50 protein-coding genes (1 of these 50 running past the window's edge) are annotated in these 57,671 nt (G+C 48.7%); 26 read left to right on the top strand and 24 right to left on the bottom strand.

The features are described from left to right. The 4 genes from folX to CRO03_RS08165 all read right to left on the bottom strand — a co-directional run. Nucleotides 1-301 carry the 5' portion of a dihydroneopterin triphosphate 2'-epimerase gene (gene folX / locus CRO03_RS08180; RefSeq protein ID WP_097111133.1) on the bottom strand. 62 nt of this gene lie to the left of the window's left edge, so the window shows 301 of its 363 coding nt (coding positions 1-301); its start codon is at nucleotides 299-301; its stop codon lies off the left edge, out of view. A gap of 90 nt (nucleotides 302-391) precedes the next feature. Next, on the bottom strand, nucleotides 392-1,828 hold the full coding sequence (locus CRO03_RS08175; protein WP_097111132.1) for an ATP-binding protein: 1,437 nt from the start codon (nucleotides 1,826-1,828) through the stop codon (nucleotides 392-394). A gap of 2 nt (nucleotides 1,829-1,830) precedes the next feature. Then, nucleotides 1,831-2,508, bottom strand: a complete 678-nt coding sequence (locus CRO03_RS08170; RefSeq protein ID WP_097111131.1) for a response regulator transcription factor — start codon at nucleotides 2,506-2,508, stop codon at nucleotides 1,831-1,833. Further along, nucleotides 2,508-2,765: a PepSY domain-containing protein gene (locus tag CRO03_RS08165; RefSeq protein ID WP_097111130.1), complete on the bottom strand. Its 258-nt coding sequence runs from the start codon at nucleotides 2,763-2,765 to the stop codon at nucleotides 2,508-2,510. Before CRO03_RS08165 ends, CRO03_RS08170 begins: the two co-directional genes overlap by 1 nt. Before the next feature lie 329 nt (nucleotides 2,766-3,094). Here CRO03_RS08165 and CRO03_RS08160 point away from each other — a divergent pair, with 329 nt between their 5' ends. Further along, nucleotides 3,095-3,406, top strand: a complete 312-nt coding sequence (locus tag CRO03_RS08160) for a ComEA family DNA-binding protein (RefSeq protein WP_097111129.1) — start codon at nucleotides 3,095-3,097, stop codon at nucleotides 3,404-3,406. 35 nt (nucleotides 3,407-3,441) lie between these two features. Here CRO03_RS08160 and CRO03_RS08155 read toward each other — a convergent pair whose 3' ends face one another. The 8 genes from CRO03_RS08155 to CRO03_RS08120 all read right to left on the bottom strand — a co-directional run bounded on the left by CRO03_RS08155 (nucleotide 3,442) and on the right by CRO03_RS08120 (nucleotide 13,301). Further along, nucleotides 3,442-4,662, bottom strand: a complete 1,221-nt coding sequence (locus CRO03_RS08155) for an EAL and HDOD domain-containing protein (protein ID WP_097111128.1) — start codon at nucleotides 4,660-4,662, stop codon at nucleotides 3,442-3,444. A gap of 93 nt (nucleotides 4,663-4,755) precedes the next feature. Next, the gene (gene putP, locus CRO03_RS08150; RefSeq protein WP_097111127.1) at nucleotides 4,756-6,252 is read right to left on the bottom strand and encodes a sodium/proline symporter PutP; all 1,497 of its coding nucleotides are present in this window, start codon (nucleotides 6,250-6,252) and stop codon (nucleotides 4,756-4,758) included. Nucleotides 6,253-6,436: 184 nt separating this feature from the next. Then, on the bottom strand, nucleotides 6,437-8,110 hold the full coding sequence (locus CRO03_RS08145; RefSeq protein ID WP_097111126.1) for a BatD family protein: 1,674 nt from the start codon (nucleotides 8,108-8,110) through the stop codon (nucleotides 6,437-6,439). Then, nucleotides 8,104-9,945 (bottom strand): vWA domain-containing protein, encoded by a 1,842-nt coding sequence (locus CRO03_RS08140; protein ID WP_097111125.1) that lies wholly within the window; start codon nucleotides 9,943-9,945, stop codon nucleotides 8,104-8,106. The genes CRO03_RS08145 and CRO03_RS08140 overlap by 7 nt, the downstream gene beginning before the upstream one ends. After that, nucleotides 9,929-10,915 (bottom strand): vWA domain-containing protein, encoded by a 987-nt coding sequence (locus CRO03_RS08135; RefSeq protein WP_097111124.1) that lies wholly within the window; start codon nucleotides 10,913-10,915, stop codon nucleotides 9,929-9,931. The genes CRO03_RS08140 and CRO03_RS08135 overlap by 17 nt, the downstream gene beginning before the upstream one ends. Next, entirely contained in the window at nucleotides 10,908-11,402 is a 495-nt protein-coding gene (locus CRO03_RS08130) for a DUF4381 domain-containing protein (RefSeq protein WP_097111123.1), read from the bottom strand. The genes CRO03_RS08135 and CRO03_RS08130 overlap by 8 nt, the downstream gene beginning before the upstream one ends. After that, the gene (locus tag CRO03_RS08125) at nucleotides 11,392-12,339 is read right to left on the bottom strand and encodes a DUF58 domain-containing protein (RefSeq protein ID WP_097111122.1); all 948 of its coding nucleotides are present in this window, start codon (nucleotides 12,337-12,339) and stop codon (nucleotides 11,392-11,394) included. The genes CRO03_RS08130 and CRO03_RS08125 overlap by 11 nt, the downstream gene beginning before the upstream one ends. Before the next feature lie 8 nt (nucleotides 12,340-12,347). After that, a complete protein-coding gene (locus CRO03_RS08120; protein ID WP_097111121.1) occupies nucleotides 12,348-13,301 on the bottom strand; it encodes an AAA family ATPase in 954 nt (317 codons plus the stop codon). Between the two features lie 212 nt (nucleotides 13,302-13,513). Here CRO03_RS08120 and fadI point away from each other — a divergent pair, with 212 nt between their 5' ends. From fadI to CRO03_RS08105, 3 genes are all read left to right on the top strand, one after another. Then, a complete protein-coding gene (fadI, locus tag CRO03_RS08115) occupies nucleotides 13,514-14,824 on the top strand; it encodes an acetyl-CoA C-acyltransferase FadI (RefSeq protein ID WP_097111120.1) in 1,311 nt (436 codons plus the stop codon). Further along, nucleotides 14,824-16,962, top strand: a complete 2,139-nt coding sequence (fadJ, locus tag CRO03_RS08110; RefSeq protein WP_097111119.1) for a fatty acid oxidation complex subunit alpha FadJ — start codon at nucleotides 14,824-14,826, stop codon at nucleotides 16,960-16,962. The genes fadI and fadJ overlap by 1 nt, the downstream gene beginning before the upstream one ends. Before the next feature lie 107 nt (nucleotides 16,963-17,069). After that, the gene (locus tag CRO03_RS08105) at nucleotides 17,070-17,267 is read left to right on the top strand and encodes a hypothetical protein (RefSeq protein WP_097111118.1); all 198 of its coding nucleotides are present in this window, start codon (nucleotides 17,070-17,072) and stop codon (nucleotides 17,265-17,267) included. A gap of 11 nt (nucleotides 17,268-17,278) precedes the next feature. Here the strand turns inward: CRO03_RS08105 and hdfR are convergent, their stop codons facing one another. Further along, nucleotides 17,279-18,139 carry an HTH-type transcriptional regulator HdfR gene (gene hdfR / locus CRO03_RS08100; RefSeq protein WP_097111117.1) on the bottom strand — a complete coding sequence of 287 codons (861 nt, stop codon included), beginning with the start codon at nucleotides 18,137-18,139 and terminating at the stop codon, nucleotides 17,279-17,281. A gap of 129 nt (nucleotides 18,140-18,268) precedes the next feature. Between hdfR and CRO03_RS08095 the strand changes: the two genes are divergently transcribed. Then, nucleotides 18,269-18,616, top strand: coding sequence for a MaoP family protein (locus tag CRO03_RS08095; protein ID WP_097111116.1), 348 nt, complete (start codon nucleotides 18,269-18,271; stop codon nucleotides 18,614-18,616). A gap of 45 nt (nucleotides 18,617-18,661) precedes the next feature. Here the strand turns inward: CRO03_RS08095 and CRO03_RS08090 are convergent, their stop codons facing one another. Continuing rightward, nucleotides 18,662-20,827, bottom strand: a complete 2,166-nt coding sequence (locus tag CRO03_RS08090) for a putative bifunctional diguanylate cyclase/phosphodiesterase (RefSeq protein ID WP_245861535.1) — start codon at nucleotides 20,825-20,827, stop codon at nucleotides 18,662-18,664. Between the two features lie 142 nt (nucleotides 20,828-20,969). Next, nucleotides 20,970-23,732, bottom strand: coding sequence for an insulinase family protein (locus tag CRO03_RS08085; RefSeq protein ID WP_097111114.1), 2,763 nt, complete (start codon nucleotides 23,730-23,732; stop codon nucleotides 20,970-20,972). A 205-nt stretch (nucleotides 23,733-23,937) separates the two neighbouring features. Here CRO03_RS08085 and sixA point away from each other — a divergent pair, with 205 nt between their 5' ends. Then, complete coding sequence (gene sixA / locus CRO03_RS08080) at nucleotides 23,938-24,429, top strand: phosphohistidine phosphatase SixA (RefSeq protein WP_097111113.1); 492 nt, start codon at nucleotides 23,938-23,940, stop codon at nucleotides 24,427-24,429. Between the two features lie 32 nt (nucleotides 24,430-24,461). Here sixA and smrB read toward each other — a convergent pair whose 3' ends face one another. After that, nucleotides 24,462-25,025 carry an endonuclease SmrB gene (gene smrB, locus CRO03_RS08075; protein ID WP_097111112.1) on the bottom strand — a complete coding sequence of 188 codons (564 nt, stop codon included), beginning with the start codon at nucleotides 25,023-25,025 and terminating at the stop codon, nucleotides 24,462-24,464. Nucleotides 25,026-25,075: 50 nt separating this feature from the next. On the opposite strand from smrB, the gene prmB reads away from it, so the two are divergent. The 3 genes from prmB to CRO03_RS08060 are packed head-to-tail and all read left to right on the top strand — an operon-like array spanning nucleotide 25,076 to nucleotide 28,320. Beyond that, nucleotides 25,076-26,026 carry a 50S ribosomal protein L3 N(5)-glutamine methyltransferase gene (gene prmB / locus CRO03_RS08070; RefSeq protein ID WP_097111111.1) on the top strand — a complete coding sequence of 317 codons (951 nt, stop codon included), beginning with the start codon at nucleotides 25,076-25,078 and terminating at the stop codon, nucleotides 26,024-26,026. Further along, complete coding sequence (gene aroC, locus CRO03_RS08065; protein ID WP_097111110.1) at nucleotides 26,027-27,127, top strand: chorismate synthase; 1,101 nt, start codon at nucleotides 26,027-26,029, stop codon at nucleotides 27,125-27,127. A 32-nt stretch (nucleotides 27,128-27,159) separates the two neighbouring features. After that, on the top strand, nucleotides 27,160-28,320 hold the full coding sequence (locus tag CRO03_RS08060) for an MFS transporter (RefSeq protein WP_097111109.1): 1,161 nt from the start codon (nucleotides 27,160-27,162) through the stop codon (nucleotides 28,318-28,320). Between the two features lie 142 nt (nucleotides 28,321-28,462). Here the strand turns inward: CRO03_RS08060 and CRO03_RS08055 are convergent, their stop codons facing one another. Then, a complete protein-coding gene (locus CRO03_RS08055; protein ID WP_097111108.1) occupies nucleotides 28,463-29,875 on the bottom strand; it encodes a coniferyl aldehyde dehydrogenase in 1,413 nt (470 codons plus the stop codon). 192 nt (nucleotides 29,876-30,067) lie between these two features. On the opposite strand from CRO03_RS08055, the gene CRO03_RS08050 reads away from it, so the two are divergent. From CRO03_RS08050 to bamJ, 3 genes are all read left to right on the top strand, one after another. Further along, entirely contained in the window at nucleotides 30,068-31,198 is a 1,131-nt protein-coding gene (locus CRO03_RS08050; RefSeq protein ID WP_097111107.1) for an ATP-NAD kinase family protein, read from the top strand. Nucleotide 31,199: 1 nt separating this feature from the next. Continuing rightward, nucleotides 31,200-31,484: a YfcL family protein gene (locus CRO03_RS08045; protein ID WP_097111106.1), complete on the top strand. Its 285-nt coding sequence runs from the start codon at nucleotides 31,200-31,202 to the stop codon at nucleotides 31,482-31,484. 105 nt (nucleotides 31,485-31,589) lie between these two features. After that, nucleotides 31,590-32,207, top strand: a complete 618-nt coding sequence (gene bamJ / locus CRO03_RS08040) for a BamJ family beta-barrel-assembly machinery protein (protein WP_097111105.1) — start codon at nucleotides 31,590-31,592, stop codon at nucleotides 32,205-32,207. A gap of 78 nt (nucleotides 32,208-32,285) precedes the next feature. Here the strand turns inward: bamJ and dsbB are convergent, their stop codons facing one another. Further along, on the bottom strand, nucleotides 32,286-32,819 hold the full coding sequence (dsbB, locus tag CRO03_RS08035; RefSeq protein ID WP_097111104.1) for a disulfide bond formation protein DsbB: 534 nt from the start codon (nucleotides 32,817-32,819) through the stop codon (nucleotides 32,286-32,288). 172 nt (nucleotides 32,820-32,991) lie between these two features. On the opposite strand from dsbB, the gene fadR reads away from it, so the two are divergent. Then, entirely contained in the window at nucleotides 32,992-33,708 is a 717-nt protein-coding gene (gene fadR, locus CRO03_RS08030; RefSeq protein ID WP_097111280.1) for a fatty acid metabolism transcriptional regulator FadR, read from the top strand. A gap of 177 nt (nucleotides 33,709-33,885) precedes the next feature. Further along, the gene (locus CRO03_RS08025; protein WP_097111103.1) at nucleotides 33,886-36,138 is read left to right on the top strand and encodes an aminotransferase class V-fold PLP-dependent enzyme; all 2,253 of its coding nucleotides are present in this window, start codon (nucleotides 33,886-33,888) and stop codon (nucleotides 36,136-36,138) included. A 78-nt stretch (nucleotides 36,139-36,216) separates the two neighbouring features. Here the strand turns inward: CRO03_RS08025 and CRO03_RS08020 are convergent, their stop codons facing one another. Both CRO03_RS08020 and CRO03_RS08015 read right to left on the bottom strand, forming a co-directional pair. Further along, nucleotides 36,217-36,906: a ChrR family anti-sigma-E factor gene (locus tag CRO03_RS08020; protein ID WP_097111102.1), complete on the bottom strand. Its 690-nt coding sequence runs from the start codon at nucleotides 36,904-36,906 to the stop codon at nucleotides 36,217-36,219. Then, the gene (locus CRO03_RS08015; RefSeq protein WP_212682386.1) at nucleotides 36,890-37,549 is read right to left on the bottom strand and encodes a sigma-70 family RNA polymerase sigma factor; all 660 of its coding nucleotides are present in this window, start codon (nucleotides 37,547-37,549) and stop codon (nucleotides 36,890-36,892) included. The genes CRO03_RS08020 and CRO03_RS08015 overlap by 17 nt, the downstream gene beginning before the upstream one ends. A gap of 186 nt (nucleotides 37,550-37,735) precedes the next feature. Here CRO03_RS08015 and CRO03_RS08010 point away from each other — a divergent pair, with 186 nt between their 5' ends. Further along, complete coding sequence (locus CRO03_RS08010) at nucleotides 37,736-38,341, top strand: FMN-dependent NADH-azoreductase (protein WP_097111101.1); 606 nt, start codon at nucleotides 37,736-37,738, stop codon at nucleotides 38,339-38,341. 198 nt (nucleotides 38,342-38,539) lie between these two features. Continuing rightward, on the top strand, nucleotides 38,540-41,011 hold the full coding sequence (locus CRO03_RS08005; protein ID WP_097111100.1) for a S9 family peptidase: 2,472 nt from the start codon (nucleotides 38,540-38,542) through the stop codon (nucleotides 41,009-41,011). A 185-nt stretch (nucleotides 41,012-41,196) separates the two neighbouring features. On the opposite strand, the gene mscL is transcribed toward CRO03_RS08005, so the two are convergent. Further along, nucleotides 41,197-41,598 (bottom strand): large-conductance mechanosensitive channel protein MscL, encoded by a 402-nt coding sequence (mscL, locus tag CRO03_RS08000; RefSeq protein ID WP_097111099.1) that lies wholly within the window; start codon nucleotides 41,596-41,598, stop codon nucleotides 41,197-41,199. Nucleotides 41,599-41,698: 100 nt separating this feature from the next. Then, entirely contained in the window at nucleotides 41,699-42,406 is a 708-nt protein-coding gene (locus CRO03_RS07995; protein WP_097111098.1) for an RluA family pseudouridine synthase, read from the bottom strand. A 130-nt stretch (nucleotides 42,407-42,536) separates the two neighbouring features. Between CRO03_RS07995 and CRO03_RS07990 the strand changes: the two genes are divergently transcribed. The 10 genes from CRO03_RS07990 to secF all read left to right on the top strand — a co-directional run bounded on the left by CRO03_RS07990 (nucleotide 42,537) and on the right by secF (nucleotide 55,700). After that, on the top strand, nucleotides 42,537-43,205 hold the full coding sequence (locus tag CRO03_RS07990; RefSeq protein ID WP_170948969.1) for an RluA family pseudouridine synthase: 669 nt from the start codon (nucleotides 42,537-42,539) through the stop codon (nucleotides 43,203-43,205). A 149-nt stretch (nucleotides 43,206-43,354) separates the two neighbouring features. After that, nucleotides 43,355-44,323 carry a response regulator gene (locus CRO03_RS07985; RefSeq protein ID WP_097111096.1) on the top strand — a complete coding sequence of 323 codons (969 nt, stop codon included), beginning with the start codon at nucleotides 43,355-43,357 and terminating at the stop codon, nucleotides 44,321-44,323. Further along, complete coding sequence (locus CRO03_RS07980; RefSeq protein WP_097111095.1) at nucleotides 44,316-44,711, top strand: Hpt domain-containing protein; 396 nt, start codon at nucleotides 44,316-44,318, stop codon at nucleotides 44,709-44,711. Before CRO03_RS07985 ends, CRO03_RS07980 begins: the two co-directional genes overlap by 8 nt. Next, nucleotides 44,704-45,093 (top strand): response regulator, encoded by a 390-nt coding sequence (locus CRO03_RS07975; protein ID WP_170948968.1) that lies wholly within the window; start codon nucleotides 44,704-44,706, stop codon nucleotides 45,091-45,093. The genes CRO03_RS07980 and CRO03_RS07975 overlap by 8 nt, the downstream gene beginning before the upstream one ends. After that, the gene (locus tag CRO03_RS07970) at nucleotides 45,090-49,919 is read left to right on the top strand and encodes an EAL domain-containing protein (protein ID WP_097111093.1); all 4,830 of its coding nucleotides are present in this window, start codon (nucleotides 45,090-45,092) and stop codon (nucleotides 49,917-49,919) included. Before CRO03_RS07975 ends, CRO03_RS07970 begins: the two co-directional genes overlap by 4 nt. Continuing rightward, nucleotides 49,916-50,755 (top strand): sensor histidine kinase, encoded by an 840-nt coding sequence (locus tag CRO03_RS07965; protein WP_097111092.1) that lies wholly within the window; start codon nucleotides 49,916-49,918, stop codon nucleotides 50,753-50,755. The genes CRO03_RS07970 and CRO03_RS07965 overlap by 4 nt, the downstream gene beginning before the upstream one ends. 23 nt (nucleotides 50,756-50,778) lie before the next feature. After that, nucleotides 50,779-52,317: a bifunctional GNAT family N-acetyltransferase/carbon-nitrogen hydrolase family protein gene (locus CRO03_RS07960; RefSeq protein WP_097111091.1), complete on the top strand. Its 1,539-nt coding sequence runs from the start codon at nucleotides 50,779-50,781 to the stop codon at nucleotides 52,315-52,317. Between the two features lie 166 nt (nucleotides 52,318-52,483). Continuing rightward, the gene (locus CRO03_RS07955; protein WP_097111090.1) at nucleotides 52,484-52,810 is read left to right on the top strand and encodes a hypothetical protein; all 327 of its coding nucleotides are present in this window, start codon (nucleotides 52,484-52,486) and stop codon (nucleotides 52,808-52,810) included. A gap of 90 nt (nucleotides 52,811-52,900) precedes the next feature. Then, nucleotides 52,901-54,754, top strand: coding sequence for a protein translocase subunit SecD (gene secD / locus CRO03_RS07950; protein WP_097111089.1), 1,854 nt, complete (start codon nucleotides 52,901-52,903; stop codon nucleotides 54,752-54,754). Nucleotides 54,755-54,764: 10 nt separating this feature from the next. Then, the gene (secF, locus tag CRO03_RS07945) at nucleotides 54,765-55,700 is read left to right on the top strand and encodes a protein translocase subunit SecF (RefSeq protein WP_097111088.1); all 936 of its coding nucleotides are present in this window, start codon (nucleotides 54,765-54,767) and stop codon (nucleotides 55,698-55,700) included. Nucleotides 55,701-55,785: 85 nt separating this feature from the next. Here secF and CRO03_RS07940 read toward each other — a convergent pair whose 3' ends face one another. Further along, nucleotides 55,786-56,619, bottom strand: coding sequence for a class II glutamine amidotransferase (locus CRO03_RS07940; protein WP_097111087.1), 834 nt, complete (start codon nucleotides 56,617-56,619; stop codon nucleotides 55,786-55,788). Continuing rightward, nucleotides 56,604-57,557 (bottom strand): ATP-grasp domain-containing protein, encoded by a 954-nt coding sequence (locus CRO03_RS07935; protein ID WP_097111086.1) that lies wholly within the window; start codon nucleotides 57,555-57,557, stop codon nucleotides 56,604-56,606. Before CRO03_RS07935 ends, CRO03_RS07940 begins: the two co-directional genes overlap by 16 nt. Nucleotides 57,558-57,671: the final 114 nt, after the last annotated feature.

Here is a 57,671-nt window from a genome sequence, read left to right as displayed (position 1 = left end):
CTATCTCAACTTCAGCAAAATGGACAGCAGGATGAGCACTGGCCAACGCCAATACATCTGCAGTTAACTTTTCCAGCAAACTAAAACGGTTCATTTCTACAAGCTCAATAATCTGCTTGGTAATAGTGCGATAATTCAGGGCGTTATTCATATCGTCACTATTGGCTGCGTTATTAGCGCTGTACTGGATCCTGGCGTTAATAATCACATCTTGTTTGTTATTAATTTCATCATCCTTAATACCAATAAAGGTTCGTAAACGCAGGTTTTTAATTTTAATTGTTGCGGGGTTAAGTTCCATGGTGGTTAGTCCTCAAAATATTTAAATGCGTTACGGAGGCAGCGGGCGGGGCGATCAGTGTTTGTTTTACCTTAGCTGTTGAAAATTTTATTATTCCGGAAAAATAAGTTCGAATCTGGCGCCCCCTAAAGGGCTTTCAGTCACCTGCATCCCACCAGAGTATGACGAAACGAGTTCAGCAACAATCGACAAGCCAACGCCGTGACCGTCTTTGTAGGTATCAAGCCGGGTGCCGCGTGCAAACAGTTTCTTTCTGTCATCTTTGGCGATGCCCGGACCATCATCTTCAATAATTAAATTAAGCGGGTTCTGACTGACAGTAAGTTTTACCCGGTGTCTACAGGCTTTGCAGGCGTTGTCGAGTAAATTACCCAGTATTTCCATTAAATCAGTCTCATCGCCGCGAAACGTGGCATTTTCCGGGCAGTCTATCTGGATGTCTAACTCTTTATCGCGGTAAATTTTTTGCAGTGCGTTACACAGCTTTTCGATATGGGGCAAAATTTCAAACTGCTTTTTCCAGATATCCTGGCCGGAACTACTTGCTCTTTTCAGTTGATGATCAATCATGGCACTGATCCGATCAAGCTGCTCTTTTAATTCGGGTTGTTGGCTCAATATGGAAGTATTTAATACTGCTACCGGCGTTTTTAAGGCGTGAGCCAGGTCGCTCAGATGGTTTCTGTAGCGCAGTTTCTGCCGGTTCTGGTTGGCCAGTAGTAAGTTTAAATCTTCTTTAATAGTTGTAAGTTCTGCCGGGTAGTGACCGTTCAGGTGGTCCTGTTCGCCACCCTCCAGTTTGCGTATTTCCTGATCAAGCTTACTCAAAGGTTTGGTGGTCCAGTAATATGCCAGTACGCTGAATAATACCAGGGCAGCACCAATCCAGATAAACCAGCTAAGCAGAGTGTTGCGGAAGCTGATATATGGCGCCGTTAACATGGCATCAGTTTGAACGATATGAATGGTTAACGGCCGGGTTTGTTCGCCTGAATCAAATAGCAGCGCAATACTGAGTAACCAGTATTCCTTTGATGCGCTGACATAGGGATAAAACATGTGCTCGCCGGGAACCAGCGTGGTATCGGGCGGGTTGAATTTCTGGCTGAGTGAGGAGTCGGACTGCCAGACGATACTGTCGATTTCAAAGCTGTCTGCGTCAAAGCTGTCAACTGCACCGCTGTTGATGCCAGAGCTGCTAACGTTAGTACTGGTACTATTAATAGCAGTGCTGTCAACGAATGCATCTTCAGCACTGATATTTTCATTGCTGGTAATATAAGCGCTCAAACCAGAGTCAGGCCGGAAAAAATCGGGTGACAATGTATTATTGCTGAGTTCTATTTTGCCATCGGTAATCTTTAAATCTGACAAAATAGCATACATATGCACTTCAAGTTTCTGCTCAGCATTGGTCAGCAGTTGGGTAAAAAAAGCCTGATCAATGGCTACAAATGAGCTGGGTAACAATAGCAAAAGTAATACTATGCTAACCAGCCCCTGACGTAACTTAAGTGACAATGTCATCATTAACTGATTGTCAGATTAAAGCGGTAACCACGGCCACGTAATGTCTCTATTGGTTTTAAATCGCCGTCAGGGTCAAGTTTTTTGCGTAATCGTAAAACAAAAACTTCAATAACATTACTGTCTAAATCAAAATCCTGATCGTAGATATGCTCGGTTAATTCCGTTTTGGAAATTACCTTACTGGGATTCAACATAAAGTATTCCAGTACTTTATATTCATATGCCGTCAGATTAATTTCATCATCATTTACCCAAACTTGCTGTGTTCTGCTGTTAAGTGACACCGGACCTGCACTGAGGGTTGGGTCGGGCTGGCCGGCAGCGCGGCGGATCAAGGCATTGCATCGCGCCAACAGTTCCTCACCGTGAAATGGTTTGGTAAGATAATCATCAGCGCCAGCGTCCAGCCCTTCTACTTTCTCCTGCCAGCTGCCACGAGCGGTCAGAATAATAATAGGTGTTTTAATCTCTTTCTGCCGGGCTTTGCGGATCAGCGTTAAGCCATCCATCTTGGGCAGGCCCAGATCAATAACGGCCAGATCGTAGGGATACTCTGCCAGTTTAAACCAGCCATCATCGCCGTCCTTTGCGATATCAACACTAAACTGTTGCTGTACTAACTGTTGTTTAATCTGCTCAGCTAATAAGGTTTCATCTTCAACTACCAGTACCCGCATTATTTATCATCCCTTTCAACCCGGCCAGTCCGATTATCGACCAGTACGGTAATTACTCTGCCATCAGCCTGAATTAAGCGTACCCGATAATGCCGGTTTTCAGTCTGTACTTTTAATATTTTCCCCGGGAAACGCTGTTGAGCAAGCGTAGCAGCCTGTTCTTTTGTAACTTCGGGTTGTTTATTACCAAGTGCCATAGCGTCCGGTGTCAGTGAGAGCACCGACAGTAAGATTAGCAACAGCAGTGAACGAAACATGCAATTCTCCACATTTGGTTTAAGTTGTATGTTACCTAACTATATTGTACGTAACAATAAACTTAATAATGCAATTAGTCGCCAGCCTATGCCACCGAGCATTAATTGTCGCTGAATAGAGACAGTCTTAAAATTGGCAATTAAAGTTAAATAAATATTGCAAAAGTAAAAATATCGCCTAATTTATATTTGATTGGTATTAAAAATGTTGCTTCTCTGGGTTTTGTGCCAGGTCACTGTTTAAAGGACCAATCTGAACAGTTGTAGTGGCTTAAACTTATTACCAATAGCTTTGCAGGGATGCAACCAAAATAATTAAGGAAGAAACTATGAAAAATGTAATAGCGGCGTTGTTATTAACCGGGCTTACTTTGACTGCAAACCAAACCCTGGCTGCTAAACCCGGTGCCACACTGGATAAAACAACTGCCACTGCACAACAACAGCAGAAACTAAGTCTGAATAAAGCCAGCGCTGAACAGCTTGAAGCTGTTCCAGGTATTGGTAAAGCTAAAGCACAGGCTATCCTGGCATATATTCAGGAGAAGGGACCCATAACAAACCAGCAGCAGTTGACCGAAGTTAAAGGTATAGGTGACAAACTGGCCGCCAAAGTTGCTCAGTATGTCAGTTTTGACTGACTGTCAGGCTGGGGGATGAGCACTAAGCCTTAGGACTAATCTCCTAAGGCTTTCATTTGTTCATTTGCCCACTGCACAGCAGTGTGATAGGCGTCAGGTACCTTGTCACTGGCGATACCAAGTTGATTCATCGCTTGATTTGCCTGCTGCCACTGTGCAGCTTCATAGTATTTTATCAGAGTCATATACTCTGCCAGCACGCCGCTGTTTTCAACCAGCGCATCTTTAATCTCTTTTGCCAGAGGCAACTTTTCCATTACGCTGGTAATAGGTTCATCTAAAATGGCGTCCATTAACGACATTAAACCGGTTAAAAATGCTTTGCCGGTATCAACTTTACCGTCGATGTTGGCTAAGCCCTCAGCAAAGCGGGCCCGGGTCATCGACATTCGCATTAATTCAGCTGGCTTATCGCTGCTGATTTGTGCCGTGAACAGTAACGACAGAAACTTCTTAAGTTCAACCTGGCCCAATACTACTAAGGCTTGTTTAATCGTTTCTATTTCTGCCCTGCGTTTAAATATAGAGGAGTTGCTGTACCGCAATAATTTGTATGACAAACTAACGTCACGTTGAAAAACGTTGGTTATTTTTACCAGATCCAGCTCTGCTTTTGATGTCTCGTACAGCAATTCAGCTAATGTCATTTGCGCAGGTGACAGGGCTTTGGTCTGCATCATTTCCGGCTGTGAAAAAAAGAATCCCTGAAAGTAATAGAATCCCATATCCAGGGCCTGTTGAAACTCTTCATTTGTTTCAACTTTTTCTGCCAGCAATTTAATATGCGGGAAGTCGGCAATGGCTTCCTGAACACTTTTTATTGTTTCAATATCGGTACTGCGGAAATCAATTTTAATGATATCTATAAAAGGATAAAAATGGCGCCAGACCGGCTGATGAATATAATCATCAAGAGCCAAAGTGTATCCCTGCTCTTTCAAATGCTGGCACTCGGCTAACAGACGTTTACCTGGCTGTACCGTCTCCAGAATTTCTACCACAACCTGTTCTTTCGGTAACATGCTCGGATATTTTTTTATCAGAGAGTCCAGGGTAAAATTAATGAACCCCGGTTTATCATCCAGAAAATCCTCTAACCCGAAACTAAACTGGCTACCTTCAATCATTCTTGATGTTGCTTCATCGCCATCTATTTCGGGAAACACATTACTCAGGCCGTCCCGAAACAATAACTCATAGGCGTACAATACTTTATTACGATCGAGAATAGGTTGGCGGGCAGCATAAAAATACATATTGCAGATTTCTCAAAAAAGTTCTTACCGTTAATTTAGCAAATTTTCCCCACAACGCGATAGCATTTTATTGCGTTGTGAGGATTTGATCAGTTATCTCTGGTCTGCTAACTGTTTTTCCATCTTGCTAAACATCGTCAGCACACTGGGTGCCGGGTCCCGACTGAATTTGCTAACGATAACGATTGCCAGAGTGCTTAGAATAAAACCAGGCACAATTTCATACAGCGTACTGCTTAAGCTGGCACCATTGATGGTGATAGGCGCATAAATCCAGATTAATACTGTTACTGCACCCACCACAATTCCGCTTAACGCGCCTGCAAAGGTCATTCTCTTCCAGTACAGGCTGAGAATAATCAGCGGCCCGAATGCCGCACCAAAACCTGCCCAGGCGTTACTCACCAGTTGCAGCACTGAACTATCCCGATCATATGCCAGCGCGATAGCGACCAGGGCTACGGCCAGTACCGATAGCCGTCCTACCAGCACCAGCTCGCGCTGGGTCGCGTCACGTTTAACAAATGCCTTGTAAAAGTCTTCGGTCAGCGAGCTTGACGTTACCAGCAATTGTGAGGAAATGGTGCTCATAATTGCTGCTAAAATGGCCGCCAGTAAGAAGCCGGCAATAAAAGGGTGAAACAGAAATTGCGAGAATACGATAAATATCGTTTCCGGGTCGCTCAGAGTCATCTTGGTTTGGGCAACATAAGCAATCCCGACAAAGCCTGTCATCAACGCGCCTACTATCGTTACCAGCATCCAGCTCATACCTATACGACGGGCTGTTTTAATATCTTTAACCGAACGAATCGCCATAAAACGGACAATAATGTGTGGCTGGCCAAAATATCCCAAGCCCCAGGAGAGGGCAGATATAATAGCAATCGCCGAAGAGGCGCCGACCCAGTTTATTAACTGCGGGTCTATTGTTTCTACCACCTGTTTTACTTCACCAAAACCTCCCAGATGGTCCAGTGCCACCACGGGAACCAACACCAGTGATATAAACATGATGCAGCCCTGGACGAAGTCGGTCATGCTGACTGCCATAAAGCCGCCGATCAGGGTATAAATAACCACTACACCGGCTGTGACGTAAAGGCCAAGCTCATAACTGAGATTAAATGAGCTTTCAAACAGCTTGCCGCCGCCAACGACACCGGACGACGTATACAGGGTAAAGAAGACGACAATAACCAGTGAGGACACCACCCGCAGCAACCGGGTTTTATCTTCAAACCGTTTTTCAAAGTAATCAGGAATGGTTATCGCATCGTGAGCGACTTCGGTATAGACCCGTAATCTTGGTGCAACAACGATATAGTTAATGTAGGCACCAATCAGCAAGCCAACCGCTATCCAGGCACTGCTTAAGCCGGTCAGATACATTGCACCAGGTAAACCCATTAACATCCAGCCGCTCATGTCTGAAGCGCCGGCAGACAGTGCTGTAACACCCGGGCCTAACTTGCGGCCACCTAACATGTAGCCAGAAACACTCTCGTCGGTATTACGATAAGCATATAAGCCAATACCTATCATGGCCGCAAAATAAATTCCCAAAGCAAAAATAGTTGCAGTTTCCAAAACATAGACTCCTTATTATTTGTTTTTATGCTAACAAGATGAACCCTGGCTTACCAGCGCTTTATGACTGCTCGTTTTGGCGAGTGAAGAAACGCCGGCAGCCGCCGGCGTTAACCTTGCTAGAGAACCAGGACCTTGTTGCTGATCATCTGGCGGGTGACCGCTGCTAATTCCTGGCAAATGCTTACTCAGGATAGAGCGGGGGAAGCTCAGCTTTATTGGTTATTTGCTGCTTGCTGTGTTGATAATCTGACCACGCCTGCAACAAGGCGTCTCCCTGCCAGTTTACAGCGCTATCGCTGTAAAGCGCGGCGTTTAGTTGCTCTACCTGCTCTTTGAATGTGCCCGGTCCAATTTGCTGGCTGAGAGCACTTAATGAACCCTGATTCAGTATTCTCTGGTGGCGGGCCCACAGCAACAGCTGCTCACGGGCAGCGGTTTTGTTATTAGTGAGACATGCTGCACGCAATGCTTTGCTGTCATATTTTTGCCCGCCACTATTTTCACTGTGAAGCGGATGGCGTGCAGCCTTCTTTTGTCGCCAGATCAGCAATGTTAAAGTTAGCAGCCAGCCAAGCAGCAAGACTGAGCTGGTGTGATTCCAACGCCAGTTTGAGACGGGTTGCTGCGGGGTTGTAGCCGGCCCGGCGTCCTGCTTTGCTGATTCATTGGCAATGGTTACAGGGGCGGGCAAGTCTGGGTTGGCCTGCACCTGCACGGTTCGACCGGGTAAAACGGTTTGCTCAAGACGATCGGTCTGGCTGTTCCACCAGGATATTTTAACTTCCGGTAGCTCAAACTCTCCGGGGGTATTGGCAATAATGGCGCTGGTAATTACTTTTTGTGCTACTAAACGGCCAGCCCGTTCCGCCCCTTTAACCTGAGGTTGTTCCTGATATACCCTGAAGCCGTCAGGCAGTTCAATATTAAGATCTGGTAACTGGTTGGCGGCGACATCTACCGCTGACAAGGTAATGATCCGGGTAACAGGTTCACCCTGCATAAGTTGCGCTTGGCCGGGTTGCCATTCTTCGTTGAGGGTAACGAGTCCGGCGACCAGCCAGTCACCATTATAGTTTGCGGGTTGGGCCTGTACGGTTATGGGCAATGTTTCTGCCTCCCGCACAATAGTCCGGCTGCGGGCAAAATAGCTTTGGCGGGCACTTTCCCGGTCTATCACGTCCCCGGTAAAAGTAGGGGGGGCAATAGTAAACTCACCACTACGCTGCGGGGTAATGGCATAGCGACGGGTTATTGAGCGATAACGTTCACCGTCAATCAGTTCAGTGCCTTCCTGATCCTGCCCTACCTGCTGGATCAGCGCATCTTCAAGTTGGGGTTCAGATAAGCTGCCTCGTTGAATATCACCACTGAAATAGATAGTGACGTCGTAGTACACCATTTGCTGGACCATCAACTCACTAGTGCTGAGTTTGCTTTGCAGGAATACATCACGCAGTTTGCCTGAGCCCTGTTGCACCGGCAGCACTTCAATGGCGATGGGTTTGCTACTGACGTTATCAACAGTAAAAGCCGGGATGGTAAACTCACCGCTGGCTTTTGGCAGCAATGTTACCGTCCAGGTGGTACTGTGGCTGACATCGCCATTAATAACGCTGGTACTCTGGTTAACTGATGGCACCATCACCGTAAAGTTATTATCAAGCACTCTGAAGTTAATACTGTTTGCCGGCAGCCTGCTGTCTGCTGTGACTTCCAGTAGTACACTTTCACCAAGCATCACAGGGTTTTTATCCAGCTGTGCGTCAAGCTGGCTGATAGCAAAAGCCGGTGCACTTAGCAGGGCGCCAAACAGCACACTCAGCAGCATTGTTAATAACAAGCCCCGTCTTACCATTCTTGTTCTGCTCCTTTGGGTAATGCATATTGACGACGTTTCTGATACTCCAGGTTCATCCGGTTGCGCAGCAACAGCCCGGGGTCATCCTGAACCTTACGCAATAAGTTATCCAGTTGCTGCTGCTCTTCCTGATTAGCATTGGGCCACATTTCCCGGATTGCTTGCTGCATTTCGTTATCGCTCAGTTCCTGCTGTTCTTGTTGTGCTGCAGTAGCAGCCTGCTGCTCACTTTGCGACGGTTCAGTTTGCTCTGGATTTTGTTGTTCAGCGGCTGAGTTTTGCTCAGTGGGCTGGTCGGTAGGTTCATTTTGGCCGGCTTCACTCTGGCCCTGGTCCTCACCACTGCCTTCAGACTCGGCTGAACTGTCGCTGCCATCAGCTGATTGCTGCTCGCCGTCTTGTTGCTCGCCGTCTTGTTGCTCACCATCTTGCTGCTCGCCGTCCTGCTGCTGTTGCTGCTGTTGTAACTGCTCCAGCAGTTCAGCATTTTGTTTTGCCTGCTGATGTTCAGGATCCAGCGCTAATGCCTGCTGATAACTGGCAAGGGCCTGCTCATATTTCTGTTGCATCGCCAGACTGTTACCTAAGTTGGCGAAGGCATCAGCGCTTGGCTGCTGCTCTGCGGCCCGGTTGAAGGCCTCTGCTGCAGCGACATAATCACCCTGGCGATACGCTGCATTGCCTTGCCAGAGTGGGTCGTTAAATTTCTGCCGGGCATTCTGATAATCCTGTTGCTGATAATCAGTTATTGCCTGCTGAGCAGGGGTTTGCCACAGATCGCGCCAGACACTGGCTTCAGAGGTTGGTATATAACAAAAGGGCAGCAACACTAACACCGGTGCGCGCTTGGCCAGATACAGGGCCAGTGGTAAAAGTAACCACACCAGATACACCGCATTGTCTTGCCACAGGTCGCCGGCAAATTGCTCACTTTGTTCTGCTTGTTGCTGGAACTGGCTGTTAATATTTGCCAACAACCCCTCGATGTCGCCATCGCCAGTGCCAGCAGCAGCGAAACTGCCACGGCCCTTACGGGCAAGGGTGGCCAGTTGTGACAATGGCACCTTAGGAATGACTACGGCACCGCGGGAGTCTTTCAGTAACTGACCACTCTCAAGTTGCACCGGGGCGCCCTGATCTGTGCCAAAGGCCAGCACTGACAAGCGGTGTGGCCAGTTGTCCAGCCGTTGCATAATCCGGGAATAGTCTGCAGAGGCAAAACCATCGGTAAACAACACAATGTCGCCCTGGCTATGGCCGGCTTGTCGCAACAGATCGTCTGCCTGATCCAACGCAGCTTCAATATTTGAGCCCTGTACCGGCATTAACTCAGGCTTCAATTCATTGAGTAGTAACCGGACATTGTTAAAATCCGGGGTCAGTGGCGAAATGACGAAGGCATCACCAGCGAAGCTAAGCAGGGCCAGTTCGCCTTCTGCCAGCTCGTCAATAAAGTCGAGTGCTTTAAATCGTTGCTGAGTAACCCTGTCGGGTGACATATCGGTGGCGCGCATCGACATCGACATATCGACAATCAGTACTGTGGCCTTATTCAGGGTGAAAGCGGGCTGTGGTTGTTTCTGCCAGGTGGGGCCCGCCAGCGCTAACACGCTAAGCAACCAGCAAATCAACAATACTGGTAGCGCCAGAGGATTGCGTTTCAGCAGCAAGTTGCCACTGAGCATAAGCTGCTGCAAGTGCGGAGCAATAACACGTTGCCAGGCACTGGTTTGTTGCCGGTAATTTAAAATTAACAGCCACAACATTACCGCGGGTAACAATGCCAGCAGCCACCATGGCCGCAACAAATGAAAGTCAGCCAGCAGGTTCATACAGCCTCCGCCAGTTAATGCGCCGGATTGCCAGAGCGAAAGACAGTAATAAAGCCAGCGCCAGTGGCCAGTGCAGCAAGCTGTGCTGCGGCCGGTAAGTCAGGTTATCGCGGCTGATAGGTTCCAATTGATCCAGTAACCGATAAATTTGCGTCAGTTCAGCCAGGTTGCGGGCACGAAAATACCTGCCACCGGTTTCACTGGCAATATGGGTTAATAATTGCTCGTCTAAATCCTGAGAGGGGTTGACGGTGCGTCGGCCGAACACAGTTTGCTGCACCATCTGGTCAGCACCGACGCCGACGGTATAGACTTTAATGCCCGCTGCTTTAGCCAGTGCCAGCGCTTCCAGCGGTTGGATATTGCCAGCATTATTAGCACCATCACTTAACAGAATAAGCACTTTATTACTGGTTTCGTATTTATTCAGCCGTTTTACTGCCAGGCCAATGGCTTCACCAATAGCGGTGCGCTGGCCAACCAGTTTTAACTGACTGTCATCTAAAAATGTTTGCACGGTAGCCAGGTCATAGGTTAGCGGGGTTTGCTGATAGGCTGCATCAGCAAACAGAATAAGGCCAAGGCGGTCCCCTTTGCGTTGCAGGATAAAGTCACCCACCACCCGCTTCACCGCAGATAACCGGTTCATACTCTGGCCATCGAGCACCATGTCATTCATATCCATTGAGCCGGATAAATCAATGGCCAGCATCAGATCGCGGCCTTGCTGGGGCAGGGTAACCGGTTCGCCCAGCCAACGTGGCTGGCAGGCAGCCAGTACCAGCATTAACCAGATTAACCCCTGCGGCAGTGAAGCGATATGGCGTTTCCAGCCAGGACGTTGTTGTTTGCCGGCTAACCTTGCCAGGGCAGGTAAGGCCAGGGCGCCACCACTATCTTGCTGACGTTTCTTAAAAAAGAGGGGTAATACGACCAGTAAAAGCAGCCAGGGGTAACTCAGCTCAAACATCAGCTGTCTCCTCTGCCAGAACCTGACGCCGACTATCAGCCAGGGTTGCCGGCTGCAATTGTTGCAGCCAGCGTTGGGCAAATTGATAAAATTGCTGGTTCTGCTGGTTATCGGGCCCGGCCTGATAAAGCAATTCGGTCAGCAGTGGCAAGGGCTTTGCGGGCAATTGCTGTTGTAAAAAAATTTGCCACTGCGCTGTACTGGCTGTAAGCGCCGGGTGAGCAGGCGCGTAATGTTTTATTACCCGCTTTAACAGCTGATTAATCTGACTTGCTGCGCCCGCTTCTAATTGGTTAAGTAGGGCTAGTGCCTGACGCTTGGCAGCCAGATAACGCCAGCGTTTGTAATACGCCCAGCTGGTATACGCTAAGGCTCCAACAGCAATAACCAGCAAAATATAGGCCCCAGCTGGGATTTGCAGGGGGAGCTGGTAGGCCGGTTCGGCAATGTCCACCAGCTGCTCGAGTAACTGCTGCTTAGCGGCCATGATGAATTTGCTCCAGTTGACTGATAATGGGGTCGCCAGCACTAATGTCCAGCCATTTACAACCGACTTGCTGCAGGGATATCGCTAGTTGCCGCTGCTGTTGCTGTTGTTGCTGCTGGTAGCGGGTACGCAGACCAGAGTCTGCCAGTTCCGCACTGACCACCTGCTGCTGATTACGAATTGCTGCAATGCCGCGGGCAGAAGAGGGTAGCGCCAGTTCCAGCGGATCACTGATCTGACAGCAGGTCACCTCATTGTGCTGGCTAATTGCCCTGATATGGCGCAGTGCCTGCTCATCAAGTTGATTAAAGTCAGAGAGTATATAGACCAGACTGCCAGGACGACTGAGCCGTCGCTGCTGACCAAGTGCCTGAGTCAAAGTTAAACCGTTAGTTTTTGCACCGCTTTGATGGCATTGCTGCAAGGCTTGCAGATATCGAAGTACGCCATGGCTGCGCCCCTGCGGTTTTAATTCACGATGCTGTTGATTACTGAACACCAGGCCGCCAAGTTTGTCGCCATGTTGTTTGACATGCCAGGCAATAACCGCTGCCAGATGGGCTGCCTGCACTGATTTGAATAACAAACTGCTGCCAAAGCGCATGCTGTCCGTTAAGTCGGTAACAATAAATACCGGCCGCTCTTTTTCTTCCCGGAACAACTTGGTATGCACTTTGCCGCTGCGTGCCGTTACCCGCCAGTCAATAGTGCGGACATCGTCGCCCGGCTGATAATGGCGAACTTCATCAAACTCCATACCCCGGCCTTTGCTACGTGCCAGATAGGTGCCTGCCAGTTTACTCTGAATACTGATGGTAGGCTTCAGGTTCAGCACCTTGGTATGGCGCTGATACCACAGCAGTTCGGGCAGCTTAACCGAGCTGCCGTCAGCACTTAACTGTTTAAGCCATTGACTGGCTGAAAACGCGGTGGTCATAAGGTTATTCAGGGTACGGGTACACAGTTAATAATTTCAGTAAGCACATTGTCGGTCGTGATGCCTTCTGCCTCTGCGGTATAGCTTAAGATCAAACGGTGGCGCAATACGTTATGAAACACCGCCTGAATATCGTCTGGGGTGACAAAGTCGCGATCTGCCAGCCAGGCTTTGGCCCGGGCACAACGTTCAAGCGCTATAGTGGCTCGTGGGCTGGCACCGTAGCTGACCCACGACGCCAGTTTCGCACTGTACGCTGCGCCATTGCGGGTTGCCATAATGAGTTGCACGATGTAATCCTCCAGGCTATCGGCCAGGTGCAGCTTTAAAGTGGCCTGGCGGGCACTGAAGATCTCGGCCTGGCTTATTGCCGCCGGCTGACTCTGCGCCTTATTAAGGGCTTCGTTGCGGGTTAGCCTGAGTATTTCACGCTCGGTTTCAGCACTGGGGTAGTCTACTTTCAGGTGCAATAGAAACCGGTCGAGCTGGGCTTCCGGTAGCGGATAGGTACCTTCCTGTTCCAGTGGGTTCTGGGTAGCCATTACCAGAAATAATTCAGGGAGTTTGTAGGTGGTACGGCCAACGGTTATTTGTTTCTCAGCCATAGCCTCTAACAGCGCTGACTGCACTTTGGCTGGGGCCCGGTTAATTTCGTCGGCCAGAATAATATGATGGAACAACGGGCCGGACTGAAACTCAAACTGGCCGGTTTCCGGCCGGTAAATGTCGGTGCCGGTTAAATCGGCGGGAAGCAAGTCCGGGGTAAATTGCACCCGGTGAAACTCGGCTTCTACTCCGTGAGCCAGCGCATTGACTGCCCGGGTTTTTGCCAGGCCTGGCGGGCCTTCTACCAGTAAATGACCATTAGCCAGCAAGGCCAGTAAAATACCTTCTGTAAGCTCAGGTTGGCCTAATACCTGACTATCGAGATACGACTTTAAGGCGGAAAACGCATTTACCATAATGATATTAGTCTTTTGGTTAAAAGTTTTGGTTATTTTCTACACAGTTAGCTTTAAAAACAGCTAGGCTATGACGTTATAACCTAAATAAGGTTCAGTTTGCATTAAAACAAGTGTTTTAATTGGTAGCAACTGTCGTTACAATCAACCCATCTTTACAGGTCAGACCTGTTTTGGCTTCGACAATTTCGAACTTAGATAAGAGGAAAGCTATGTCAGCGCCTATTAAACTTCATACCCGCAGCGGTGATCGAATAGCGATTGTCTCGGGTTTACGCACGCCTTTTGCAAAACAAGCAACTGAATTACACGGCGTTTCGGCGCTGGATTTGGCTAAACTGGTGGTAAATGAGTTGCTGATCCGCAGCGAACTGGATGCCAGCCTGGTACAACAAGTGGTGTATGGTCAGGTAGTACAAATGCCGGAAGCACCAAATATCGCCCGGGAAATCGTGCTGGGTACCGGCATGGGCGTGCATACTGACGCTTACAGTGTTACCCGGGCCTGTGCGACCAGCTTTCAGTCTGTAGCCAGCGTGGTTGAGTCGATGATGGCCGGTACCCTTGAAATTGCTATTGCCGGCGGTGCCGATTCCAGCTCAGTGCTTCCAATCGGGGTCAGTAAAAAGCTGGCCCGGGCGCTGGTTGATATGAATAAAGCGAAAACTTTTGGCCAGAAGTTCAGCATACTGCGCAGGCTGGGCCTGAAAGATTTAATGCCGGTACCACCCGCGGTAGCGGAGTACAGCACTGGTCTGTCAATGGGCGATACAGCCGAGCAAATGGCAAAAACCCATGGTATCAGCCGCGCGGCCCAGGATGAAATGGCGCATCGCTCGCATAGCCTGGCGGCAAAAGCCTGGCAAAACGGCTTAATGACGAATGAAGTGATGACAGCCCATGTCGAGCCCTATAATAAATTCCTCGATATCGACAACAACATCCGGATGGATTCGAAGCTGGAGTCGTACGCCAAATTGCGGCCGGTATTCGACCGCAAACACGGTACGGTCACGGCAGCGACCAGTACGCCGCTGACTGACGGTGCCTCGGCCGTATTAATGATGACAGAGAGCCGCGCCAAAGCGCTAGGCTACAAGCCACTGGGCTTTATCCGCAGCTATGCGTTCTCGGCCATTGGCGTGCATGAAGATATGCTGATGGGGCCATCATATGCTACTCCCGTTGCGTTGGACCGGGCAGGAATGAGCCTGAACGATCTTACCCTGATTGAAATGCACGAAGCGTTTGCCGCCCAGGCGCTGGCTAACGTTAAAATGTTTGCCAGCCGCAAATTTGCCGAAGAAAAACTGGGCCGCAGTGCGGCAATTGGCGAGATTGATATGGACAAGTTTAATGTGAATGGCGGTTCATTAGCCTATGGCCATCCGTTTGCCGCGACGGGTACCCGCTTAATTGTGCAAACCCTGAATGAACTGCAGCGCCGGGGTGGTGGTATTGGTTTAACTACCGCCTGTGCTGCCGGTGGTTTGGGTGCTGCAATGATCGTGGAGACTGAATAATGACTAACAAACAACAAGGCAGTTTCAGCCTGGCGATACGTGACGACCAGGTTGCGGTAATCACCATGGATATTCCGGGTGAAAGCATGAATGTGCTGAAAGCCTCATTTGCCGATGAAATTGACGCTATTTTGAATACACTGCAAGGCAACAGCGATGTTAAAGGTGTGGTTATTGTCAGTGGCAAAAAAGACTCGTTTATTGCTGGTGCTGATATTTCTATGCTTGATAGCTGTGAAACGGCAGAGCAGGCTGAAGACATTGCCCGGATGGGTCAGCAGATGTTTGACCGGATCGAGCAACTTAAGATCCCGGTCGTTGCCGCGATCAACGGGCCCTGTCTGGGCGGCGGTCTGGAGCTGGCGATGGCCTGTCATGCCAGAATCGCGACGGACTCGGCAAAAACGATACTTGGCCTGCCTGAAGTGCAGTTAGGTTTACTACCGGGAAGTGGTGGCACCCAACGTTTGCCACGCCTGGTTGGTGTGCAAAAAGCGCTGGATATGATGCTGACCGGTAAGCAGCTGCGCGCATCTCAGGCAAAGAAAGCCGGTTTGGTCGACGATGTTGTGCCGGCCACCATTTTACTGGACGCTGCAGTAAAACGTGCGTTGCAGGGTAAAGCTAAAAGTGTAAGCAAAGACAAAGGAATAGTCGCCAAATTACTGGAAAATACCGGCCCGGGCCGTAATTTATTATTTTCGCAGGCATTAAAGCAAACACTGAAAAAAACCCAGGGCAATTATCCGGCGCCGGTGCGAATTATCGAAGTGGTTCGTAAAGGCCAGGATAGCGGTTACGCAGCAGGCCTTGCGGCAGAAGCAAAAGCCTTTGGTCAGTTATGTATGACCAAAGAGTCCGCCGCGCTGCGCAGCTTGTTTTTTGCTACCACCCAGATGAAAAAGGAAACCGGGGCGGGCGAGACCCAGCCGCAACAAGTCCGCAAAGCTGCGGTGCTCGGGGGCGGTCTGATGGGCGGCGGCATCGCTAACGTCAGTAGCACTAAGGCGGGCGTGCCGGTGCGAATTAAAGATATCAATGAGCAGGGTATCAGTAACGCACTTAAATATAGCTATGACTTGCTGCAGAAAAAATTCAAACGCCGTTTTATCAGTAAAGCTGAAATGCAAAAGCAGTTATTGTTATTAACCGGCTCAACGGATTACAGCGGCTTTCATGATGTCGATTTCGTCATCGAAGCGGTATTTGAAGATCTGGCCTTAAAACAGCAAATGGTGGCGGATATCGAGCAGCATTGTGGTGAGCACACCATTTTTGCCAGTAACACCAGCTCGTTACCTATTAGCCAGATCGCAGCAAAAGCGACAAGACCGGAGAACGTGATTGGCCTGCATTATTTTTCGCCGGTCGATAAGATGCCGCTGGTGGAAGTTATTGCGCATGATAAAACCTCGGCTCAGACTATTGCCACTACCGTTGCCTTTGCCCGTAAACAGGGTAAAACGCCGATCGTGGTTAAAGATGGCGCCGGATTTTATGTAAATCGTATTCTGGCGCTGTATATGAATGAAGCGGCCAACCTGTTGCTAACGGGTGAACCGGTAGAAAAAATTGATAAAGCCCTGGTTAAATTTGGTTTTCCGGTGGGTCCCATGACGTTGTTAGATGAAGTTGGCATTGATGTCGGCGCTAAAATTTCGCCAATTCTGACTGAGCAGTTGGGCGAGCGTTTTGCACCACCGCCGGCTTTTGACAAACTGCTGGCAGATGGCCGCAAAGGTAAAAAGTCGGCAAAAGGCTTTTATCTGTATGGTAAATCAGCGAAAAAAGGCGCTAAAACCGTTGATAACAGCGTGTATAGCGTATTGGGTGTTACCCCGGGCGGTAAGCTGAGCAGCGACGCCATCGCCAACCGCTGCACTGCGCAGATGCTGAATGAAGCGGTACGCTGTCTGGATGAGGGTGTTATAGCCTCAGCCCGTGATGGTGATATAGGTGCTATTTTTGGTATTGGTTTCCCGCCATTTCTTGGTGGCCCGTTCCGCTATATTGATACATTGGGCGTCACTAATCTGGTGGCGTCACTACGGCAGTTGCAAGCCGAACACGGTGAGCGATTTGCACCTTGCCCGCGCTTATTAGCGATGGCAGAACAAAACAGCCGCTTTTATCAGTAGGTTTTGTAGTAGATTCTGAAAATTAAACTAAAAATTAACAGTTAACGCCAGCAGTCGGCGGTATAATAGCCGGCCGCTGCGTTAACAATTTTAGTAAGGAGTTAGTGGTGTTATTAGTACCTGTTGTCTGGCTGGTTGTTGCGTTTGGCGTATATGTTGCGGCACTGCGCAGTGGCATGCAGGCGTTACAATGGGCATTAGCCGCACTTTTCACCGGGCCCTTCCTGTTGCCCTTGTTCAACAGCCATAAGCGGTTGTTACTGTGCAAAGCCCGCGGCAAAAACAGCAGCTTGTTCCGGCCATAACCAAACATGCGCTAAGCTGCCAGATTGCTGATGTGGCGGCGCAACTGCTGGATGATTTGCTGCAGTAACTGCTCGTTGGTTGCCTGATGTAAAGTTGCCGCAAATAACTCTCTGCTCATCTGGGGCGCACTATCCACTATCCTGAGACTATTGCTATCTAACCATGGTCTCACCATCACTTGCGGCAAATAAGCTGTTGCAGGGCTTTGCAGCATCATTTCTAAAGCAATTTTGGCACTGCCGGTGCGTAGCACAGGTGGGGGCATATCAGCAAAGTGCTTGGCGTGCTGAATATCAAAGGACGTTCCCCAGTCCACCAGTATGTATTGCTGCGCCATTGCGGTGTCGGCGGCAGTGTGTTTGCTACTTGTTACCGCTATCAGTTTTATATCATCCAGTTTTTCAACCTGAATTTCGTCAACCTTGGGTGGGTCGAAAACGATGGCTAAATCGAGGTTGCGTTCCAGTAATAACCTGCTGATTTGCTCTCTGCCCAATGATTCCGCGCGCCAGGCCAGCTCAGGATGATGTTGTTGCACCTGAATAAAACCCGGCAGCAGGAAGCTGTCCCAGACATTGGCGGTTGCGGCAATAGAAAGCTGCTGCGCTTGCTTGTTGCTTAATGCGACTTCTTGTTTAGCGCGCTGCAACGCGGTCAACATAGCCTGAGCATGTGGGAGCAGACGCTCGCCGGCAGCGGTAAGCTGAATATTATTGCGATAACGGCTGAATAAATTAACACCAAGTTGCTGTTCTAATTGCCGAATGCGAAAGCTAACGGCTGACTGGGTTAAATACAGATTTTCTGCGGCCTTGCCAAAATGGCGGGTTCTTTGCACTTCCAGAAAGGTTTTAAGCAGTTCAGTATCCAAGGTAAAGCCTTAAAGTTATTTATCGTATCAATAAAAAATATTTGTTTTACGACTGGAATTTTGTTAACCATACTCCGCACAGTTTAAACAGGCTGGCTTTATATTCAACGACATTAGAGGAAAAAAGTGATGCAGCAAAGTTTTGTCGCTACTCGTCGCTTTTTCGATGACCGCAATTTCCCTCGTGGTTTTACGCGGTCCGGGCGCTTTACTCTGGCAGAAGGCAATCTGCTGGAAAAACATGGTTTCGCGATGCAACAGCTGGAACAGGGGGCACGTGAGCCGGCGAACGAGGAAGAGCAACGCTTTATTCTGGTTTGCCGTGGCGAAGCTGAAGCAAGCTCTGCCTTTGAGAAAACCTGGGTTAAATACAAACAGCGCCTGAATGAAAAACGCAAATTTCATACTGTTTTTGGTAAAAAGCGTATTGCTGACGGTGCCGACGATTTTTCTTACGTCGAAACCGATTCTGACTAGAAACCGATTATGACTAAAAGCCCTGCGGGGCTTTTTTTATAAGGTTTAGCCCGGAATGACACTAAGCCGGGTTTGGTGCTTTTGTGCCAGTAAAAACTCTGCAAAATCAGCGGCAGACAACGGCTTGCTGTAGTAAAACCCCTGAATGGTTTCGCAGCGTAATTTGCGCAGCATATCCAATTGGTCTTTGGTCTCAACGCCTTCCGCCACCACATTCAGGCTCAGGTTGTGAGCGATGGTGACAATGGTATCTACCATATTTCTGCCACGCGCGTTATCCATATCGTCTATAAACGCTTTGTCGATTTTCAGCGTGTTAAGCGGGAATTGCTTTAAATAGGCGAGTGACGAGTAGCCGGTACCAAAATCATCCATCGCCAGATGAATACCGCGGGCCCGTAACTTTTTCATGGTATCTATTGCCAGTTTAGGCGACTGCATTACCGTGCCTTCGGTGATTTCCAGCTCCAGATGGTACGACGGCAGTTCACACTGCTCCAGAACGTCATCAATTTGCTGGCAAAGATTTGGCAACATAAATTGTTTGGCAGACAGGTTGACTGCAACCCGGCCCTGAAACAGCCCTAATGCCAGCCATTTTTTAACGTCCTCACAGGCTTTACGTAGCACAACGGCACCAATTTCAACTATCTGACCTGTTTCTTCGGCTACCGGAATAAAGCTGGCAGGGCTTACCAGGCCGCCTTTAGGGGTAATAAAGCGGACTAACGCTTCCATACCCACCACATTGCCGGTCAGAATATCCATTTTCGGCTGATAAAAGACACTGAAATAATCTTCTTTTAAGCCGTAACGAATTAAGTTTTCGACCTGCAACCTTTTAACTGCTTGTTTATTCATGCTGTCGTTAAAAAACAGGTAGCGGTTAGCGCCATCGTTTTTCGCATGATACATCGCAGTGTCGGCGTTACGCAGCAGTGCCTGCGGGTCGTTGCCGTCGTCCGGAAACAGTACTATGCCAATACTGCTGGTTACAGCCAGTTCATGCTGACTGATAAAAAACGGCCGGTTAATTTGCTCCAGCAGGCCTTTGGCCATCGAGGTGATGGTATGAATATCATTCGTGTCGTTAAGTAACACTGCAAATTCATCACCACCAAGCCGGTATAGCTTATTCTGGTAACGGGGGTCGGTATGCAACCGCTGCGCAAGCTTACACAATAGCGTGTCACCCAACTCATGGCCCAGTGAGTCATTTATCTTCTTAAAGTTGTCTAAGTCGAACACCAGCAAGGCGTGGACGGCATCAACGGTGACCAGGCTGGCCAGTTTTGTCATAAATACTGCACGGTTCGGTAAACCGGTCAGGGTGTCATTGTTAGCCAGCCGGCTTAACTCTGCTTCACGTAATTTGCGATCAGTAATATCTGACAAGACACCAACATATTGCTGCGGGTTGCCTTCCTGGTCTTTGATAACATCGAATGCCAACTCACCCTGATAAATTTCGCCGTTATCTTTTTGTTCGCGGATTTCACCGCTCCAGCGGCCATGTTTCGCCAGCTGTAACTGAATATCCTGCATAAAGCGGCTTGGGTACAGCGACAACTCAAAGCGGCTGTTTATGACTTCTGTGCGGTTTTTGCCGGTTATGCTGCTAAAAGCCGGGTTAACTTCGATAATGTTGAACTGGGTATCACAGACCAGCACCGCGTCAGATATGTTCTCCAGACAGCGCGCAAACAACTGCATTCTACCTTCGGCTTCTTTTAACTGGTGAATATTTTTCAGGGTGCCTGTCATCCGGCTGGGGCTGCCGTTACTTGCATAAGCCACCACCTTGCCGCGGTCCAGCACCCAAATGTAATGTCCGTCGGCGGTGCGTAGCCGGTACGTCGCTTCAAAAAATGCGCTGCCGCCATTCAGGTGATCATTCAGTATGCTGATAACTCTGTCTAAATCCTGGGGATGAATTTGTTGTTTATTGGGCGGGAAGTCACGGGTTTCAGGTTTCAATTCAACTGGTTTTAACCAGGAGCTGGAGCGATATAATTCGCCGGACAGGATTCGCCAGTCCCACAGCTCGTCACCGCTACCCCATAGTGATAATCGTAGTCTTTCCTCGCTTTTAGCCAGGCGTTTATGGTAACGCCGCATTTTTACAATACTGGCGTGTGCCAGCAGCAACGCAGCACAGGCAAAAAACAAAACGGCAGAAAAGATATAGGGCTGCAGGCCATCCCAGCTCATGGCCCAAAGCCTGAACGGAAAAACAGCCAGCAGTAAAAGAGTAGTTTTAGCACAAAGGAACTGACGTATGCCCACAAATTACAACATGTTTATTATTATTCCGCCTACGTTAACCAAGTTTGGGAAAAGTGTCAAAATCAATTTACGCTACAGCAATTTTTTGCCGCAGTTCAGCGCTGCTCATGGTTTTTATATGACTGATCCCCTCGTTTGGGCCTGAAGCCAGCAATAAGAGATCATAATCATTGGCCAACAGCTGCTTGAGCAATTCGATAAAATGCTGTCTGTCTAGTTTATTCAGCGCACAGATTATCCGATTAGTCAGGTCAAACCGGGTGTCGTCTTGTCCCAACGCCAGCCAAAGTCGCTTCGCGCGCGAACCGAGGCTACTGTCACGCTCGGCGAGCTGTGCCGTCAAACCTTGCTTAAGGTCGATAAAGGTTGCGTCCGTCATCTCTTCAATCTGCTGCAGAAAATCCTCAAAAAAGGTCACTGTAGCCTGATACAACGCCGTGCACCCAAAGTTGGGAGACTGAATATAGCATGCGATACCTGGTAAAGTGTTAATTGGGACATAGCCGGTACCTACTAAGTAACCCATTTGTTTCTCTGTACGTAACTGATGAAAATAATGCGGCGACATCAGGTGGTTTGCCAGCATAAACAGCGCCATTTGCGCCGCATTTGCCTGTTCTGCTGCCAGATAAACGACCAGGGCGTGGTCACTGCTGTCTGTTTCAGTCTGCAGCCAGACAGGCCCCGTGCCTTTTATGCTGAATGTTTCTGCCGGGATTTTGCTGCCAAGGCTGGGCTGATTTGACTGCCAGTTCTGCAGCATAAGCTGTAAATCGGTTGCATTACGGCTTGTCCAGTTTCCGACCATTAATGCTTCCAGGTGCACGTCATTTAATAATTGTGCTGCAAATTGGCAAAATTGTGGAAAGCTCAGCAGCTCCAGTTGCTCAATTAACACCTCAATTTCAGGATTAAGCGGCTGGAGCAGGGCGGACAACTGACTGAATAATCTGGCGACAGGCTTACTCTTGCTGCTGTTTGCCCAATGCCGGCAAAGCTGTTGCTTGATTTCATTAAAACGCGACTCAGAAAAAGTGACGGTATTTATTTGTAGCAGAATATTCTGCAACAGCTGAATTTGATTGGCGGCCAGACCTGAGGTATGAATGCTAATGCCTTGTTTCTGAACATGCAGGTTATAATTGAGTCCCGCATTGGTTGCGGTATAAAATTGCTGATTAATATGATCCTGAAATAATTCCAGCCATAGCCGGCTGGTGGCAAGCTGGCTATTGTTGCTAATGCTTTGCGGCAGACTGAGTTGCAAAAAGATATGGCCTTTAGGGGTATTAAACTCTGTATCAGCTTTATACCAGACACTTAAATGTGCGGTGTTGCAGATCTGTTCCGGTACAGCCATATGCTGATTCTTCTCCAGCAAGTTAAGCTGCTCGGTCAGGTAAGGGTTAGATCCTGGCAAGGTAATTTCAGGATCAGGGCCGGTATTTTGCAACGTCTGCAGCAGTTCATCACTGAGTTTAGTGACGGAGTAGGGCGTGTTATACCATTTCGCCTCTAACAGTACCGGCACGTCAGGTGCTATTAACATCAGCCGCATATTATCTGGTCTGAACCAGCTCAACAGCTGCTGATAAAGCGACGCATCTGGCAACTCCATCCGATAATCACCAAAAATAGTATCTTCAATCGGATAATGTTGCAGATTTACCGACAGTTGACTGGCTGTCTGCAGGGCGTCAGCCGGTTCCTGATAAATAAAGGACCAATGCAGCAGCTTTTGTCGTTCAACAAATAAATTTTCCGGCAGTGGTTGTTGCTTTATTCTGGCCAGGGCGCTGTAGAGTGCGCGTAACACGGTGCCGGTGTCCGCACGGCCTGCTTTGGTCAGTTCAAAAGACACCGTAAAGTCTTTGTAATTACTGCCATCAATACCACCGCCAGCACTGAGCTGATTGACCAGACCGGCTTTTTTCAGATAACTGAGTAAAGAGCCGTCGCTTTCATCCCCCAGGATGGATGCCAGAAAGCTGACTATTTTATGCCGATACCAGGGCTGAATATCAGGTAATGCAAAGCTGGCGACCAGTTTGTCTGAATCTTTGTGTGGTCTGATATTCAGTAAAATGGCCTGATGATCTGCCAGATAGAGTGGCTCAGCCAGTGGCGCTTTTGCCGGCAGCTCTGCTGGCAGGGCGGCGAAATACTGTTTCACCCACTGTTCCATGGTAATCAGTGAGTTTGGCGAGACCACGCACAGGCTCATTCTGCTTGCGCTGTACTGTTGCTGGTAAAATTGTGTTAGCGCGCCACGCAACGTTTGTTCCGGTTTGTCATTCAGGGTATTAAGGTTACCCACCGAAAACTTGGCAAAAGGATGCGCAGGGTTAATGGTTTCTTTATGCACCTGATAGATACGCCTGCTGTCATCTTTCAGTTTTAACGAGTATTCCGCTTCGATGGCATGTCGTTCTTTCTCAACATAAGCTTCGGTAAATAAAGGCCGGCAAAACATATCTGCAAAACGGGCAATAGCCTGTTGCAACTGAGGGGTATCGATATCAAAGTAAAAATGGCTATGCTCGGTGCCGGTCCAGGCGTTATGGTTGCCGCCATGTTGACTGATAAATTGCTGATATTCTCCCGGGTCGGGAAAGTGTTCTGAACCCAGAAACAGCATATGCTCTAAAAAGTGCGCCATTCCCTGGTAATCCGCCGGGTCATCAAAATGCCCGACGTTTACGGTAAGGGCGGCAGCACTTTTTTCTGCATTACTGTCTTTTACCAGCAATACAGTAAGACCATTGTCGAGTGTCAGGTGGTGATAGGCTCTGTTATCGTTTGGGCTTTGCTTTATATGTACTTTTTCCAAGAATTATCCTATGTCGGTATGGTAGTACTGCAAGATTGCCGATTTTTGATAGCATTTAGTAATAAACAGGCTTTGTGTTATGCGTTAATAGCAGTTACGTTCGTGCCAGACTTTATTTATCATAGCGCACAATTTTTGCCCAGCGTATGCTTTTTAACAATGGCAAACAAAATCACACTGACTAAGTAGTACGGTATCAATATAAATGGTTAACATTGTTATTATGCGCCATGGTGAAGCAGAGCCGTTGACTAAGCAAGACAGTCAGCGTCAACTGACCGCCAGAGGCAAGCGGGAGGCACTGCAAATGGCGCAGTGGCTGCACAATTGCTACAGCGTTTTCAGCGATATCTGGACTAGCCCTTATATACGTGCTGGTCAGACTGCCGAAATTATGCTGAGTAAGCAAGGCCCGGAATGTCAATTGCATACTCAAACTGCTCTGGTACCCGACGGTCTCCCTCAGCTTACACTTGATTTGATTGATGCAAAGCTAAGTGAACAGCCCGATGCCAGAATTTTACTGGTATCTCATATGCCTTTAGTCAGTTTTCTGGTAGAAATGCTGACTCAGCAGGGACAAACACCGGTTTTCAGTACCGCTTCGTTATGTTGTATCGATTATCAACCGGTAACAGGGGGGCGCCTGCTGGAAAAAATGGCGCCGCAGGATCTGGCATTACTATCACACGGCTAGACCCTGAATACCTTATCTGTGAATTACCGTTGTTATTGGCGTAGTTCAAACTCTGGCTGATTAATTTTCAGCAGCAGTAATAACGCACCATGTTTACCCCAGCTTTTTGGCGCGGTATGAAACGCCCGCACATTGGGATGCTGGATTAACCAGTTCGGTACTTTGCGTGCCAGAATGCCTAAGCCTTTGCCATGGACTACACAGGCGCAGTTAAATTGTTGCTGCTGGCAATAGGCCAGTAAGCCCGCCAGTTCGGCCTTAGCCTGCAGTTGGGTTAAACCGTGTAAATCCAGCACCACCTGAGGCTGAAACTCGGCGCGCTTTAAACGGCCGGCTAATCTTGGGTCATCACCGGGCTGAACATAAGACAACGAGCCGCCGTCACTGACAAAACCTTCATAGCCATCAGAAAAAAAGAATAGGTGCTGCTCGTTTTGTGGCGTATTGATCGCTGGCCGGGCTTTTTTCTTGCTGGCTTTGCTGACAGGGGCTATCTTGTCTTGCAATAGCGGACGTGCGCCAGTAACCGACTGGCGAAAAAGGTCGCTGTCTTCGGCAGATAAGCGGGCTTGAGGAGAAAGCTTCTTTCGTTGCATCGCGCAAGTCTATACAATCTGCCCATTTTTTACAAAGAGCGAATACTGTTATGGCCGATTACAACCCGATGTTTTCAGAATCTGATATTAATGAGGCGCTTGATACATTGGTCAGCGTGCATGATTGGCTGCGATTTGCGGTAAGTCGCTTTAACGAAGCGGGTGTTTATCTCGGTCACGGTACGGATAACCCGTGGGATGAAGCGGCGGCATTGCTGGCGCATTGTTTGTTTTTACCACCGCTAACAGATGATAAATTATTGGGGGTAAGGCTAACCCGGCCCGAGCGGCGGGCCTTTATCGACTTACTGGCCCAGCGCATAGAGCTGCGGATGCCCGCGGCATATCTGACCCATCAGGCTTATTTTTGCCAGCTGCCTTTTTATGTTGATCAGCGGGTGCTGGTGCCACGCTCACCCATTGCCGAGCTAATCAACGAAAAATTCAGCCGCTTTGAACTTGCGGCACCGCCGGAACGGATCCTCGATTTATGCACCGGGTCAGGCTGTATTGCCATCGCCTGTGCCTATGCTTTCCCTGAGGCCCAGGTTGATGCAGTAGATATCAGCCCGGATGCATTAGCCGTCGCCGATATTAATATTAACGAGCATGGCTTGCTGGACAGGGTATACCCAATTTTATCTGATGGATACGATGCGCTAACCGGTCAGCAATATGACTTGATTGTCACCAATCCGCCCTATGTCGATGCTGATGATATGGCTGATTTACCTGAAGAATACCGGCACGAACCGGAACTGGGGCTGGCGTCCGGCCATGATGGCCTGGAGTTAACCCGGCGCATTCTGGCGCAGGCTGCCGCTCATCTTACCGAGCAGGGTTATTTAATTTGTGAAGTAGGCAATAGTATGGTTGAATTGCAGGATAGGTATCCAGACGTCCAATTTAACTGGCTTGAGTTTACAGCCGGTGGCCTTGGCGTGTTTGCGCTGAGTAAAGCTCAGCTTATTGCCTACCAACACTTGTTTGAGGAGAGCTAAATGGCCGGCAACAGCATTGGTCAGTTGTTTAAAGTTACCACTTTTGGTGAAAGCCATGGTCCGGCAATAGGCGGTATTGTTGATGGTTGTCCGCCAGGCATGCATTTAACCGCTGATGATTTGCAACTGGATTTAGATCGTCGTAAACCCGGTACGTCGCGCTACACCACGGCCCGGCGGGAAGAGGACCAGGTAAAAATTCTATCCGGTGTGTTTGAAGACACCACAACCGGTGCCAGTATTGGTCTGTTGATTGAGAATACCGATCAGCGCTCGCAAGACTACTCCAATATTAAAGATTTATTCCGGCCCGGCCATGCCGATTACACTTACTGGCATAAGTTTGGCATTCGGGATTATCGCGGTGGTGGCCGCTCCTCGGCGCGGGAAACCGCAGTGCGGGTTGCGGCAGGTTCTATTGCCAAGAAGTATTTAAAAGAACACTGTGGTATCGACATCCGTGCATATCTGGCACAGTTAGGCCCGGTAAAAGCAGAAAAGCTGAACTGGGATGAAGTAGAAAACAATCCGTTCTTTTGTCCGGATCCGGATAAAATTGCCGCGCTGGACGAGTATATGCGTCAGCTTAAAAAAGATGGCGACTCAGTTGGTGCCCGGGTTAATGTCGTAGCAACAGGTATGCCGGTGGGGCTGGGTGAACCGGTGTTTGACCGGTTAGATGCCGACATTGCCCATGCCATGATGAGTATCAACGCCGTCAAAGCGGTGGAAATAGGTGATGGCTTTGCGGTGGTGGAGCAGCGCGGTTCAACTGACCGCGATGAGTTAACGCCAGAGGGCTTTAGTTCCAACCATGCGGGCGGCACGCTCGGTGGTATCTCGTCAGGGCAGGATGTGAAGGTCAGTATTGCCTTAAAGCCAACATCGAGTATCAGTATTCCGGGTAAGAGTATTAATGTCGATGGCGACGTGGTTGATATTGTTACCAAAGGCAGGCATGACCCCTGCGTGGGTATCCGGGCGGTACCCATAGCAGAAGCGATGCTTGCTATTGTTTTAATGGACCACTTATTACGTCACCGGGCCCAGAATGCCGGCGTAAGCGTGCATACCCCGGACATTGCTAACGCTAACCGGTAATTAAATAGTGTTCGTCAGGACCCTATGACCTTATGAAATTATTGGCCGCCAGGCCAGCGTTAGCGCTGGCTTACTTTACCTATTTTGGTGTGCTGGGTATTTTTGTGCCTTATCTGGGGCTGTTTCTGGATGGTCGTGGTTTTGACTCGCGCCAGATAGGTCTGATGCTGGCCATTGTCACGGCCACCCGGATTGTCGGGCCGGCTATCTGGGCCGGTTTAGCTGAACGCAGCAGTAAGCCACTCAGGGTGATGCAATTGGGTGCCGTGCTGGCCTGTATCGGCTGGTTAGGCAGCTTTATTGATGCCGGGTTTGGTTTTTTATTGGTCGCGCTGGCACTGTTCAGCTTTTTCTGGACCGCTATTTTACCGCAACTGGAAGTCTCCACTTTTTTATTTCTGAACAATAACACTGAGCAGTATAGCCGGATCCGCTCAGCAGGCAGTGTGGGCTATATCGTGCTGGTGATGCTGGGAGGTTGGTTTTATCAGCTGTATGGCAGTGAGTTTATGCCCGCTACTGCGCTGGCGTTTTTGTTACTGTTAGTGTTCTGTCTGCTTAATCTACCGGCACTGACCCCAGCGCATGATGCAACAGCTACAACACTGTCTTACCGGCAACTGGCTAAGCACAAGGTGTTGTGGGTTTTTATGGGTGCAGCACTGCTGATGCAAATAAGCTTTGCGCCTTTTTATGGCTTTTTTACTCTGTATAGCCGCGACTTAGGCTATAGCGGCAGCCAGACCGGCTTACTGATCAGCCTGGCGGTAGCCGCGGAAATTGTGGCGTTTTACTACGCGGGGCGCCTTATGCGCAACCGCAGCTATCGCTTACTATTGAGCATTTGCTATGGCTTAACTGCCATTCGCTGGTTAATGGTGGCCTTGCTGGCCCACTCTGTCTGGTGGCTGGCGCTGAGTATGCTATTGCATGCTGGCAGTTTTGCCATTGCCCATAGCTGCGCCATGCAGTTTATTCAGCAGGTATTCCCAAAAGCGCAGCGCGGCCGGGGCCAGGCCATTTATGCCGGGCTTATTTTCGGTGGTGGCGGGGCTATTGGCGCTTATCTGGCTGGTTTTAGCTGGCAAAATGGCGCGGGCGCAGCACAAACTTTTATCTTCGCTGCCGGCTTTGCGCTGCTGGCCTGTCTGTTAGTATTAACCTTGCCGAAAAACATTGCGAATATAGAATGAAAGCAGGGTGGTTGGTGTACTTACGTAACAGCAGCATGGATGCTGCGCAGGCAGGGACGTGATCCTTGAAGCCGGTGAAGTAAGTATTTCCAGCCACCCTGCGCTGCTGTGAAGTCACGGTGCAGAACAACACAATCGAATTTTAACGGGTTAACCAGCCGAGTATGGCTTTAAACACTTTGCGGTTAAACGGCGGATAAATAAACTGACCACTGTTAAACCAGCCTTTCTGATGAATCGCTTTCTGGTGCGAAAACCGTAAAAAGCCCTCTTTGCCATGATAATTACCCAACCCAGACGGACCAATGCCGCCAAAGGGCAGGTCATCCTGTGCCACATGCACCAGGGTGTCGTTAATACAGACACCTCCGACATGAGTTTGCTGTAGCACCTGTTGCTGAGTCGCTTTATCATTGCTCATTAAATACAGCGCCAGTGGCCTCGGCCGCTGCTGAATATAGTTAAGTGCTTCTTCCAGCGTTTTGTAGGGAACCAATGGCAGCAAGGGGCCAAATATTTCCTGCTCCATCAGGTTGCTATTATCATCAGCGCCAATAATTAACTGCAGTGCCAGTCGCCGCTCGCTGTTGGCCAGGGCAGGTTCATTTTTACCACTGGTATCGCCACAGTTAATCACCCGGGTACCACTACTGTGGGCATGTTCAAGCATTGCCATCAGCCGTTGATACTGAGCCGGGTTAATCACCGAGCTATAATCCGGGTTAGTGGCAAAATCAGGATAAAAGCCACTAAAAGCCTGGCAAAGCTCAGTAATTAACTGCTCCAGTTTGTCAGCAGGTACCAGCACATAGTCGGGCGCAACGCAGGTCTGGCCGGCATTGGCGGTTTTCCCGAACAAAATACGTTTCGCCATCTGCTGAATGTCGGCATCGGGGGCAATCAGTACCGGGCTTTTGCCGCCCAGCTCCAGCGTAACCGGCGTCAGGTTTGCAGCAGCTGCCTGCATGACTTTGCGGCCAACCGCGGTAGAACCGGTAAACAGCAGATGGTCAAATGGCAAGCGGGAAAATTCAGCGGCAATCTCTGCTTCACCTTCAACTACAATAACATCTGGCCCCAGCGCCTGCTGACATAGGGTGCTTAGCACCTTATTGGTCGCCGGGGTATATTCAGACAGTTTCAGCATGGCTTTATTGCCAGCGGCAATAGCCGCCATTAACGGGCCAAGTGCTAAGTAAATAGGGTAGTTCCACGGAACAATAATGCCGACGACGCCCAGTGGTTGCAGCATAACGCGGTTACTGGCGGGCATAAAACTGTAGTGGACATGTCGCTTTTGTGGCTTTAGCCAGCTTTTTAGCTGCTTTGTATGGTAATCAATACCGCTTATTGAGGGCATAATTTCCAGCAAACGGGTTTCGTCACTACTGCGATAACCAAAATCACTGCTTACTGCGTCACACAGCGCTGCACTGTGTTGCCGGACAGCCTGGCGCAGAGCCGTTAATTGCTGCTGGCGCTGCTGCAGATCCGGATAAGGGCGAAGGCTGTAAGCTTGTTTTAGTTGCTCAAATTGCAGCTCAAGTGGTGACATTGTTGTCCCTTTCAGTCGTGTTAGTTATCTGACTGTACTCTAAACCAGTCAGACCAGTGCGGCAAGCTCAGGTCGCCACGGTTGCTATAAGCAGAACAGGAGCAGGTTTGCGCTGGCAATACTGGGCAAGGGCCGCTGAAATCGTTACAATGCGCGCCATTCGCTAACAGGCATCCGGATGAAGCTAAACCCATGATTAATCCCTTTCGTTTAGGTCTTATTATCAATCCGCTGGCGGGCCTGGGGGGTAGTGTTGCGTTAAAAGGCAGTGATGGTATGGCGGCAGAAGCCCTGGCAAGGGGCGCTGTGCCAATGGCCGGTGAGCGTGCGGCAGTGGCGCTTAGTCAACTATCAGCATTAAAAGATCAGTTCCAGGTCGTCACCGTCGCGGGCGAAATGGGTGCCGATTTGTGTCAGCAGTTAGGGCTGAATTATCAGGTTTGTTATACCCCGGCAACAGCGCCAACAGTGGCTGCAGACACCGAGCAGGCAGCGCTTGCCATAGCAGAGCAGGGCGTTGACTTGCTGCTGTTTGCCGGCGGTGATGGTACGGCGCGGAATTTGTGTAGTGTTATTGGCAACAGCACAACGGTACTGGGTATTCCGGCCGGCTGTAAAATTCACTCCGGCGTTTATGCTATTTCGCCGCAGGCAGCCGGCAAACTGGTGCAGCGGCTGATCAGCGGTCAGTTAGTGACGCTGGCCGAAGCACCGGTAATGGATATTGACGAGACAGCATTCCGGCAAGGTGTGGTAAAGGCCCGCCGCTACGGCGAAATGCGCATTCCGGCAGAGCTTCGCTATGTCCAGAGTGTTAAAGCCGCCGGCAAAGAATCTGAGGAGCTGGTGCTGGACGATTTAGCCGCATATGTCGCCGGTTTAATGGAAGACAACATCCGTTATGTAATGGGCTCGGGGAGCACCGTCGCAGCAGTAATGGCAGAGCTGGGCCTTGCTAATACCTTGCTGGGTGTTGATGTGGTTGAGAATGGCGAGTTGATTGCCAGTGATGTGACGGCAACCCAGTTGCTCGAGCTGGTTAGCGATTATCCGAGCAAACTGGTGATCACCCTGATCGGTGGCCAGGGCCATGTCTTTGGCCGGGGTAATCAGCAACTGTCACCGGCTGTAATTAAAGCCATCGGCCGGGATAATATCATGTTGCTGGCGACCAAAACCAAGCTGCAGCAACTTAATGGCCGGCCACTGCTGGCAGATACCGGTGATCAGACACTGGATAAAGCATTGCACGGCTTATTAAATGTGCTAACCGGTTATAACGATTATGTCATATACCGCTTAGGTTATCAGGACGAGGAGTAGTATGAATCAAGCAGCGAAACCCGAGCAGTATATTGATACTGTTGCCGATTATTTTGATAATCTGATCCCGGATGCCACCGATGATCAGTTATTTGCTGCCGGTTATTTACGGGGACATTTTGATTTAGCAGTGGGTAGCCTGGAAGTTATGGCTGAGCCATTTGATAAACCCCGGTTGTGTAACTGGGTGGAACAAAGCCTGGTAAAAGCGATAGACGGCGGCGAACTGACTGATGCTGATCAGCAGCATGTACAACAATTATGGCAGCAGGTACAGCTGCTATAGGTTGCACTGGCAAGACATTCGCGCCGCGATAGGTTAGTATGTTGGCCGAATTTAATTGCTGCCTGGCAAACTGTTTCTGCCGGCAGCCCAGCAAAAGTGGAACTTATGTCTGATAAATATGCAACGCTAGAACAACACGCCAGTTATGGTATTGGTTTACAAATGGGCCAGCAACTGGCCGACAATCCGTTTGACGGTCTGGATATTACTGCGGTAGCTGCAGGCTTAGCAGCGGCTTACAACGAGCAGCAGCCTGAAGTCAGCGAAGATCAGATCCGGGCGGCGTTTGGCGTGATCAGTGAGCGGATGCAAGCGGCTGAGCAGGAAAAAGCAAAAGCGCTGGCCGAAGCGGGCGAAATGTTCCTGGCAGAAAATGCTAAGCGTGCTGAAGTAACGATAACGGCGTCTGGCCTGCAATATGAAGTTCTGGTAGCTGCTGAAGGCGAAAAGCCAACAACTGCCTCAACGGTACGTACCCATTACCATGGCACTCTGATTGACGGCACTGTGTTTGACAGCTCTTATCAGCGTGGTGAGCCGGCAGAATTTCCGGTTTCAGGCGTTATTGCCGGCTGGACTGAAGCATTACAATTAATGGCTGTCGGTTCAAAGCTGCGCTTATATGTGCCACAGAACCTGGCTTACGGCGAGCGTGGCGCAGGCAATGCTATTGCCCCATACAGCACTCTGGTATTCGACGTCGAGTTACTGGCTATTCTGTAACGGTTACGGTAAGAGATAGCGGAAAAAAAAAGCCCTGCGATTGCAGGGCTTTTTTGAATCAGGCATTCAGTAATGTGCTTAGCGGTAGGGGTTATTAGAAATCCGGCCAAGCTGGCCAATTAACACTACCACAGCTGTCAGCAAATAGGCTGCCAGGATTAGCATGCTCCAATATGCCATACTCAGGCCTAAAAATTGCCAGTCAACTGCGCCGCAGCTGCCGGTCACTTCGAACACACTGGGTAACCATTTATCCAGTGCCAGCCAGGCAGGAAATTCAGCAAATAGCGCACAGCTGCTAAAGCCCCCCGCGGCCAACGTTTGCTCAATATTAACTAATTCAAGCGCCTGATAAAGGCCGATAGCAGCACTGGTCAGCCACAGGGCGATAGCAAGTAAACGTACCATGCTCTGTCGTGGTGCCAGTAACCCCAGCAGACCCGCCAGCAGTACACCGGCAAATGCGGCCCGGATATAAATGCATTTAATGCAGGGTTGTAAATTCAGGCCATACTGAAAATACAAGCCGCTGGCTAGTAAAGCCAGTGCGCTTACAATCAGTAAAAACCAGGACAGGCGATGGCGTGATATTTTTTTTATTGTAGCCAGCATAGATGTTCCTATTGGTATAACAATCAGCTAATTGGCTAATTTAAGGGATTTATCAGCATTACACAATTGTTGTGTTACTTCCATCTGGCTATTTTTAAGTGCCGACTTGTTAACTGGCAGCGCTCTGGTACAATCAGTCAACTTGTATGATGACCCTGACGGATTTTTTGGCATGACCAATCTGATTAAAGCGCAAAGCCCTGCCGGTTTTGCAGAAGAGTATATAGTGGATTCGATCTGGAACGGCAAATTTGCACCCGGATCAATTTTACCGGCAGAGCGTGAACTGTCTGAATTGATTGGTGTAACCCGGACCACGTTGCGGGAAGTGTTGCAGCGCCTGGCGCGCGATGGCTGGCTTACCATTCAGCACGGTAAACCCACCAAAGTGAATAATTACTGGGAAACTTCAGGCCTGAATATTCTGGAAACGCTGGCCCGGCTTGACGAAGATCAGATGCCTAAATTAGTCGACGATTTACTGTCTGCCCGGACAAATATCAGCGCTATTTATATTCGTGGTGCCATTAAAACGCATCAACAAGAGGTGATTGCTGCTTTTACCGATGCTGAAGTACTGGATGATACGGCCGCTGCCTTTGCTGAATTTGACTATAACTTAAATCATGAACTGGCCTTGCACTCTTCTAACCGGATATACGTGCTGATCCTGAATGGCTTTCGCGGCTTGTATAATAAAATCGCCCGTTTTTACTTTTCTCATCCGGCGGCACGGGAACTGGCCCGCAAATATTATGCGCAGCTTAAACAATATGCAGAAGCTGGTAAACACGATGAAGTGGTAATGGCAGTGCGTAAATACGGCATTGAAAGCGGTAAGATCTGGCAGGAGCTAAGGCCGGATATCCCTAAAGACCTGATTGAATAACGTCAGATCTGCTAACCTAAGACAAAAGGCTGCTAAATGCAGCCTTTTTTGTGAGTGTTATTCGGCCAGATAGCGTCTTGCTACGCTTGTTGTTTCAGGCGCTGCCATTTATGATGTCAGGTTATAAGATATCTCTTTTAGCTATAAGCGGCATCGCCGTGTAAAATAGGCCCGAGGATGAAACACGCATCAGTAACCCCCCGTATCCGTCCAGCTGAAATCTATTTAGATAATAACGCCACGACACCGGTGCTGCCTGTTGCTGCGGCTGCTGCTATGCAATGTATGCAACAGCAGTTTGGCAACCCCAGTAGCAGCCATACTACCGGTATTAAAGCCAAAGCAACCCTCGAGCATGCCCGCAGTCTGGCGCGGCAGGTTACCGGTGCCGGTGATGGCCGTATCTTGTTTACCTCGGGTGCCACTGAGGGTATTCAAAGTTCAGTAGTGTCGGCCTTGCTGGCCTTGCGGCAGCAGGGAAAAAACGGGGCGTCAACCCTGTTGCTATACGGTGCAACTGAGCATAAAGCCGTACCCGAGAGCCTGAAACACTGGAACAGCGTGTTGCAGCTTAACGCAACGATAAAAGCGATCCCGGTAGATCAGAACGGTCAGTTCGACTTAAATTTTATTAGCCAGCATGCGCCTGCTGCCGGGTTAATTTGTACTATGGCGGCCAACAATGAAACGGGTATTAAACAGCAGTTAGATCAGTTGGAACAGTGCATTCGGGCAGCAAACCCCGCTGTTTACTGGTTAGTGGATTGTGTCCAGGCGCTGGGTAAGATGTCGCTCAAACTGGCGGATACGACTATCGATTATGCGCCTTTTAGTGGTCATAAGCTTTATGCGCCCAAAGGAATAGGCTTTTTGTATGTCAGAGCCAGTGCGCCATATCAACCGTTTATTACAGGCGGTGGTCAGGAGGGGGGGTTGCGCTCAGGTACTGAAAACTTACCGGGTATCGCTGCGCTGGGCGCTGTGTTAACCGAGGTGCAGCGCGCTGACGGTAAAATATTTCAGTCAGAACACACTTTGTGGCATTACCGGGCTGACTTAACTGCAGCGCTACGTTATGTATTTCCAGAATTGGTGTTAAATAGTGATCAGCCTTATATCGTACCGACCACTATAAATTTTTCAGTACCTGGCTTTTACAGTAAAGATATTATGGACTTGTTCGACGCGGCGGGGATCCGGATAAGTTCTGGTTCGGCCTGCAGCTCAAAAGTTCCCACTAGCTTTGTGCTCGACGCGATGGGGTTGGCTGCCTGGCGCAGCCAGGGGGCTATTCGCTTGTCATTCGGCCCGGCTATGTCAGCGACTGAATGCGCTGATGCCTGTAATGCTATCCGCGCATTAAAAGCAGTAGTAAACAAGCATTGTCTGGTGGTAACGGATGCCACGCCAACCTTGGAGATCCATGCCGATGGTTTGCTGCAACTGAAGCACGAAGATAGCTGCAGTTACCTGCTAATTGATGCAGCCAGCGGCCAGGCGTTGGTTATCGACCCGGTAGCGGCACTGGTAAACCGGATTATTAATATTGTACAGGGACGACAGTTAACCTTGCTGGCAATTCTGGAAACCCACCAGCATCCAGAGCAACAAAGTGCGGCCTTAATGCTGCGTCAGGCATTACATTTTGATCAGCAACATTGTGACGAATTTGGCTGGCCAACCGCGACAGAGCAACTTAATCTGGCAGACTTTCAATTAACACGGCTAGCGACTCCCGGCCATTGCGCCAGCGCGATTAGCATTATTCTGCGCCGGGACCAACAAACATTAGTGGCCTTTGTTGGCGATGTTATTCTTCCCGGTGGCATCGGCCGCACTGATTTGGCCGATGGCGATGCTATGGTGCTGCAACGCAGTATTAAAAATCTGGCCGAACAAATTGACGCCGATACACTGCTATTGTCCAGTCACGATTACGCCCAGCGGTTTGCTACCACCTTGCAACTGGCACAGCAGGAAAGTGAGCTGTTTGCTAAAGTGCTGGCGGGGCTGCCGGCAGCAGAATGGCAGCAACAATTAAACGCGCAAACCGCAGAGCTGCAGCATGCCAGTCATTATTATTGTGGTCTGGTGGAAGTTGCGATAACGGATGCCAGTCGCTTACTGGATAAATCAGAGCTTGCCAACGTATTACAGCAACAACCTGAACTACAGGTGATAGATGTAAGGGAGTCTCATGAACAGACTGCCGGGCCTTTGCAGCAGCATCTGCCGGTAAAAGCAGATGTGCTGGCCGTGCCGTTGTCAAAATTATGTGATGCCTTGATTAGCCGGCAACTAACGCCAACCCGACCGTTACTACTGGTGTGCCGCAGCGGCAATCGTAGTTTGCTGGCGTGTAAGGTGCTGCGCCGGTTTGGCTTTGCAACGGTCTATAATTTAAATGGCGGCATGGCGTTGCTTGTCTGAAGCTGCTGGTAAAAACAACCAAAAAAAAGCGCCGTTTGCACGGCGCCAAGCTTGCTCCACCAAGCTGAGACTTCCTGGTTAATAGAAAAACTGTTGTAACGGATTCAATAACCGCGTCAAACCTTTATTAAATTTCAACGGCGCACTGAGTACCGACAAGCATAGGCAGTCTTCGTCAGCCAGTGTTCTGGGGGTGTGGGTATCGTCAGGTGAATTAATCAACAGATCACCTACACCATACTCGCCGTTTTCATCCACTATTTTACCTGCTAACACCAATGTCATTTCCAGGCCAAGGTGGGTATGGTTTGGTACCTCAGTTCCTTTATCGATATAAAGCAATGACACATGTTGCTTGTCCGCTGTGGGTAGCTTAGCTGTGGCGATACCGCCAAGATGCAACCATTTATTTTGCTTCTCGGCTAGTCTGGCCAGCGCTCTTGGGATCTCAAATGTTCTGCCATTTACCGAAACGCTTGCAACCTGCGGTGCAGTATCTGTGTGCGTTGATGCAGACGACGATATTGTAGGCTGGCTGGTAATAAAATTAAGCATTTGCTGCCATTCCTGCTCAGCATCGCGGCCAGAAACATCCTGTTCAGCCAGCACCGCAGCTTGATCGTTAGTAATATCTTTACTAAGTTGCTGACAATGAGGACATAAGTCTATGTGCGCTGACACCGCAAGCGCGACGTCGGCAGACAGTGACCCTTCGACATATTGCTCCAGTAACATTAAGCCTGGATGAAATTTAACTGCGTGTGTCATCTAATGCCTCTCTCAATCTGTCCAGTGCTAATCGTATCCGGGACTTCACTGTACCTAGGGGTATTGCCAATTCATCAGAAACTTCCTGATGAGATTTTTCTTCTAAGTAAACTTTCTGCATTACCATGCGTTGGGCGGGTGGCAATGCGTCAAAATGAGGCGCTAATTTCTCGCTCATTAACATGGTATCCCAACTATCACTGCTATTACTTTCCTGCTCAGGATAATCGCCGTCAAACCACAAATCGTCAGCACTGATATCATCTTTACGGCTTTGCTTTTTTCTGAGCATGTCAAAGCGAACGTTACGCGCGATAGTGAAAATCCAGGTCGATGCACAGCCCCGGCTCGCGTCAAATAAGCGGGCTTTACGCCAGACATTCAGCATGGCGTCCTGCACCATTTCCATTGCCTGTTGTTCATTACCAAACATTTTTATGCCAAAGGCTCTGAGCCTCGGGGCAAAATACCTGAACAATTCAGCATAGGCTGCTTTGTCCTGATGTAATGCTACCAACGTCAGAGCATCTTCCCATTGCCCGGTACGTGGTTCGTTATCAGTATTTATGGTCATCCGCTGGCTTATTCGCTTCTGCTTTGATAAAGCATCATGATGCCCTGTTAGCACGGTAGTTTCCAACATATTTGTCTTTCCCGGCTTTACGCAATTATAAATAGTCGTTGTTTGGTTACTGACGTTATACGCAGCGTCATCAAGCTTGGTTTTATATTTTCATTTATCATAAAATAGAAAGGAATTGCCGTTTTATTGCAATATTCATCCTATAAAATTGATGTATTATTATCGGACGTCTTTTAGGAGGTTATTATGAAAAATGTTCTGGTAATAAATAGTTCAATAAGCGGTGATAACGGTCATTCAACGAAATTAAGTAAAGCATTTCTGGCAAAACTTGGCAGCGATATTAACCTGACAGAAATTGATCTGAGCGCTACGCCGTTACCCCATTTGGAAATGAAAGAAATTGCAGCGTGGATGACGCCAACGGCAGAGCGAACTGCCGAACAACAGCAACTGGCTAACTATTCAGACCAGCTGATTGAACAGGTTAAAGCAGCAGACGTTATTGTATTTGGCGTGCCTATGTACAATTTTGGCATTCCTTCCCAGCTAAAGTCGGTGCTTGACAGGCTGGCGCGGGCGGGTATCACGTTTAAATACACTGAAAAAGGTCCGGTTGGTCTGTTGGCTGATAAGCCGGTCATTGTCCTGGCAACCCGTGGCGGGATTTATCAGGGTACGTCAGCAGACAGTCAGACGCCATTTTTAACCAGCTTCTTTAATTTCATCGGCATAACCCAGCTGCATTTTGTCTACGCAGAAGGCTTGAATATGGGTGAGGAAGCAGCAGAGAAAGCACTGGCAGCAGCCAGGCTGCAACTTGGCCAGCTTAGTGAAAAAGTAGCGGCTTAAACCCCATCACTCTTTTTTAAATGATGCGTAGCGTAAGCTGCGCATTGTTAGGTTTGTCTATCCGGTCGATGGATAGTTTATTTTCGATGTGGTTCGGTAATTCCAGCTCAAATCCCCGCTAATCAGCCGCATCCAGTTGCGTTCCTTGTCAAGGCTTTGTATAACAGGGCGTCGTTAATTCAGTACAAGACTTAATATATGAATATATTCCATCAAACGCTGCTTAGTGCAGTGTCCGCCGGCTTGCTGTTTTCCAGTAGTCTGGCATTAGCCAAAACAGAACCGCAGACCTGGGATGTTACACCGGTCGCTGCGAAAGCGGTTTACCAGACTAACCCCGCTATCGAACTTACCCTCGAACAGATAATGGCCGATCCTGACTGGCTGGGCCGTTCACCGCAAAATGCATTCTGGAGTGCTGACAGCAGCCAGGTGTTTTATCAGCAAAAACGCGCGGGCAGTGAACTACGTGACTGGTACCATCGACCCTTGGATGCCAGTGATAACGGTTTAGCGGTGCCACTGTCACAACTGCACCAGATGGGGGCCAGCAGTGTTGAATATAGTGCTGACCGCCAATTACAGGCCTGGGTTTTTGAAGGAAATATATTTGTCCGTAAAGCTGATGGCCAGATAATTCAGGTTACCCGCAGCAATACCAGCTTTAGCGATCCACAGTTTCTGACAGACAACAGGCTGGTATACCGGCAGGGCTGGACTTTTTTCAGTGTTGATTTAAGCACAGGCCTGAGCAGCGAGTTAATCAGTTTGAAAACGGAAGACGAGCCAAAGGCGCCGGCCATACCAAGCGGCTATCTGGCGCAGGAGCAACATAAACTCATTGAATATGTCGCAAAAACTCAGCGCAGTAATAAAGAGCAGTATGAAGCCAAAGAAGCATTGCGCTCAGCAAACCCGGCCATGGCGCCGACTGCTGCTTATTTTGGTAAAGATCAGCAAATTGTCGATGCCAGCTTATCACCCAAAGCAGACTATTTGCTGGTGGCAGTGCGTAAAGCCAAGCCACGAAATGAAAAAGACATTATGCCGAACTACATTACCGCAAATGGTGACATCGCGGCACAGCCGGTAAGATGGCGGGTGAATGATTTTAAACCTGAACCACAGCGGCTGTTGCTGGTGTCACTAACCGATGGCAGCCAATACCCGTTAAGTTACACCAGCCTGCCTGGTTACAATGAAGATGTGCTGGCTGAGGTTAAAGCTGAAAATGCCAAAGCTAAAGGTGAAAAGTATAAAAGCAGTAAAATTATCCGTGACATTGGGTTGATGACTGACTGGTACTGGAGCCAGAGTGCCATGCGCTGGCATAACAGCGGTGATCAGGTGGCGATAATGCTCAAAGCCCTGGACAACAAAGACCGCTGGATAGCCACTGTGGACTTCGATAAGAAAATCCTGGTGCCACAGCACCGCCTGCAGGACAAAGCCTGGGTTAACTACGCGTTTAATGACTTCGGCTGGTTCAACAGCAGCGAGACCTTGTATTTTCTGTCTGAGGAAAGCGGTTACTCGCACTTATACAGCAAGGCTTTAACCAGTCGTAAAGCCAAAAAATTAACCCGTGGTACCTTTGAAATCAGCGATCCGACACTAACCGCAGACGATAACTATATCTACTTTAAGGCGAACGTTGCTCACCCGGGGATATATGAAGTTTACCGGCTAAATATGACCAATGAAGATACCGAGCAACTAACCCGTTTAGGCGGAATGACCGACTTTACGCTGTCACCAGATGAGCAAAAATTACTGTTAACCCACTCAACCAACCTGATGCCAGAGGACCTGTACCTGATGGCGGCTAAACCAGAGGCCGATGTGGTCAGGCTAACCGATACGGTTTCAGACGAATTTAAACAGCTGCCATTGGTTGCGCCACAGGTGGTGGCAGTGCCATCCAGTCACACTGCGCAGCCAGTATTCAGTAAAGTGTATTATCCTGCCGATTATAAACAGGGCGAGCCACGCCGGGCCGTAATCTTTAATCATGGTGCGGGCTATCTGCAAAACAGTGATCTGGGCTGGTCGGGCTATTTCCGTGAGTTCCTGTTCCACAATCTGCTAGCACAACAAGGCTATGTGGTGCTGGATATGGATTACCGGGCATCAAAAGGTTATGGCCGGAACTGGCGTACTGCCATTTACCGGCAGATGGGTACGCCGGAAATTGAAGATTTAGCCGATGGTGTAAACTGGCTGGTAGATAATGCTAACATTGACCGTAACCGGATTGGCACTTACGGCGGCTCCTACGGTGGTTTTATGACGTTTATGGCGCTGTTTAAACAGCCTGACCTGTTCCAGGCGGGGGCTGCACTGCGTCCGGTTAGTGACTGGGCGTATTACAATCATCCGTATACCTCGAACATACTGAACACGCCGGATATTGACCCTATTGCCTATGAGCGCAGTTCGCCAATTTACTTCAGCCAGGGGTTAACCAAACCACTGCTGATTAATGCGCCAATGGTGGATGATAACGTGTTTTTCCAGGATGTGGTGCGCCTGGTGCAGCGCTTAATTGAGCAGGAAAAGCAGGATTTTGAAACAGCAATTTATCCGGTAGAGCCACATGGTTTCCGCCAGCCCAGCAGCTGGCTGGATGAATACCGGCGGATCTATAAGTTGTTTGAGGAGAACTTGTAACGGTGTAGCTATACGGTCGCAATACCCGCTCTGGCTCGTCGCAGCAACTCGCCCTGCTACCTTCGGCAGGGCTCAGACACTCTGCGCCGACCAGATCGGGTTTCCGACCTCCTTTGCGAGTAAGCTAATGTGCTAAAACGTCTCAGCGAGAGACGTTTTTTTCAGGTTAACTTAATTAAACTCTGCTACGACTTTTTCAACAAATCCCGGATTTCTGCCAGTAATTTAGTATCCTCCGGGACTTCGGCGACGGCCGGCGGCTTAGCTTCTTCTTTTGCCTTCATAGAATTCATTGCTTTAACACCAACAAATACCGCAAAAGCAATAATGATAAAATCAATGATGGTTTGCACAAACATGCCGTACTTAATCACAACTTCGGCCTGACTTTCTGTCGTTTGCTGAATGACTACCGCTAAATCTCGAAAGTTAACGCCACCCAGTAAGACACCAATCGGCGGCATAATAACGTCATTGACAAAAGACGAGACAATTTTGCCAAAAGCGGCACCAATAATTATCCCTACAGCCATATCCACGACATTGCCACGCATGGCAAAGCTTTTAAATTCACCTAGCACACTCATTGTAAACTCCTGCTTTATTGTCATTATTAGCTGCCAGGCCCTACAAATGTGCAGGCAGTTGAAATCAATATAGTCAGCTGTTACTAATTTACCAGTGTGCTTAGCAATTAAAGTCTTGCGCTGGCCAATTCAGTTCGCCGTTGGCCGTGACAAAGTCAGTATCTGCTGTAAATTCAAGCGCTTTGCCTGAATAGGGGTGGCAGAACTGTAAGCTTGCTGCGTGCAACAGCAAGCGCGGCGCGGCGGCTAAAACCGGGGCAGGGGCGTAAAATGCATCCCCGAGGATAGGATGGCCCAGTGCCAGCATATGCACCCGAAGTTGATGTGAGCGGCCTGTCACTGGCAGCAGTTCAACCAGGGCGGCGTCAGGTAGTTGCTGTAACAGCCGATAGTGAGTCAGAGCAGCTTTGCCAGTTAAGCTGCAGACTTTTTGGCGGGGAGCCTGTTCTGTGTCCACGGCGAGAGGATAGTCAATACTGCCACTTGCTGGTATTAACTGGCCAGCCACGACTGCCAGATAACGCTTTTTAACTTCACGCTCGGCAAACTGGCGCTTGAGTTCACGCTCAGCTTTACGCCGCAGTGCTATCACCACCACACCTGAAGTACTTAAATCAAGCCGGTGGACCAGTTGGGCTAATTCAAATTCTGCTTTTACCCGGCTAAACAGGCAATCGGCTAACGCCGGGCCCTTACCGGGGTTCGTCAACAAACCGCTGGGTTTATTCAGAACAATAATGTCCTTGTCCTGATATAAAATATCAAGCCAGGGTTCAGTGGGTGGGTTGTAATTAAAGCTAGCGGCCATAATAAAAGGTCAGCAGTCAATCCGGCCTGCAGCATAACGGATTTTGCCCTGCAGACAAACCGCTTATCAGGCATAATAGACGCAAACCAGATAGCACATTCTGGCATTTTACGTAGTGGGTAGAAATTTTATGGCTGATATTTCTGAACTGACAGTGCTTAAGGCAACCGACCAGCCCTTTGCCATTGTGCATGAGGACGAACAGCTGCTGGTGGTCAGTAAGCCCGCTAAGCTATTAACAGTTCCTGGCCGCCATCCTGAGAATAAAGACTGTCTGATTAGCCGGGTGCAGCGGGAGTGGCCGGGTGCGACGGTTGTGCACCGGCTGGATTACGATACTTCTGGCATCGTATTGTTGCCACTGAGCAAAAGAGCGCTGTCTGAGCTGAGTAAGCAGTTTCAGGCCCGCACTATCAGTAAACAGTATCATGCGGTTGTCGCCGGGTTGGTTGAGCAGGATCAGGGGGAGATTAACCTGCCGATAGCCGCTGATCCGGTAAACCGGCCGCTTTATAAAATTTGCAGTAACGGCAAACCGTCGCTGACGTATTATCAGGTGCTAAGCCGCGATACAGCCAGCCAACAAAGCCGTTTGCTGCTGACTCCGGTAACCGGGCGCTCACATCAGCTGCGGCTGCATTTGCAGGCCATAGGCCACCCCATCCTTGGTGACACCTTATACGGCGATGATGCAGTCATTGCAGCAGCAGATCGCCTGCTGTTACATGCTGAAAGTATTAGCTTTAGCCATCCGCTAACGGGTCTGCAACAAAAGTTAAAGGCCCCCGTAACATTCTGATTGCTAAATTAGCAGCTGCCACTACCTTCGCCCTGTGCAGGATAAGCTTTGCTATCCGCTAATTAAGGCTGTATAAGCAGAGTTGTACTTTGGCAATTTTGACGCTGTAAAAGTCCCTTTTTATTCAAATTGCAGGTTTTTCCTCATTTATGTTATCAAGAAATGTTCATGTGTTAGTGGTAGATGATGTCATACTGATGTGTGATTTTTTGTATGGTGTCGCCAATAAAGTTGCTGGTTGCCGGGCATTTAAAGCGCTGGACGGGAAAACTGCGGCAGAATTTCTGGAAAACGAGTCAATTGATTTACTGATCACTGATATTGAGATGAGAGCGCCATCAGGCCTGGAGCTGGTGCAGCGCATTCGCGCCGGTTTGTTTGCCAGCACCTCGCATGATATTCCAATTATTATGTTTTCCGGCAATGCCTACCGGGATGTAATTGAACAAAGCATCACCTTTGATGTGAACGACTTTCTCGCCAAGCCAATCACTTCGGCACTGTTATCAAAAAAAATTCAACATCACTTACAGCATCATAAAGCGATTAAGCCGGTCGCCCACTATTTACAGTTAGTGGCGGATTCTGGTGCTGTCGTTAGCGAGCCACCGGCAGATCGCGGTTTTAGTGTCGCCATTGTCCGTGAATTACCGGAAAGTAAGGCTGACGATGCTGAGCAAGATGGTGCCGGGAGTAAGACTGCAGAGAAAAAAGATTTTTTAGTATGGCCGGATAAAGCCACGACCGGTTATTTTCAGCTGGACCGGCGGATGCGGAATTTTGCCTTTAATGTTAGTTGTTTTCACAATGTTTTTGTTAGCAACTGCAAGCCGGTCGCGATTGAAAGTGAGCGTAAACGTGCCTGTGAGGCCGCTGATTATTTATTTCATATCTCAAAAAATATTAAAAACAAAGAACAACGACGCGATTTCTGGTTGTTGTTTCAACAGCGGCTGGAAAAACTAAAGCCGCATGTGCTGGAACTCAACAATATTAATATTAAACACCATAGTCAGGTGCTGGTGTTATTAAAACGACTGTCTTACTGGTGGATGCAAACCTGCAACCGGCCGATTATTCAGATTACTGACACTGATAACGAGGTAGCTGATGACTAACCTGGCCGGGCAGGCTGTCCTGGATTTAACCGTTCTGACTGAGATGTACGGTGATGACAGTGCGCACACTATTTGCCAGGTATTAACCGGTTTTCGGGATGAAGCTCAAAATTATATGGCTCAGTTGCAACAGGCAGCTGCGGCCAGCCAGTTCAGTGAGGTTGCCAGACTGAGCCATAGCTTAAAAAGCATGTGTGGTTTAGTGGGGGCTGCTCAGTTGATGGCCTGGTGCCAGACTGCAGAGCAGGCGGCGAGACAAAGCGACCAGACTGTATTAACAGATTGCTTGCTGCTGTTGAATGACGTATGGCCTGCATTGCTGGCAAAGCTCAATAGCGATTTGCAACAACACAACAATTTGCAGTTGCAAAACGATACCCATGATTAAGTTGTTGTTTGTGGATGATGACGCTTTTGTGCTCAGTGCCTATCGGCGCATGTTACATAACTCAGGCCATCAATGCGTTTTTCTGTCATTTCCGGAGCAAGTTTGGACCACCTCTGAGCTGGCGAATGTCGACATTGCGTTTATTGACCAGCAAATGCCGGGCATAACCGGCAGTATGCTGTTATTCCAATTACAGCAGCGCTTCCCGTTGATCAAAAGGGTGTTAATGTCAGGTGATGTCGATGTCGCGCTGCAGCAGCTGGTAACAGAGCAGAAGTTAGATGCCGTGCTGGCAAAACCTTGCAGCAAAACCGCGTTAATACAGTGTATCGACAAACTTAGTATTGAAAAACCTGGTAGGGGGCCGCCAATATCATTATGACGAGTAAACGCTTCCAACTTAACCGGTTAATTTCTAACTGTCTGTTCTACAGTAATATCATTATTGTTTCTTTTGCGGCGCTGCTGGTTTTGGCAAATGCTATTTTATTTAACCAGGCGGCCACCTACCGGTTTGTGATGTTGCCAGATAGCGCTTTGGGATTGCTGGCTGCAATTCTAATTTTAATTGGGGCCGTGGCTAACAAGCGCTACCTGGTTTTCAGCGGTATGTTGGCTGTCGCCATGTTGATTGGTGCAGGGCTATTCTGGCACCTGCCCGATGCCTTCATTGACAATATTGGCTGGCTGAGTGGACAAAACAGGTTGCCCTTATGGCAATGTCTCGGCTTGTTGCTGTTGTGCGCACCCTGGCTTGGCTGGAGTAACCGCCCGATGGTGTCTGGTATCAGTTTAGCCCTGCTGGTGCGGCTTGTGGCTAACGTGGGATTACTTGGTTTATCTTTAACTGTTTTAATCAGTCAGACCCTGTTAATCACTGATCTTTTTTATAGTCCCAGCCTTTCGGCATCAACTTATACGGCGCTTTACCTGATGCTGTTGGCCGTCGGCAGTATTTGTCTTCCTTATGTTAAGTGGCCTGGTGTTAACCCATTCTTACCCAGAAACGGCTGGTTACTGGTGGGTTTTATTGCGCTTTCATCCACGTTACTGTGGTTTAATTATGCGCATCAGTTACAAAGCCGAATATCGCAGTCAGCGACAGAGCTGGCGGACAGGCTGCAGCATAGTCTTGATCAAATTGTTGCCGAGCAGCGTGCGTTAATGTATCGCCAGGCAGAACGAATAGCGGTGGCCGATTCAACACTGGCAAAGACCTACTTAAACGTCGAATTTCAAAGTTACTTACGTGATTATCCTTATATCGATTACCTTGCTGTTGCCGGTGACGATGGGTTAATTCAGTACGCCAAAGCGCAGCGGCAGGACGAATTGCCTTGGTTCAACCAATACCTGGTACGCCAGAATATCGGAAGAATTGCGCCGCAAACTGATGATTTTTCTGAACCTGAGTTAACCCTGCATTATGACGGTTTCGTTGACCATGTTTTTATCTGCATCCGTTTTCCAACTGGTAATGATGCGGGGGTAAAACAGTTGGTGGCAAGTGTTGATACTGCCAGTACCCTGAAAAAAATCTTAGCGGATATCGTACCTCAAGGTTATTTTGTGCGGCTTGTTCAGCCTGAGCAACAAATCACCATATATGATTCGGCCACCAGCGTCGCTGATATCACCGCTATTGGTTTTTTTGATATTAATTTTATGACCGAGCTTAACTGGGAGTTGAGGGTATTCACCAACCTGAAAACCGGTTTAACCAGTAGCCTGGTAACGGCAGAAGTTATTTTAATCGCGGGTTGGTTTACTACCTTACTGGTTATGTTAAGTCAGAAACTGTATCAACAAAGCCAACGGCACCGCATTCGCTTGTTGGCCACTAACGATAAATTACGACATAACATCACTGAACTGAAGCGTTTGCAGTTGCAGCAGCAACAAATTATGAGCAATTCCGCTGACATGATTTGTGTTATTGATGCAAAAGGACACTTTGTCAAAGTCAGCGCCTCTTGCCAGCAAATCCTTGGCTATTTGCCCGACGAATTAGTCGGGGAGCCTTTTATTGATTTTGTTCACCCTGATGACAAAGTCATGACCGAGGACGAAGCCGCACAAATAATAGTAAGCGGTAAACTAACTGACAACTTCCGGAACCGTTATGTTTGCAAAGATGGCGGGGTTGTACACATTATGTGGGTGGCCAATTATGTGCCCAGCCAGGGTTTATTATATGCGATAGGTCGCAATTTTAACGATATCGTTAAGGCTGAACAATATGAGGCTGATCAACAGTCAATACTAAGTATGATCTCGACTGAACAGCCACTGCCCGGGATCTTAAACCAGATTTGCCTGATGGCAGAGCAGCAAAGTAGCGCCGTGCGAGCGTCGATAATGTTAAAGCAAGGCGATTACTTAAACTTAGCGGCGGCACCTTCGCTGTCGGATACGTATAAAAGTACGGCTAAAAACGTACCTGTTACAGATAATGTCGGCCCCTGTGGCGCAGCCGCTTACCATAAAAAATTGGTTGTAGCCCAGTCTCTCGAGACCGATATAAGATGGCATGACTACGCTCCTGCCGCGTTGGCGGAGGGCATACTGGCATGCTGGTCAATACCGATGCTGTCACTGCAGCAAGAGGTGCTGGGTACTATTGCCCTTTGTTGCTCTGAGGTCAGAGCCGCTACTAAAGATGAGCTGGAACTGATGACGACCTGCAGTCGCTTTGCCGCACTTGCAATAGAGCGGGCAACGCAAAAGCGTAAGTTGCAACAGAGTGAACAGCGATATCGTTCGTTGTTTCATCATAACCCGGAACCGGTATATGTTATTAAGCCCGATGGCTGCTTTGCCGATATGAATGAGGCTGGATGTCATTTATTACAGCATTCCCTGGTAACGCTGACCGGAATGCATTACAGCCAGATTATCTTGCCAGCGGATTTACTGCGGGTACAGCAACATTTTGCCAATGTGCTGGGCGGCAATCCGCAACGGTTTGAAGCCTGTATTGTTACCCGTCAGGGCCAGCAGCTTGAGCTCTATATTTCGATAGTACCTACCTGGGAAGACGGCAAGGTAACCGGTGTTATCGGTATCTCAAAAGATATTACCCAGCAGTTAAAAGCAGAACAACAATTGCGATTGTTTAAACGGGCTGTCGACGCAACGTCTAACGGTATTGTTATTGCTGATTTGCATCAAGATGACCAGCCGGTAGTTTATGTTAATCCGGCATTTGAGAAACTTACCGGCTATAACTTTGACGAGATCATTGGTCAGAATTGCCGGATGCTACAGGGCGCAGAGCCGGATAACACAGTCAACACCCTGATCCGCCGCGCCATTGCCGGGCAGCAGGAATGCAGCGTGGTGATGAAAAATTATCGTAAAGACAATAGCTTGTTCTGGAACAAGTTGTTTTTAGCTCCGGTGCCGGATGAAAGTGGCGAAATAAGCCATTATGTCGGTGTTCAAACCGACATTACTGCGCATAAGCGTTTTGAACAGGAACTGGCTTATAATGCCTCGCATGATCTGCTGACCGGCTTACCGAACCGGGCGTTGTTAAAAGACCGTTTATACCAAAGTTGCCAGCAGGTGCTGCGCCGCCAGCAGAAAATTGCCATACTATTTATTGATTTGGATGGTTTTAAGTTAATCAATGACAGCCTTGGCCATTTAGCAGGTGACGAGGTGTTGAACCAAATGGCGTTGCGGATTAAAAGCTGTATCCGCCCGGGGGATACCCTTGCCAGAATAGGCGGTGATGAATTTGTGCTGCTACTGACTGAACTGGAAGACGTACCAGAAATTGAGTCGGTGGCTGAGCGGATCCTTGAAATCGTCGCCACGCCGTTAGAGCTGGGTAATCAGGAATTGCACATGTCTGCCAGTATTGGTATCAGTATTCCGGATGACAACTTAGTTGAACCAATGCACTTAGTGCAGCAGGCGGACCTGGCCATGTACCGGGCCAAGCAGCAGGGCCGCAACAATTATCAGTGGTATAACAGTGAGTTGGAAAACGCCTCTGGTAAACAGCTAAACCTCCGGGCGCAGTTAAGAAAAGCCATCGCTAACAATGAATTTGAGTTGTACTACCAGCCGCAAATAGACGCCATCAGTGGTGATGTCGTCGGATTAGAAGCTTTGCTACGCTGGCCGCACCCTGAGCTTGGGTTTATCAGCCCGGATGAGTTTATACCGCTGGCAGAAAACATTGGTGAAATTGTGCCCCTGAGTAACTGGGTAATGCAGCAAGCCAGTCAGTATAATCAGTCATTAATTGACCGGGGTATTGCCTGCGTGGTAATGGCGGTTAATGTCTCGTCTATTCAGTTTGCCAGGGTAAATTTTGTCGAGCATCTGAAAGAAACCATCCAGCAAAGTGGCTTAGACTCCCGCTGGTTTGAAATTGAGCTGACGGAGTCGGTATTACTTGAAAACACTGAACAGGTGATTACTAAACTGCAGCAGTTACGGGAGCTGGGTGTAAAAATATCAATTGATGATTTTGGTACCGGCTATTCCAGTTTAAGTTACTTAAAACGCCTGCCCATTGATAAACTGAAAATTGATCGCAGCTTTATTCAGGATATTGTGTCAGATAAACGTGATGCAGCAATCAGTAAGGCGATCATCAGCCTGGCCCACCACCTGAATATTAAAGTAATTGCCGAGGGCGTCGAGAACGAAGCACAGGCCGCTTTACTGCGGAAAAACTTATGTGACGAGTATCAGGGTTATTATTTTGGTAGGCCAATGCCAGCGGATAAACTGGAACACTACCTGCAGAATTATCAGCAAAACCGGATTATCAGGCCCGCGATAATCGATGATGCCAGAACCATTTTGCTGGTTGATGATGAAGAAAATATTCTCAGCGCGTTAACCCGGTCACTGCGGCGCGAAGGGTACCACATTCTTAGTTGTACCAGTGCCATGCAGGCCTTTGAAGTGCTGGCACTGAATCAGGTGCAGGTTATTGTTTCCGACCAACGGATGCCTGGCATGAGCGGTACTGAGTTTCTTAGTCAGGTTAAAGATATGTACCCGGATACCATCCGAATCGTGTTATCCGGCTATACCGATCTGAAGTCGGTCACTGAGGCAATTAATAAAGGCGCTATTTATAAGTTTATGACCAAGCCCTGGCAGGAGGATGAACTGCGCCAGGAAATTAAGAAAGCCTTTGTTCAGTATCAGCAACAGCAAACTGCGAAAACGGGAGAGCTATGAGTCAGCCCGGGAACTCAGAAAAGCAACAGTTAGCACAGATGCAAATTCAGCTGCAGGTGCTAAAAGAGCAGCTGCTACAATCGGAAAAGCTGGCGTCACTAGGGCAATTGGCGGCTGGCGTTGCCCACGAAATTAATAACCCTATCGGTTATGTGTCGTCCAACATGAAAATGCTGGCAGAATATTCCAGTAGTTTAATTAATCTGGTTAAATTATTGAGTAAACAAGTTGAAGAGTCATCTCGTACTGCGTTGTGGGCCCACTTTGATTTTGATTATTTGTGTGAAGATTTACCCAAACTGGTGCAGGAGTCGGAGCAAGGCCTGGCGCGTGTGGTGGAGATAATTCGTGATCTGAAAGACTTTTCGCATATTGAAGAGGCAGAATTCGTGGAGGCTGATATTCATCAGGGGATCCAGTCGACCCTGAACCTGATCAGTAATGAATTGAAGTACAAAGCTGAAGTTGTTAAAGAGTTTGCTGAATTACCTAAGCTAAACTGTATTCCATCACAGCTTAACCAGGTTATGCTTAACTTGTTACTAAATGCAGCGCAAGCCATTGAGCAAAATGGTATTATCCGGATAACGACTGGCTTTGATGAAAACTGGGTTTGGTTTAAGGTAAGTGATAATGGCAAGGGCATGAGCAAAGCAGAACTTGGCCGGATTTTTGAGCCTTTTTATACCACTAAACCTAAAGGACAAGGCACCGGCCTGGGTCTGCCATTATCGAGAAGTATTGTCGAAAAACACCGTGGCGCTATTGATATCAGTAGTACGCCAGGCAGCGGAAGCTGTTTCACGGTTAAAATTCCACGGCAATTGCCGGGTTGAACAGCAAGAATTCAGGAGATGTTATGGAAGCCAATCACGTCGAAATTCGCCACCTTACTAATCAGGATATGGTTGAGCTGCGCGAGGCGTCAGAGCAGGTGTATCAGACGGGTCCGTTACTGACCTGGACGGCTGATATAGTAGACACCTTATTAACCAAGTTCCCTGAAGGTCAGATTTGTGTTTGCGTTGACGGCAAAGTGGTGGGCTGCGCCTTTTCGTTAATTATTGACTACAGCAAGTTTAGTGACGACCACACTTACGAGCAGATTATTTCCGGCTTTTCGTTTGATAATCATGACCCGAATGGTGATGTACTCTACGGTATTGAAGTATTTATTCATCCCGATTACCGCGGTCTGCGCCTGGCCCGCCGTTTGTATGATGTTCGCAAAGAGTTATGTGAAAACCTTAACTTAAGGGCCATTATGGCCGGCGGCAGAATGCCGAATTATGAGCAACACGCCGATAAACTCAGTGCCAAGCAGTATATTGAAAAAGTTAAACGTAAAGAGCTGTATGATCCGGTACTGAGTTTTCAGCTGGCTAATGGTTTTCACGTTCGTAAATTACTGAAAGGCTACATTCCGGGCGACGTTGAGTCGCAGGAATATGCCACCTTACTTGAATGGCTGAATATTTATTATACCAAGTCAGTCAAACTGATAAATGCGCCTAAGTCTGAAGTACGGCTGGGTTTGGTGCAATGGCAAATGCGTAGTATGGAGAATATCGAGAAGCTATTTGAACAAATGGAATTTTTTGTTGATGCCGTGTCGGACTACAAAAGTGATTTTATTTTGTTTCCGGAGTTGTTTGCTGCACCACTAATGGCACATTACAACCATTTAAGTGTGACCGAAAGTATTCGCCAGCTGGCTAAATACACTGAAACCATCCGCGATAAATTTATCGATTTCGCCATAGCCTATAACATCAATATTATTACCGGTAGCATGCCTTACCTGATCAACGGTAAATTGTATAACAGCGGTTTTTTGTGCCGGCGTGATGGTAGCTGGGAGCAGTACGACAAGGTACACGTGACGCCGGCAGAAAAGCGCAACTGGGCCATGACCGGCGGCAATAAGGTGGAAGTATTTGACACCGACTGCGGCAAAATCGGCATTATGATTTGTTACGACGTGGAGTTCCCAGAATATGCCCGCTTATTATCCGACCAGGGCATGAATATTCTGTTTGTACCCTTTTTAACTGACACCCAGAACGGTTATACCCGGGTAAGGCACTGTGCCATGGCCCGCGCCATTGAAAACGAGTGTTATGTTGCGATTGCCGGTGCAGTGGGTAACCTGGCCCGGGTAAATAACATGGACATTCAGTATGCCCAGTCAGCGTTGTTTACACCATCAGATTTTGCTTTTCCGACCACGGGTATTAAGGCCGAAGCGACGCCCAACTCTGAGATGTTACTGATTGTAGATGTTGACCTAGATGCATTAAAAGAGCTGCATACACATGGTAGTGTACATACGATGAAAGATCGGCGACATGATGTTTATCAGTTGTCTTTACTTAACCCTCCTAAAAAGAAGAAATAACCGATATTGAGCATTAGTTACTGAGACGATAAAAGCAGCTATTAACCAACTATTTGTTGGCTAATGGCTTGTTTCATCTTTGGCGAAGCCTCATTATAGCGACAGGTCACTAGCCGGAACAATGGCTGTTTGCTAGTTCTGCCTGTGATAAGTCTTTTGAGGTGCTATGCGTTGGTTCAGTAGTTTCGCCATACTGGTTTATTTAAGCTTATTGTGCTCGCCACAAGCAATGGCTGTGCACGATAGCCGCTTATCACCTCTGGCTGATACGCAATTGCAGGGGCTCCATCCGGCAATTAACTCAGCCCTTAATCAAAAAACCTTAGTCGCAGACGATGCTGACGACGAACCCAAAGTAGCTATAGCCGTTGTCAACTATGGCAGTTATCAGCTTGTACTTTGTACCAAGCCTGCTGCAGCATATCGTACTACTTCATCCTGTGTGGCCCAGACCCATCAGGCCCGCGCTCCTCCGGTCTTCTCTTCACGCTGATACTTAAACCGCGACAGATGCTCTGTTGCCTTTTTTCTGCCCTGCTATTGCGTTGCGGTAGTGGTGCTGAGTATGTGAAGGACAAAAACAATGTTAAATAAAAACCCGGCGTGGCGTTACGTGGTCGTGATCGCCATGCTGTTAATTTGTATGTTATATGCACTGCCAAATTTATACCCGGAAGATCCGGCACTGAATATCAGTGCAGCCCGCGGCGCGGTGGTCGCAGAGCAAAGTGTGACAGAGCTTGAACAAGGTTTCGCCAAAGCAGGTATTGCGGTTAAATCGCTGCAACTGCAGGATGGTAAAGTGTTAGCCCGGTTTGCCAGTACCGAACAGCAACTGCAGGCGCGAGATCTGGCAAAAAGTGTCTTAGGTAGCAACTACATTACTGCACTTAGCCTGGCACCGGCTACACCTGACTGGCTGACCGCGATTGGCGCCACGCCAATGAAACTGGGGCTGGATTTACGCGGCGGTGTGCATTTTCTGCTGGCTGTTGATATGCAGGCTGCGCTGGACAAGCATTTAGCGGATCTGGTTAGTCGTTTTCGCACGGATTTGCGCCAGGCTCAGATCCGTTATCTGAGTGTCAAATCGGAGCCTGCCACAGCGCATATCGTAATCAACTTTCGCCAGGCAGCAGATATGAATGCTGCAGCGTCAGTGCTGACATCCCAGGATAGTCAATTGTTGATTGCCGAAGGCCCGGATAAGCTGAGTCTGCAGATTAGCTTAACTGAACAGCGCCAGCGTGAGATCCGAAACTATGCACTGGAACAAAATATCACCATAATCCGCAACCGGGTCAATGAAATTGGCGTCGCTGAGCCTGTGGTGCAACGTCAGGGGGCAGACCGCATTGTGGTGCAGTTACCCGGCGTACAGGACACCGTTCAGGCCAAAGAGATTCTCAGCGCAACCGCCACCCTCGAGTTTCGTCTGGTAGACACCGACAGCGATTTAACCGCAGCGCTGGCAGGGCGGTTACCTGCGAATGCTGACTTATATTACAGCACCGACGGCAGGCCAATATTGCTTGATAAGCGGGTAATGCTGACCGGTGATCATATTACTGATGCCACTTCAGGGTATGACGAATATAGTCAACCAAAAGTTAGCATTAAGCTGGACACCGCCGGCGGCAGCTTGATGTCAGAGGCATCAAAAGAGGCTATTGGCCGCCGGCTGGCATCAGTATTTATTGAATACAAACCGGGCAATGAGCTGAACACTGATGGCACGCCTTTATTAGTTAAACAACAGGAAGTGATTAACGACGCCACCATCCAAATGCGCTTAGGCCGTGATTTTGATATTACCGGTATAAGCTCACCGGCTGAAGCACAGCATCTGGCCAGTTTACTGCGGGCAGGTGCCCTGATAGCACCGGTACAAATTATAGAAGAGCGCACTATAGGGCCCAGTCTGGGTAAGGAAAATATTGAGCTGGGTGTTACTGCTATTCAGTGGGGCCTGATGGCGGTGTTGTTATTTATGCTGGTGTATTACAAAGCGTTTGGCGTGGTAGCGAATATTGCGCTTGGCGCTAACCTGATCCTGATGGTGGGTGTGATGTCGATGATCCCGGGGGCTACTCTGACATTACCGGGCATGGCCGGCATCGTGCTTACCGTCGGCATGGCGGTAGACGCCAATGTACTTATATTTGAGCGAATACGCGAGGAGCTCGCTGAGGGCCGCTCAGTGCAGCAAGCTATTCATCAGGGTTACGATCGGGCTTTTGCCACCATTGCCGATTCCAATATTACCACCTTGCTGGTTGCCCTGGTGCTATTTGGCGTAGGGACAGGCCCGGTGAAAGGCTTCGCAATCACCCTGGCGATTGGCATTATCACCTCAATTTTTACTGCAGTGGTAGGTAGCCGCTTATTGGTTAACTTAATTTGGGGTGGCCGCCGCTTGCAGTCACTGCCGTTATAGGGAGTAGGGTATGCAGATTTTTAATTTTAGCCAGCCCATTAATTTTATGCGGCTTAAATGGCCGGCGCTGCTGTTATCAGCGTTGCTGATAACAGGTTCTTTTGCTTCCATTTTCAGCCAGGGAATTAACTGGGGGCTCGATTTTACCGGCGGTACTGTTATCGAAGTCGGCCTGAATGAGGGGGCTGATTTAACCGCCATGCGCCAGACGCTATCCGTCGCCGGCTATCCGGATGCGGTGATCCAGTTATTCGGTTCAAGTAAAGACGTGCTAATCCGTATTCCGCTCAGACCGGATCTTGAACAGGCGACAGTCGGCGAGTCGGTGCTACAGGCACTGAGCGCGGAGCTGGCTGAACCGGTAACCCTGCGCCGGGTAGAGTTCGTGGGGCCGAGTGTCGGGGAGGAGTTAAAACAGGACGGTGGCATGGTAATGCTGGTGGCGCTGATTGGTATTCTGCTGTACGTTGCTATGCGGTTTGAGTGGCGATTATCGGTGGGAGCCGTGTTGTCGCTGGGCCATGATGTTGTGCTGACACTGGGCCTGTTTTCAGTACTGCAACTGGAATTTGATTTAACCGTACTGGCGGCTATTCTGGCACTAATTGGTTATTCCATTAACGATACGATAGTGGTTTTTGACCGGCTGCGGGAAAGTTTTCGTAAACTACGTGATGCGACCGTGGATGAAACCATTAACGCTGCCATTACTTCAACATTAAACCGGACAGTAATAACGTCGCTTACCACAGTGCTGGTGCTGCTGGTGCTGTTTTTTATGGGCGGAGCGCTGATCCATGGTTTTGCTACTGCTTTGTTGTTTGGTATCGTTATCGGTACCTACTCATCAGTGTATGTAGCCAGTGCTATCGCTGAAGTATTAGGTATTAGCCGCGAGGATCTGTTGCCGCCGCCCCCTCCGGAAACAGAGACCGAGTTCAGTTAGCAGCAGGCAACCCAACAATATACGGCCTGCAACGGCCGTTTATTGTTTTTAATCGCACGGTTGTCAATGTTCCATGCTGATCTGGTTAATCATCGAGAAAACGTTCAGTTGTAACTTCGTTTCTGAACACTGTAGTAAAGGAGTTATTAGGGATTTTGGTCCATTTGTCGCTGATGTTGTCCAGTGGCTCTGAGACAATAATAGTGCTGGCTGCGGGTATTTGCGGTTTATCTTCTGCAAATTCCTGCAAACAGCCGCTATCGTTAGAGACAAACTGGGTCATGGGCGCTTCATTGTATGAATAGCGCAACGTGTATAGTTTTCTACCATCTGAAAAAGCACAGGACAGATTTAACACCCCGTCTTTATCGAAATTGCTGAGGACCTGTAATACTTCTCTGACCATTTTTTGCATCGCAGCTTTCGGGTTATCCAGCAAACCATAACTAATAGCCAGGTAGAAAAAGGTTTCACTGTCGGTAGTGCCCTGCAACAATGGAAAGAGCTCAGGGGCGATTTTTAACTGCAATGGGCGGCGTAATTTATCGAAATGGCTGATGTGACCATTGTGCTGAAATAACCAGTTTTTATAGCCAAAAGGGTGGCAGTTGGCGCGCTGAATATCGCCGGTGGTAGTGGCTCTGATATGCGCCAGAAAGGTATGCGACTGCACCTGATGGCAAAGGTTATCGAGATTAGTGTTATGCCAGGCTGGCAAATCGTCTTTGAACAGACCCGGTGTATCGCGTTTGTCATACCAGCCAATACCAAAGCCATCGCCATTAATACTCAGCAGCTCGCCGCTGGTGGTGTAATTCATCTGACTGTGCCGGCTTTGTACGACCAGCGAGTGATCAGGTTTGGTAACAAGGGTATCAAGATAAACCGGTTTGCCGGTGTAGGCTATCCATCGGCACATAAAATCCCCCGAGGTGATTCAAGTACTTTAGCACTAGTATAGTGTTGCTCATAAAAGTTGCACACCCGGGCTACTACATGGTCGATAATGGCATCAGCGATATTTATACCGGTAACATTCTCAATCCCCTGCTCTCCGGTAAAATCCGGAGATACATTAACCTCCAACAACATTGGACCTGAATCAGCGCGAATAAAATCGACGCCGGCAACATTAATGCCGATGGCGGCAGTCGCTGACAGCACAATTTCCTCTTCCTTTGCGGTAAGCTGATACGGCTCTGAGCGGCCGCCCAATGCAACATTTGATCTGAAGTCGCCATCCTGAGAGCGGCGACACATAGCCGCCACCACCTTACCGCCAATAACGAAAGCCCTGATATCAGTGCCGGCCGCTTCTTCAATGAAAGATTGAATAACATAGCTGGCGCCCAGCTGACCAAAAGTTTTGACGATGTTGTCCATTTCTTTTACGTTGCGGGCCAGAAAAATACCGGTGCCTTCAGTGCTCTCAATTAATTTAACGATCATCGGCGTACCAATAGTTTTGGCCAGCTGCCGGAAACCCTGTGGGGTGTAAGCAATACCGGTTGCCGGAAAGGGCAGGCCCCTCGCCAGTAAATATTGCAGACTTTTAAGTTTGTCCCGCCCCAGCCGCAATGCCTCAGGCGACTCACTGACGTAGGTTTCACTACAAATAAACTGCTGCAACACATTAGTGCCATAATCTGTAAAGCTGACATTTAGCCGTGGCACTATGGCGTCAAAGGTTTTGGTTATATCCTGGTCGCGCCAGTAAATTATCGGTTTTTCACTGGTTAGTACCATGCTGATATCCCTTATATTGTAAAGCTCAGCGTTATGGCCCTTTTGCTGTGCCGCATCCAGCAGCCTTTGGTCGTCCTTTACCTGGTCCGTGGACAAGATACAGATATTCATCCTGACTTAATCCTCACCATTTGTTATCTAAAAGTAAAGTGTAGCACAGCAAGACCAAGTCATTTCTGCAGCCAAAAATTCAAATTTGCGACTAGACTTAGCATTTCAAGCTGC

It is taken from the genome of Arsukibacterium tuosuense (assembly GCF_900215315.1).
Taxonomy (GTDB): Bacteria; Pseudomonadota; Gammaproteobacteria; order Enterobacterales; family Alteromonadaceae; genus Alishewanella; species Alishewanella tuosuense.
The sequence above is the reverse complement of the archived record's forward strand: the minus strand, read 5'-3'. Positions and strand labels throughout refer to the sequence as shown.

Bases quoted from the DNA above. Each gene is read 5' to 3' on its own strand.
- CRO03_RS08175 (WP_097111132.1), bottom strand. From the start codon at position 1,828: ATGACATTGTCACTTAAGTTACGTCAGGGGCTGGTTAGCATAGTATTA.
- CRO03_RS08170 (WP_097111131.1), bottom strand. From the start codon at position 2,508: ATGCGGGTACTGGTAGTTGAAGATGAAACCTTATTAGCTGAGCAGATT.
- CRO03_RS08165 (WP_097111130.1), bottom strand. From the start codon at position 2,765: ATGTTTCGTTCACTGCTGTTGCTAATCTTACTGTCGGTGCTCTCACTG.
- CRO03_RS08160 (WP_097111129.1), top strand. From the start codon at position 3,095: ATGAAAAATGTAATAGCGGCGTTGTTATTAACCGGGCTTACTTTGACT.
- CRO03_RS08155 (WP_097111128.1), bottom strand. From the start codon at position 4,662: ATGTATTTTTATGCTGCCCGCCAACCTATTCTCGATCGTAATAAAGTA.
- CRO03_RS08145 (WP_097111126.1), bottom strand. From the start codon at position 8,110: ATGGTAAGACGGGGCTTGTTATTAACAATGCTGCTGAGTGTGCTGTTT.
- CRO03_RS08140 (WP_097111125.1), bottom strand. From the start codon at position 9,945: ATGAACCTGCTGGCTGACTTTCATTTGTTGCGGCCATGGTGGCTGCTG.
- CRO03_RS08135 (WP_097111124.1), bottom strand. From the start codon at position 10,915: ATGTTTGAGCTGAGTTACCCCTGGCTGCTTTTACTGGTCGTATTACCC.
- CRO03_RS08130 (WP_097111123.1), bottom strand. From the start codon at position 11,402: ATGGCCGCTAAGCAGCAGTTACTCGAGCAGCTGGTGGACATTGCCGAA.
- CRO03_RS08125 (WP_097111122.1), bottom strand. From the start codon at position 12,339: ATGACCACCGCGTTTTCAGCCAGTCAATGGCTTAAACAGTTAAGTGCT.
- CRO03_RS08120 (WP_097111121.1), bottom strand. From the start codon at position 13,301: ATGGTAAATGCGTTTTCCGCCTTAAAGTCGTATCTCGATAGTCAGGTA.
- fadI (WP_097111120.1), top strand. From the start codon at position 13,514: ATGTCAGCGCCTATTAAACTTCATACCCGCAGCGGTGATCGAATAGCG.
- fadJ (WP_097111119.1), top strand. From the start codon at position 14,824: ATGACTAACAAACAACAAGGCAGTTTCAGCCTGGCGATACGTGACGAC.
- CRO03_RS08095 (WP_097111116.1), top strand. From the start codon at position 18,269: ATGCAGCAAAGTTTTGTCGCTACTCGTCGCTTTTTCGATGACCGCAAT.
- CRO03_RS08090 (WP_245861535.1), bottom strand. From the start codon at position 20,827: ATGAGCTGGGATGGCCTGCAGCCCTATATCTTTTCTGCCGTTTTGTTT.
- sixA (WP_097111113.1), top strand. From the start codon at position 23,938: ATGGTTAACATTGTTATTATGCGCCATGGTGAAGCAGAGCCGTTGACT.
- smrB (WP_097111112.1), bottom strand. From the start codon at position 25,025: ATGCAACGAAAGAAGCTTTCTCCTCAAGCCCGCTTATCTGCCGAAGAC.
- prmB (WP_097111111.1), top strand. From the start codon at position 25,076: ATGGCCGATTACAACCCGATGTTTTCAGAATCTGATATTAATGAGGCG.
- aroC (WP_097111110.1), top strand. From the start codon at position 26,027: ATGGCCGGCAACAGCATTGGTCAGTTGTTTAAAGTTACCACTTTTGGT.
- CRO03_RS08060 (WP_097111109.1), top strand. From the start codon at position 27,160: ATGAAATTATTGGCCGCCAGGCCAGCGTTAGCGCTGGCTTACTTTACC.
- CRO03_RS08055 (WP_097111108.1), bottom strand. From the start codon at position 29,875: ATGTCACCACTTGAGCTGCAATTTGAGCAACTAAAACAAGCTTACAGC.
- CRO03_RS08050 (WP_097111107.1), top strand. From the start codon at position 30,068: ATGATTAATCCCTTTCGTTTAGGTCTTATTATCAATCCGCTGGCGGGC.
- CRO03_RS08045 (WP_097111106.1), top strand. From the start codon at position 31,200: ATGAATCAAGCAGCGAAACCCGAGCAGTATATTGATACTGTTGCCGAT.
- bamJ (WP_097111105.1), top strand. From the start codon at position 31,590: ATGTCTGATAAATATGCAACGCTAGAACAACACGCCAGTTATGGTATT.
- dsbB (WP_097111104.1), bottom strand. From the start codon at position 32,819: ATGCTGGCTACAATAAAAAAAATATCACGCCATCGCCTGTCCTGGTTT.
- fadR (WP_097111280.1), top strand. From the start codon at position 32,992: ATGACCAATCTGATTAAAGCGCAAAGCCCTGCCGGTTTTGCAGAAGAG.
- CRO03_RS08025 (WP_097111103.1), top strand. From the start codon at position 33,886: ATGAAACACGCATCAGTAACCCCCCGTATCCGTCCAGCTGAAATCTAT.
- CRO03_RS08020 (WP_097111102.1), bottom strand. From the start codon at position 36,906: ATGACACACGCAGTTAAATTTCATCCAGGCTTAATGTTACTGGAGCAA.
- CRO03_RS08015 (WP_212682386.1), bottom strand. From the start codon at position 37,549: ATGTTGGAAACTACCGTGCTAACAGGGCATCATGATGCTTTATCAAAG.
- CRO03_RS08010 (WP_097111101.1), top strand. From the start codon at position 37,736: ATGAAAAATGTTCTGGTAATAAATAGTTCAATAAGCGGTGATAACGGT.
- CRO03_RS08005 (WP_097111100.1), top strand. From the start codon at position 38,540: ATGAATATATTCCATCAAACGCTGCTTAGTGCAGTGTCCGCCGGCTTG.
- mscL (WP_097111099.1), bottom strand. From the start codon at position 41,598: ATGAGTGTGCTAGGTGAATTTAAAAGCTTTGCCATGCGTGGCAATGTC.
- CRO03_RS07995 (WP_097111098.1), bottom strand. From the start codon at position 42,406: ATGGCCGCTAGCTTTAATTACAACCCACCCACTGAACCCTGGCTTGAT.
- CRO03_RS07990 (WP_170948969.1), top strand. From the start codon at position 42,537: ATGGCTGATATTTCTGAACTGACAGTGCTTAAGGCAACCGACCAGCCC.
- CRO03_RS07985 (WP_097111096.1), top strand. From the start codon at position 43,355: ATGTTATCAAGAAATGTTCATGTGTTAGTGGTAGATGATGTCATACTG.
- CRO03_RS07980 (WP_097111095.1), top strand. From the start codon at position 44,316: ATGACTAACCTGGCCGGGCAGGCTGTCCTGGATTTAACCGTTCTGACT.
- CRO03_RS07975 (WP_170948968.1), top strand. From the start codon at position 44,704: ATGATTAAGTTGTTGTTTGTGGATGATGACGCTTTTGTGCTCAGTGCC.
- CRO03_RS07970 (WP_097111093.1), top strand. From the start codon at position 45,090: ATGACGAGTAAACGCTTCCAACTTAACCGGTTAATTTCTAACTGTCTG.
- CRO03_RS07965 (WP_097111092.1), top strand. From the start codon at position 49,916: ATGAGTCAGCCCGGGAACTCAGAAAAGCAACAGTTAGCACAGATGCAA.
- CRO03_RS07960 (WP_097111091.1), top strand. From the start codon at position 50,779: ATGGAAGCCAATCACGTCGAAATTCGCCACCTTACTAATCAGGATATG.
- CRO03_RS07955 (WP_097111090.1), top strand. From the start codon at position 52,484: ATGCGTTGGTTCAGTAGTTTCGCCATACTGGTTTATTTAAGCTTATTG.
- secD (WP_097111089.1), top strand. From the start codon at position 52,901: ATGTTAAATAAAAACCCGGCGTGGCGTTACGTGGTCGTGATCGCCATG.
- secF (WP_097111088.1), top strand. From the start codon at position 54,765: ATGCAGATTTTTAATTTTAGCCAGCCCATTAATTTTATGCGGCTTAAA.
- CRO03_RS07940 (WP_097111087.1), bottom strand. From the start codon at position 56,619: ATGTGCCGATGGATAGCCTACACCGGCAAACCGGTTTATCTTGATACC.
- CRO03_RS07935 (WP_097111086.1), bottom strand. From the start codon at position 57,557: ATGAATATCTGTATCTTGTCCACGGACCAGGTAAAGGACGACCAAAGG.